Source organism: Amycolatopsis panacis, from assembly GCF_003600245.1.
Lineage (GTDB): Bacteria > Actinomycetota > Actinomycetes > Mycobacteriales > Pseudonocardiaceae > Amycolatopsis > Amycolatopsis sulphurea.
In genome coordinates this window covers 113,514-171,184 of sequence record NZ_QZFV01000142.1, presented here as the reverse complement: position 1 = coordinate 171,184, position 57,671 = coordinate 113,514, and the positions used below count along the sequence as shown (strand labels likewise).

The following is a 57,671-nucleotide window of genomic DNA, read 5'->3' as shown; positions in this document are numbered from 1 at the left end:
CAGGTGATCGAGACGTACAAGACGCCACTCGTGAACCTGCTCGAGGTCGGCCTGGTCGGCGCGGTGCTGTTCCACGCGCTCAACGGCCTGCGCGTGATGCTGGTCGACTTCTGGGCCAAGGGCCCGAAGTATCAGAAGACGATGCTGTGGGTGATCGGCGTGGTCTGGGTCGTGGTGATGGTTCCGGGTGCGTTCTTCATGCTCAAGCGCACCGTCGAAACGCTCTTCGGGGGTGCCTGATGGCCGACGCTCTGCTTCTGGACAAGCCGCGCGCACCGCGGCGCCCGGCCGCCCGGCGCAGCAACTTCGAGCTCTACAGCTGGCTGTTCATGCGCATCTCCGGCCTCGCGCTGATCATCCTGGTGCTCGGCCACCTGCTGATCATGAACATCCTCGACGGCGGCGTGCACCGGATCAACTGGGGCTTCGTGGCCGGCCGCTGGGCCTCGCCGTTCTGGCAGTTCTGGGACCTGGCGATGCTGTGGCTCGCGGAGATCCACGGCGGCAACGGCCTGCGCACGATCATCGACGACTACGCGCGCAAGGACTCCACGCGGTTCTGGCTGAAGATCGTGCTGTACGTCTCGATGGTGCTGATCCTGGCCGTCGGCACGATGGTGATCTTCACGTTCGACCCCGAGATGCCTGCCTCCTAGCGGCGCACCCACCACGAGCAAGCGGAGCCTTTTCCCATGCAGTTCCACAAGTACGACGTGGTGATCGTCGGCGCCGGCGGCGCCGGGATGCGCGCGGCCATCGAGTCCGGCCAGCGCGCGCGCACCGCGGTCCTCACCAAGCTCTATCCGACCCGCTCCCACACCGGCGCGGCACAGGGCGGCATGTGCGCCGCGCTGGCCAACGTCGAGGAGGACAACTGGGAGTGGCACACCTTCGACACCGTCAAGGGCGGTGACTATCTGGTCGACCAGGACGCCGCGGAGATCATGGCCAAGGAGGCCATCGACGCGGTCCTCGACCTGGAGAAGATGGGCCTGCCGTTCAACCGCACGCCCGAGGGCAAGATCGACCAGCGCCGCTTCGGCGGGCACACCCGTGACCACGGCAAGGCGGCGGTGCGCCGCGCCTGCTACGCCGCGGACCGCACCGGGCACATGATCCTGCAGACGCTGTACCAGAACTGCGTCAAGCACGGCACCGAGTTCTTCAACGAGTTCTACGTGCTCGACCTGGTGCTGTCCGAGGACGAGCAGGGCAACCCGATCGCCTCCGGCGTGGTGGCCTACGAGCTGGCCACCGGCGAACTGCACGTGTTCCAGGCCAAGTCGATCGTGTTCGCCTCCGGTGGCGCGGGCAAGATCTTCAAGACCACCTCGAACGCGCACACGCTGACCGGGGACGGCCTCGGCATCATCTTCCGCAAGGGCCTGCCGCTGGAGGACATGGAGTTCTTCCAGTTCCACCCGACCGGCCTCGCCGGGCTGGGCATCCTGATCTCCGAGGCGGTGCGCGGTGAGGGCGGCATCCTCCGCAACTCCGACGGCGAGCGGTTCATGGAGCGCTACGCCCCCACCATCAAGGACCTCGCGCCGCGCGACATCGTCGCCCGGTCGATGGTCCAGGAGGTGCTGCAGGGCCGGGGCTGCGGGCCGAACAAGGACTACGTGGTCCTGGACGTGACCCACCTGCCGGTCGAGGTCCTGGAGACCAAGCTGCCGGACATCACCGAGTTCTCCCGCACCTACCTCGGCGTGGACCCGGTGAAGGAGCCGGTGCCGGTGTTCCCGACCTGTCACTACGTGATGGGCGGCATCCCGACCAACATCCACGGCGAAGCGTTGCGCGACAACGAGAATGTGATCCCCGGCCTGTACGCCGCGGGTGAGGTCGCCTGCGTGTCCGTGCACGGGTCGAACCGGCTGGGCACCAACTCGCTGCTGGACATCAACGTGTTCGGCCGACGGGCGGGCATCGCCGCCGCGGAGTACGCGCTGGCGCACGAGCACGTCGAGCTGCCGGAGAACCCGACCACGCTGGTCGAGGACCAGCTGGCGCTGCTGCTGTCCGAGCACGGCGACGAACGCGTCGCCGACATCCGCAAGGAAATGCAGCAGACGATGGACTCGCACGCGTCGGTGTACCGCACCGAGGACACCCTCAAGCAGGCGCTGACCGACATCCAGTCGCTGAAGGACCGCTACGCCCGGATCACCGTGGCGGACAAGGGCAAGCGGTACAACACCGACCTGCTCGAAGCCGTCGAGCTGGGCTTCCTGCTGGAGCTGGCCGAGGTCCTGGTCACCGGGGCGATCGCGCGCAAGGAGTCCCGCGGCGGGCACGCCCGCGAGGACTACCCGAACCGCGACGACACGAACTTCATGCGGCACACCATGGCCTACAAGCAGGGCGACGGCCTGCGCGCGGACATCCGGCTGGACTACAAGCCGGTCACCTTCACCCGCTACGAACCGATGGAGCGGAAGTACTGATGACCACGGCCACCCCGGAAGCCACGACGGCTTCCGAAACCCACACGCCGATCACCGTCACCTTGAAGATCCTGCGGTTCAACCCCGAGGTCGACGAGGAGCCGCACTGGGAGTCCTACGACGTCCCGGCGCAGCCGACGGACCGGGTGCTCAACCTGCTGTTCTACGTCAAGGACTATCTGGACGGCACCTTCGCCTTCCGCCGCTCCTGCGCGCACGGCGTGTGCGGCTCGGATGCCATGCAGATCAACGGGATCAACCGGCTGGCCTGCAAGGTGCTGCTGAAGGACCTGCTGAAGCCGGGCAAGAAGACCGAGATCAGCATCGCCCCGATCAAGGGCCTGACGACGTTGAAGGACCTCTACGTCGACATGGACCCGTTCTTCGAGGCCTACCGCGCGGTCAAGCCGTACCTGATCGCCTACGGCAACGAGCCCACCCGCGAGCGGATCCAGTCCCAGGCCGACCGCGACCGGTTCGACGACACCACCAAGTGCATCCTCTGCGCCTGCTGCACGTCGTCCTGCCCGGTCTACTGGAACGACGGCTCGTACTTCGGCCCGGCCGCGATCGTCAACGCGCACCGGTTCATCTTCGACTCGCGTGACGAAGGCGCCGAGGAGCGCCTGGACATCCTGAACGACTCGGAAGGCGTCTGGCGCTGCCGCACGACCTTCAACTGCACCGACGCATGCCCCCGCGGCATCCAGGTGACGAAGGCGATCCAGGAAGTCAAGCGCGCACTCCTGTTCAAGCGCGTCTGACCCTGCCTGCCTTAAGGGCTGTGAAGGGTCCCTTCACGGACTTGTCGTCCGTGAAGGGACCCTTCACAGCCTTGGCGAGATATCCACAGGTGCGGCAGCTGTCCACAGATCGGTGCGGGGTCGGCCGCGGGCGGCTGGTGCTGAGGCACAGTCGATGGATGAAGCAACGAGGTCACTGGGCCGTGCGGCCCGAGGTACTCGCCCAGCACAGCACCAATCAGGTGATTCGAGTGAGCGTGCTCGAATCACTCGACATGCACAGCAAGGGCATCTACCGAAGATGCCTGCCCGGCGGGCCATGGCAAAGGCTCTTGCCGGGAATCATTCTCCTGCACAACGGCGATGCGACAGCTGATCAGCTCGTCCAGGCCGCCCTGTTGTACGCCGGTGAATCAGCGATCGTCACCGGCAGAGAAGCTTGTCTGAGACACGGCATGCGCCTTTCCAGCACCGTCGGCCCACGGCAGGTTCACCTGCTGATCCCGCACCGGCAGAGAGTGAACGGTGCTGAATTCGTACTCATCGAGCGGACCCACACTCTCCCCGCGCCGTGGATACGTGCGGGGTTTCCCCTCGCCCCGCCGGTCCGGTCGGCTACTGACCTCCTCCGCCGGACACCGAGCGCTGAGGCCGCGCGCCACGTTCTGATCGAAGCGATCCAGCACGGCGGCTGTTCGCCAGATGCGTTGCTGGATGAACTGAATCGCGGCACCAAGCGAGGGACCGCGATCCCCCGCCGGCTGCTCGTCGATTGGTCGGACATCCGGTCCGTTGCCGAAGACGAAGCCCGCAAGCTGGCGAAACGGCTGGCGAACCCGCCAACTCACCAGAACGAGGTGCTGTACGACCACGCGGGCAGATACGCGGGCCGGCCCGACTTCTGGTGGGACGACGTCGGCCTGGCCTGGGAGATCGATTCGATGGAGTTCCATTTCAAGTCAGCCGACTATGCCCGCACCCTGCAACGAAACACTCGTTATGCGGCACTGGGTATCCCCGTGGTGCAAACGCTGCCGAGCCGCGTGCGCACCGACCCGGACGCCGTACTGGCGGAACTGACCGATGCCTACCGCGCAGCCACACTCCGCCCACGTCCACATGTCTCCCTACGTCGCGCGGCTTAAGGGCTGTGAAGGGTCCCTTCACGGACTTGTCGTCCGTGAAGGGTCCCTTCACAGCCCTGGGGGCTACATCAGCGAACCGCGTTCAGTGCGTTCACCAGGCCGTGCCCGTAGTAGGAGTTGTTCTTCGGCGGCCCGGTGCATGCGGCGACGTCGCACTTCACCGGGTCGGCCTTGGCGTTCAACAGGTTCGAGAGCGCCTGCGGCGGAGCGAACGGCAGCCGTGAAGCCAGCAGCGCGGCGACACCGGCTGCGTGCGGGGACGCCATCGACGTGCCGCACATCGTGCCGTAGCCGCCGTTCGAGATGGTCGACAGCGGGCAGACCATGCCCTGGCCCTCCGGGGGCTGCTGTGCGCCGTCGCCGCCCGGCGCGGTGACGCTGACCGAGCCGTAGTTCGAGTACGACGACTTCGTGCCCTTGTAGCCGACTGCCGACACCGTGACCACGCCGTCGATCGCCTTCGGCAGGATGCCGCACGACGAGTCGACCGGGTGCGGACGGTTCGGGTCGGTGGTCTGCTTCGTGACGTCGAAGCCGGAGTTGCCGGCCGCGGCGACGTTCAGCGTGCCGCGGTTGGTCGAGTAGGTCACTGCGCGGCGAACGGCTTCGTACGCGGCTGCGTCGCCGGCTTCGTTGCGGCAGTAGAACATGCCGGGGTCGATGTAGTAGCTGTTGTTCGTCACCTGGAAGTGGTGTTGTCCTGCCCACATGAACCCGCAGACAGCAGCTTCAGGGAAGATGTAGCCACCATCGTTGACGACCTTCACCGACGCCAGCCGTACGCCCGGGGCGATGCCGGAGAAGCCGCGCGCAGCGTCCTTACCCGCGATGGTGCCCGCGACGTGGGTGCCGTGTTCGGAGTTCGTCGGCGCCCATGACGCAGCGGTAGTGTCCGCAGCACCGGTGATGCAGCCGGCGGACTGACGCGCGTCCACCTGACTCGCGAGCGCCGGGTGCTTGGCGTCTATCCCGGAATCCAGTACGCCCACAGTGACCCGCGACGAACCTGGGTTGATCTTGTTCGCCTCCGGCGCGTGAATAGCCCGCATGTCCCACTGCTGGGCCGAAAGATCGCCTGCAGCAGCACGGGTCTGCGTCTGCTCCAGTACGCCGACAGCTGCCCGCTTCTCCGCCCGCGCCGCCTTCTTCGCAGCGACGTCCTTGCCACCCGAGTACGCACGCATCACGCCGATCCGCTCCGCGAAGTCCGCGTTGCGCGAGCTGGCGACTGCGACGCCGATCTCCGGGTAGTACGCCACTTTGGTGCCACACTTCGCACCCAGCTCGGTATCGACGGAGCGCTGCGAGGCACCGGGCTGGTACAGCACGACGTAGCTATAGGGCGTACTCGTGGTGTCGCACGAAGGCGCGGGAGCGGCATAAGCCGGAGCCGTCACAACACCAGCAGCGATTCCGGCAACCGCAACGGGAACAAGTAATCGACGGATACGGGACATTCCACCTCCAGGGTCGCGCTGAAGGTTAGGCAGCCCGGTCGCCGTACGCCACCTCCTAAGGAACGGTCACCACATCAGGTGGCCGAGTCATGCTCCCGGGTGGTGGCCCGTACGGCTTTCCAGCCGAGTACGCCGATGGCGGTACCGAGTATGAAGGAGACCACAGTGAGCACGGCGTGCACGACGAAATACCCAGTGGGCGATCCGTCCGCTGCCCACGACTGGTCGCTCGCCCAGAGATTCTTGGCGAAAGTGATCCAAATGATCCAGGACCACACTCCGAACGCCAGCAGGAAGATCGCAGTACCTCGAGAAATGCGCATGTCTTGAGTATGCAACCGCGCTCACGACGCTAGCCTGCACGGGTGCACAACGCGTTTTCCCGATCGCGGCGAGCCGTCACCACTGCTCTTGCCGCCGGTCTCCTCGCCGTCGCCACGCCCGCCGTTTTCGCGATGCCCGCGCAGGCCCAGCAGTGCGCCGGCCAGAGCGCACCACCGCCGCCCGTGGACACTTCGGAGCACCCGAAGCCCGGCCAGCCCGCGCCTGCCGCCCTGCCGGTGCCCGAGCAACCGGTCGGCGGACCGCGGCTCGGCGGCTGCGGCACGATCCTCCCAGACGGAGCGCCCGCGCTGCCGGCCGGCGACACCTCCGCTTCCTGGGTGCTGCAAGACCTCGACACCGGATCAGTGCTCGCCGCGAAGGACCCGCACGCCCGCGAACGGCCGGCGTCTCTGATCAAGACGCTGCTGGCCCTCGTCGTGGTCAGCGAGCTGAAGCCGGACCAGATTGTGGTGCCCACCAAGGAAGACGCCGAGCAGGAGTGCACCTGCGTCGGCATCGCCGCGGGCGGGCAGTACACCGTCGATCAGCTGCTGCACGGCCTGCTGATGCACTCGGGCAACGACGTCGCGCACGCATTCGCCACCGCCCTCGGCGGTGTGGACGGCGCGGTGACCAAGATGAACCAGATGGCCGCGCGCATCGGCGCCACCGACACCCGGGCGGCCACGCCGTCGGGTCTGGACGGGCCGGGCATGTCGACCTCGGCCTACGACCTGAGCCTGGTCTTCCACTACGCCATGAAGAAACCCGAGTTCGCGCAGGCGGTGGCGACAAAGTCGTACACCATCCCGGCGGCCGCGGGGAAGCCGGCGATCCCGGTGTTCAACGACAACAAGCTGCTCGGCGCCTATCCCGGATTCCTCGGCGGGAAAACCGGGTTCACCGACGACGCGCGGCACACCTATGTGGGTGGCGCCGAGCGCGACGGACATCGCCTCGCCATCGTGATACTGCGCGCCGAACAGCGGCCGACCCGCGTCGTCGACCAGGCGGCGAAGCTGCTCGACTACGGTTTCGGGCTGGAGAGCACGCAGGCCGCGCCGGTGGGAAAGATCGACTACCAGCCCGCCGCGACCGCTTCCGACGCGACCGATGCCCAGGGCAACGTGGCCCCGGCCTCCGGCGAAACGTCCGCGTCGGCCGAAAAGCCGGACGCGTTCGGTGTCACCGGCTGGGTGCTCACCTTGATCGTGGCGGCGGTCATCGTGGCCGGCTTGGTGATCGGGTACCAGCGCAAGCGCGTGCGAAGCTAGCCTTTGCGCCTGCCCAGCCAGCCGAGCAGCGCCCCGGCGCTGAACACCCCGGCCGTGGCACCGAGCCCGAGGCCACGCCGCACGGTGACGTCCGGGCGCAGCAGTACCGGCGCCGGCGGCTGCACCACCCGGCGCTGGTTCTCGCGTGCGGTGGCCGTCCACGCGGTGACCATCAGCAGGAACCGGGACACCAGGTTGGCGAACACCAGCAACCCGATCACCGGCCCGAAGATCGCCGCCGACGGAGAGTTGATCACGCTGGTGAGGTAGATCGACGCAACCTTCTGCAGGATCACGAATCCGACCGCCGCGAAGATCGCGCCTTTCACCGCGCTCCGCAGCCCCACGTGCTCCCGCGGCAGCCGCGCGATCACCCACAGGAAGACCAGTGTGTTCGCGACCAGCCCGAGCAGGATCGTCACGACCTGCAGCACGAACTTCGCCCAGGTCCGCTCCTCAAGGCCGACCAGTTCCAGCAGCAGCCTGCCAAGCCCACTGCCTGCCGCGGTGAGGCCGAACGAGACAATCAGGGCCAGCCCGAGCCCGATCAGCGCCAGCAGATCCTTGATCGTGGTGGCGACGAACGGCTGTGGCCGTTTCTCCTGACCCCACTGCGCGGTGAGCGCGTCCCGCAGGTTCACCATCCAGCCGACGCCGGAGTAGAGCGCCAGCAGCAGCCCGAGGATCCCGAGCCCGCTTCCGGAATCGAGTGCGCTGTCGGTGATGCCGTGCACCAGCGTCTGCAGGCCCGCCGGCACCGAGTCGTCGATCCCATGCTTGATTTGGCCGATCACCGTCTGGTTCTTCCCGAGCACCAGGCCCACGACCGCGAACGCGACCATGAGAATGGGGAACACCGACAGCACGCTGAAATAGGTGATGGCGGCGGCGTAGTGGTTGCCGTAGTGCTCGCCGAACGACTCGTTGGCCCGGATCAGGTGATCCAGCCACGCGTACCTGCGCCGCAGCCGGGCCAGCAGCTTTTCCTTGTCACCGGTCTGTTTCGCCACCGGGGAACGCTAACCACGCCCGCCGCCACCCGCCACTCGAATGGGCCGTTGTGGTTACTCCGCCTGGCGGATCAAGCTGGTTCAGCGCGCGGGAGGCAGGAATCCGATCCGCGCGTAGGTGTTCTCCAGCGTTGCGGTCGCGACCTCGCGGGCGCGCCGCGCCCCGGCGGCCAGCACCCGGTCCAGCTCCGCCACATCGTCCAAATAGGACTGAACCCGGTTCTGCAGCGGAGTCACCCACTCCACGAGCACCTCGGCCAGGTCCTTCTTCAGGTCGCCGTAGCCCTTGCCGTCGTAAGCCGCTTCGAGGTCGGGCACGGTGCGGTCGGTCAGCGCGGAGTAGATGCTGAGCAGATTCGAGACGCCGGCCTTCTCCTCCGGGTCGAACCGGATCTCCCGGCCAGTGTCGGTGACCGCGGAGCGGATCTTCTTCGCCGACCGCTTCGGGTCCTCCAGCAGCTCGATCAGCCCGTTCGCCGCCGACGCCGACTTGCTCATCTTGGCCGTCGGGTCCTGCAGATCGTAAATTTTCGCCGTGTCCTTGACGATGTGCGCCTCGGGCACGGTGAACGTCGGGCCGAACCGGTTGTTGAACCGCTGCGCGAGGTTGCGGGTGAGTTCGAGGTGCTGCCGCTGATCCTCGCCCACCGGCACCGCGTTCGCCTGGTACAGCAGGATGTCAGCGGCCTGCAGGATCGGGTAGGTGAACAGCCCGACACTCGCCCGGTCGGTGCCCTGCTTTGCGGCCTTGTCCTTGAACTGGGTCATCCGGCCGGCCTCCCCGAACCCGGTCTGGCATTCGAGCACCCAGCTCAGCTGCGCGTGCTCGGGCACGTGACTCTGCACGAACAACGCGCTCCGCGCCGGGTCGACCCCGATCGCGAGCAGCTGCGCGGCCGACCGGCGGGTGCGCTCCAGCAGCACCTTCGGCTCCTGCTCCACCGTGATCGCATGCAGGTCGACGACGCAGTAGAAGGTCTCGTGGGTGTCCTGCAGCCGCACCCACTGACGCAGCGCGCCGAGGTAGTTGCCGAGGTGAAAGGAGTCGGCGGTCGGCTGAATCCCGGAAAGCACCCGCAGGCGGCCGTTCTGTTCGTCGGACACGCCTGGATTCTTCCAGGGCCGGGATCGATGCCCCGCGCGAGGTCGGCGAAGCACCCGTTCAGGGCTGCTGAAGCGTGCTCAACGGCCGGGTCGGGTCCTCGGTCCCGGCATCGCCGTGCTGAGCGGCCCGGTGCGGCTTCGCGGCGTTCGCGCCCCGGGTACCGGCAGCCTTGGCGTTGGTCGCCCTGGCCGGGATCGCCCGGCCCGCTGAGAGCCTGGCCGCCGCAGCCGCCCTGCCCGCGACAGCGTTACGCGTCGGAATTCCCGCAGAGGAAACGGTCCTTGCCGAGGAGGCGGGTTCGACCGTGTGCGTTGGGGTTGTGGCGCTGCGTGACGGGGAGCCCGGTGTTGCGGCTGCGTGCGGCGCGGGGTCGACCGCGTGCTTTGAGCCATGACCCGACGACGCCTTGTCCGACGCGTCATCAGCCGGAGTGAGGTCGTGGGCCGCCATGCTGACCCCGCCCTGCGCGCTCTGGTCAGCTTCACCGAAGGACGGGTCCGCAGCGGCGACGTCGACGGCCTCAGCCACACCAAGGCCTGCTTCGGCCTGCGTTTTGGCGCGCGCCTTGCGTCGCTGCCGCACCACACCGAGCGTCATGCCGACGACCCCGAGCGCGACCGCGACCAGCCCGACCGGGCCGAGCATTCCGAACCCGGCCGAAGTGACCGTCTCTTGGGAAACGTCGTCATCCGCGAGTGCCGGTGCCGCGCCAGTCAGCAGCAGGACCGCCGGCATCCCGAACACCGCCGGGACCCGCGCCGAAGGCCGCAAGCGACGGGACCCCGCCGGACGGCCGTCGCGTAGCGCCGACCGAGTCAGGAGGTGGCCTGGGTTGCGCACCGGAGTGCCTCCCGCGAAGTGACTGTTCCCGACGGGCAGCTCACCCCTTTGGATGAGGCACCCGTGCGCTGCTGGTGAGAAAACTACCGAGCGTGTCAAGACCGGTCCGGTCCGATCAACTCGGGCGCCGAGACTAGCGCCCACACGGGGAGCGCCCATGGCCGCCCCCGCACTGAACCGCATCGCCGGTGGTCAGCGTTGCATTACGAGTCGATCACCAACCCAGCGCAGTCCCGCAACAAACCGCAGCCGCCGGACACCAGCCCGGCACGGCACGCCTGGGCCGACTCACCGTGACCCCCGTGCACGGCGACTAGCCGCCCCTCCGCCAACCACCCGACGCCACGCAGCCGGTCACCTCACCGACCGACAGCCGCCGCCCGCAACAGCGCAGGCAGATCCGGCCAACGCGCCCGTCGGCGGAATCCACGCTTCGTGGGCGACAGCCGAGCGAAACGCGGAAAAGCTCACCTGTTCAGCCCTCCCCACTCACTCAATGTCAGTTATTAACCAACTCAGCTGGTCTTTTCGCATCCTCTTCCCCGAAGGTGGTTCTCGCGTCCGGCCCAGTGGTCTATACCTCTGTGGTGTAGACCACTTGCCCGGGCGACCAAAGGAGCGAGCCCATGTCTCTGCGCAGGATTCTCACCGCGTTCGTGACCGGCACGGCAGCCGCGGTGGCGGTGCTCATACCGGGGGTCGCGCACGCGGCGCCGAACGCCGAATTCCCGGTGAGCGAGGACCAATTCAACCAGATGTTCCCTGGCCGGAACCAGTTCTACACCTACGCCGGACTGACCGACGCGCTCGGCGCATACCCCGGATTCGCCAACACCGGAAGCGATACTGTGAAAAAGCAAGAAGCCGCCGCGTTTTTGGCGAACGTGAGCCACGAAACCGGCGGCCTGGTGTACATAGTGGAGCAGAACACCGCGAACTACCCGCACTACTGCGACACCAGCCGGCCCTACGGCTGCCCGGCGGGCAACGACCAGTACTACGGCCGCGGCCCGATCCAGCTGAGCTGGAACTTCAACTACAAGGCGGCCGGTGACTCGCTCGGCATCGACCTGCTGAACAACCCGTCACTGGTCGCGCAGGACCCGGCTGTGTCCTGGAAAACCGGGCTCTGGTACTGGAACACCCAATCCGGCCCGGGCACGATGACCCCGCACGACGCCATGGTCGACGAACGCGGCTTCGGCGAAACCATCCGCAGTATCAACGGATCCATCGAATGCAACGGCGGCAACCCGGCCCAGGTGCAAAGCCGCGTCGACGCCTACACGAGGTTCGCCGGCATCCTCGGCGTCGACCCGGGCGGCAACCTCAGCTGCTGACCGCATACCGGACTCTCCCCCCTCCCCCAGCTGTCCCCCCGGCCCCTGCCGGGGGGACAGTTACGTTGCCGGGCAACAGAAAGCACCCGCCTCAGCGCGGGAACGGCACATCGTAGGTCGCCGTGACCGGGGCATGGTCGGACCACCGCCGGTCGTAGGACTCGGCCCGCTCGACCGTCACCGCGGTGACCTTCTCGGCCAGGCCGGGGGTGGCCAGCTGGAGATCGATCCGCCAGCCGGAGTCGTTGTCGAAGGCCTTGCCGCGGTAGGACCACCAGGTGTACGGGCCGGGGCCGGTGGCGTCGAGCCTGCGTTGCACATCGGCGTAACCGGCCTCGTGGACCCGGCCAAGCCAGGCGCGTTCCTCCGGCAGGAAACCGGAGTTCTTCTGGTTGCCGCGCCAGTTCTTCAGGTCGATGGTGTCATGGGCGATGTTCCAGTCGCCCACCACGACGACCTCGCGCCCGGCCGCGGCGGCCTTCCCGCGCAGCTCGGCGAGGTAGGGCAGGAACGCGGCCATGAAGCGTTCCTTCTCCTCCTGCCGCTCGGTCCCGACCTCGCCGCTGGGCAGGTACAGGCTCGCCACGACCACCCCGGGCAGGTGCATTTCGAGATAGCGCCCGCTGTCCTCGAACTCCGGCTCACCGAACCCAATGCGCACTTCGTCCGGCTCGACCCGGCTGTAGAGCGATACCCCGTTGCGCCCCTTGACGGCCGACGGCGCGTGCGCGGCGAACCAGCCCGCGGGCTCGACAACCGAAGCGGGCAGCTGCGTGGCCTCGGCCCGCACTTCCTGGCACGCGACGACGTCGGCCTTCGTGGCGGCGAGCCATTCGACGAAGCCCTTTTTCACAGCGGCCCGCAGGCCGTTGACATTCACGGTGGAGACGGTCAGCACCCCGCGCACGCTACCCGGCGGGTACGACAATTCCCGCCGAGGCTCGGCGGTCGCCGATCGACCGCACCCGGTGCCGAAGCGCGGGCGGGCTGATCACCGGCGCGTCAGCACTTCGAGCCGTCCAGCGGCTTCAGGAACCCGTCGGCCACCCACTTGCCCTCGGCGAGTTTGCGGAATCCGTTCTGCACCACCGGTTGCGCGTTGAATTTGGCACCGTTCAAGTACTTCCCGACGATCTTCCCGTCGCCTGCCGGGGTTTCGCGGGCGTTCAGCACGTCCGCGGTCACCGACATCGTGCATCCGGTCGGGGCCCCCTGCGCGTCGGCCTCGCCCTTCTGGTTGACCACGTAGAAAATGAAGACCACTACGGCGGCCCCGATGATGATCAGTACCTTCTTCGGCAAACCCAGGATCACAGCAGCTCCTCAGTCGCGAAACGGTTACCAGGGTAGAGACCCCGGGCCCGCGCAGACAGAGGTGCGCGCACAGACCACCCGGTGGCGGGAACGACCGTCACCGGGGGATGACGCACAGTCATCGAATGGCGAAGGGCACCTCGGAAGACTCCTCCGAGGTGCCCTTCTGCCGGGAAAACCCTGCCGAAGATCAGCCCTGCGCGACCTTCTTGGCCAGGTTCGTGTCCAGCGTCGCGAGGAACTCCTCGGTCGTCTGCCACGGCTGGTCCTTGCCGACCAGCAGCGCGAGGTCCTTGGTCATCTTGCCGCTCTCGACGGTGTCGATCACGACCCGCTCCAGCTTGTTCGCGAAGCCGATCAGCTCCGAGTTGGAGTCGAGCTTGCCGCGGTGCTCGAGGCCGCGGGTCCACGCGTAGATCGAGGCGATCGGGTTCGTGGAGGTCGGCTTGCCCTGCTGGTGCTGGCGGTAGTGCCGGGTCACCGTGCCGTGCGCGGCTTCCGCCTCGACGGTCTTGCCGTCCGGTGTACGCAGCACCGAGGTCATCAGGCCGAGCGAGCCGAAGCCCTGCGCCACGGTGTCGGACTGCACGTCACCGTCGTAGTTCTTGCAAGCCCAGACGTACCCGCCCTCCCACTTGAGCGCCGCGGCGACCATGTCGTCGATGAGCCGGTGCTCGTAGGTCAGGCCCTTGGCGTCGAAGTCGGACTTGTACTCCGCCTCGAAGATCTCCTGGAACACGTCCTTGAACATGCCGTCGTAGGCCTTGAGGATGGTGTTCTTGGTGGAGAGGTAGACCGGCATCCCGCGGTCGAGGCCGTACTGCAGCGACGCGCGCGCGAAGTCCTCGATCGACTTGCGGTAGTTGTACATCCCCATGGCGACGCCGCCGCCCTCCGGGTACTGCGCGACCTCGAACTCCATCGGCGCGGACCCGTCGGCCGGGGTGTAGGTCATGGTCACCGTGCCCGGGCCGGGGACCTTGAAGTCGGTGGCCTTGTACTGGTCGCCGTGCGCGTGCCGGCCGATGATGATCGGCTTGGTCCAGCCCGGTACCAGCCGCGGCACGTTCGCCATGATGATCGGCTCGCGGAACACCACGCCGCCGAGGATGTTGCGGATGGTCCCGTTCGGGCTCCGCCACATCTTCTTCAGGCCGAACTCCTCTACCCGGGCCTCGTCCGGGGTGATGGTGGCGCACTTGACGCCGACGCCGTGGCGCTTGATGGCGTTCGCCGAGTCGATGGTGATCTGGTCGTCGGTGCGGTCCCGCTCCTCGATGCCCAGGTCGTAGTAGTCCAGGTCGATGTCCAGGTACGGGTGGATCAGCTTGTCCTTGATGAACTGCCAGATGATTCGGGTCATCTCGTCGCCGTCGAGTTCGACGACGGTGCCCTGGACTTTGATCTTGGCCATGAGCAGCGGTGCTCCTTCCGCGGATCTCTTCGCGTTCGACTCTCTTCGGTAGCGGTACAAGCGTACTGCTAAACAGAGCCGGGTGGTTCCAGAAGTGGTCGGCGTCAAGTCTCCACCCACCTCAGGCCGTCCCGGCGACCGGGCACGGACCGCGAGGATTCGCGGAACCGGGCGAACCCGGCGACCATCCCATCGCCGGATCAGTCACCCCCGGGAGGTCACCCCATGTCCGTTCCCCCGCCGTATTCCACCTTTTCGCCCACAGTCGTGCCACCAGCGAGCCGGACGGGCGCACGAGTGCTGAGCGGGCTGGCCGGCCTCGTCCTCACCCCTGTCGCGCTCGGCCTGCTCGGCTACGGCGGTTACCGGCAGCAGAACGTGCTGTCCACCTACGCGGCGCACAGTGACGCCGTCAGCGTGGTCCTGCTGGTCGCAGGCGCGCTGCTGCTGCTCGCGGTGGCCACGCTCGGCGCGTGGTCCTCGGCCGGGCCGCTGCTGGGCGGGTTGCTGTGGGGAGTGCTACCCGGCCTCGTCACGCTCGCCATGCCGCAGTGGGGGCTGGAGCTGCTGAACCTCGTGCCGTGGGGCCAGCTGCGCTTCGGCGTGGCCACCTGGCTGTTCACCGGCGCCCTGTTCGGTTGCGGATTCCTGCTGGTCGGCACCGGCCTGGCCGGTTCACTGGTGCGCCGCCGCCGGGAGCCACACGCCCGGTGAGAACATTTGCAGATGGGATTGTTCACCGTGGCGGAGGCCCGCGCCGAACTCGCCCGGCTGCGCCCGGTGCTCGACGAGCTCGTCCGGATCCGGGCGGACGCCGCCGAGCTGGCCGCTTCGCTGCGGCCCGGCGGACGGGACACCGAACTCGGCGGCCTGCCCGAGTGGAAGGCCGCGCAGGCCCGGCTCGACGACCTGATGGCCGCGGTGCAGGCCACCGGCGCGGAGCTGAAGGGGTTCGCGCCACTGCTGGTGGACTTCCCGGCCACCCTCGGCGACGACGACGTCCTGCTGTGCTGGATCGAGGGCGACGATGAGCTGAGCTGGTATCACCGGGTCGATCTCGGCTTCGCCGGTCGACGCCCGCTGCCGTGAAAATCGCTGGTCAGCGGCACTAAGGTGGGCGGGTGAGCGAACTGTTCGACACCCACGCCCCCGGTTACGACGCAGACAGCTTCCACCCGCTCGTGGCGGACACCCTGGTGGACGGCCTGTCCCGCGGCCCTTCGCTGCTCGTTGACGTCGCCACCGGCACCGGCGCCGCAGCGTTCGCCGCACTGCGCCTCAATCCGGCGGCAGTGCTCGCGGTGGACTTCTCCCCCGCGATGATCAAGCAGGCACGCCAAAAGGCCGCGCGGCTCGACCCCGAGGGACGGATCTCCTGGCAGGTCGCCCCCGCGGTACCACTCCCCCTCGACGACGCTTCGGCGGACGCCGTGGTGTGCGCGTCCGCTTTGCATTTCCTTGGCGCGGCCGCACTCGCCGACTGGCGCCGCGTCCTGCGTCCCGGTGGGCGGCTGGCGTTCAGCATCTCGCTGGCGCAACGGCTCCGGCGAGACGGCGCGTTCGGCGAACTGATGCCTCGAGACCTCGCGTTGCCGTCCACTGCCGAAGAGGCCGCCGCGCTGGCCACCGATGCCGGTTTCCACGCGGCGACGGCACACCTGGTGACGTCCCACGACGGCGACCGCGTCCGGGAGGTCTTCGCGGTTTTCGCCGAGGGATGACGCTGCCAAGGTGACCCCGTCACGCCCGGGCCGGACGTGAGATCCTGGACCACATGCTGCGTGAACTGCACCTGACCGGCGAACCGGCGGCGGACAAGCTGCTCAACGAGGACCCGTTCGCCCTGCTCGTCGGCATGCTGCTGGATCAGCAATATCCGATGGAGCACGCGTTCGCCGGCCCGCGCAAGATCGCCGACCGGATGGACGGCTTCTCCCTCTCGAAGATCGCCGAGGCCGATCTCGAGACGTTCGTCGAGCTGTGCGTCACGCCGCCGGCCATCCACCGGTACGGCGGCTCGATGGCCTACCGGGTGCACGCGCTCGCCCAGCACATCATCGAGAACTACGACGGCAATCCAGAAGGCATCTGGCTGTCCGGCCGCCCCAAGCCGGACGGCCCCGAAGTCCTCAAGCGACTCAGGGCCCTGCCCGGCTTCGGCGAGCAGAAGGCCAAGATCTTCCTTGCGCTGCTCGGCAAGCAGCGCGGCGTCCAGCCGAAGGGCTGGCGCGAAACCGCCGGCTCGTATGGCGAACGCGGGTCCCGGCGGTCCATCGCGGATGTGACCAATGCCGGCACGCTCGCGGAGGTGCGCGCGTTCAAGAAGGCCGCGAAGGCAGCTGCGAAGGGGTGAGCGGGCTGTTTCAGCGGTTCGAGACGCAACACACAATCGGTGCACCTCGGACCGGACGTGGCCTACGAATACGGACTCACGCCGGAACAAGTCGAAGCATTGTGCCGGGCGACCCGTGCCGCATGAGCTCTTTCTCGACCGAGGCTCGGTCGGCGGCTGGCAGAAGATCTGACCGCGCTCGGCCGGACGGTGCACCGAGCGGCGAAGCACTTCCGGATGACGCGCAAAACGTTGCTGGCTCGCTTACGGCCTGATCCGAGGGTGGTCCCTTTGCAAAGACGGGCGAATCAAAGGACGCGATGCAGAGCGCACGCCTTTGCAGACCTACAACGGAGTTCTCTTCTACCTTGACAATCAGCGGCTCCGGGTCGCCGAGATGGTCGAACGTTTCGAACAACACCGCGAAGCGATCCACCGAGCAGTCGTTCGCGGCGGCCCTCGCGCATACGCCGTAGGAGTCCGGGAGCCGCGCTCCACCTGGCCGTAACTGCCGGGCGCAGATCCGGGCGGGCCGGTCCGGGCCCGCCCGCGACGCACGGCTACGCGGGCAATCGGGTGCCCCCGTCGTGCTCCGGGGGAAGGTTGCGAAGGCCCTTCACGGACTTCCGCCCCAGGGTCTTGGACCGGTTTCGGGCGAGAGCCGACCGCAACCTGTTAGGCGACGGAGCGTCGGCGTACCCCGCATCCGCCGGGTGGAGCTTGCGAACCTACGTCAGCGAACCAAGTCCGGCGATCACGTCCGCGGGTGCGGGTGCGTTCCCGGGGTCTGCCAGGCATTGCATCATCAGGCCCAGCAACAGAGCCATCGGGATCGGTCCACCGAGGCCGGCCCGCCCATGGTCCAGCATGGCTACGAAGTCCTTGTGCACCTCGGGAGACCGCTGAGCTTCGACCGAGGCTTCGAGCAAGGCCACCCACAGCGCCCGGTGCGTCGTGAAGGTGCCGATCAGCACCGGCCAGCGTTGCGCCGGTTCCTCCGCAAGACGGTCGGCGATCTCGGCACCGAGTTCGTCAAGAGCCTGTCCCAGCGCTCGGGTGAGCAGCATGTCACGGGAACCGAAGTGGTACCCGATAGCGGCGTGGTTGACCCCGGCCGCCTCGGCGATGTCCCGCACTGTCGTGTGCGCCCAGCCCCGCTCGACCAAGCACTGTTTGGCTCCGGCCAGCAAGGCCTCCCGGTTCCCCATCAGCCGATCGTACATGGATTATCCATATGGATGATCCAACCGGATAAACTGTGATACGGTGAGAGTATGACCAAGAACGAGAAGGTCCTGATCTCCGGCGCGAGCGTCGGCGGGCCTGCGCTCGCCTATTTCCTGCACCACAGCGGCTACGACGTAACTGTCGTCGAGCGCGCTTCGGCCCGGCGGACCGGCGGCCTTGCGGTGGGCTTCAGTGATCCGGTGTTCGACGTGCTGGCCGAGATGAACATCCTTGACCAGCTCCGTGCGCACGACACCAAGATGGGCAGCACCGCCGTGGTGGACACGAACGGAACCGAAATCGGTCAGCTCCCGACCGAAACGTTCTCCGGTGTCCTCGAGGTGCCCAAGCGAGAACTGACCCGGCTCCTGCACAAGATCACCGCCGACGACGTGGAATACGTTTTCGACGACTCGATCACCAAGCTGACCCAGCACCCGTCCGGCGTATCAGTAGAGTTCGAGAACCGCCCGGACGAAGAGTTCGACCTGGTGTTCGGCGCGGACGGACTGCACTCGAAGGTTCGCCGGCTGGCCTTTGCCGAGTCGGCAATCACCGTGTCCCACCTCGGTATTTCCACCGGGTGCTTCACCACCGACAACTACCTCGGCCTCAATCACAGCTCCGTTCTGCGGCCGATCGACGGAACCGCAGTCTTGCTGTTCAACGACAACGAACCGGACCAGCTCAACGTGAGCCTGTCCTTTCGCACCGATTCCCCGTACCTGGATCGGTCTACTCGGGACGAGCAGGAAGAGGCCGTTCGCGCCGCGTTCGCCGGACATGAATGGGAAGTACCCCGGCTGCTGAAGGTGATGCCGGATGCCGGCGACTGGTACTTCTTCTCGTGCTGCCAAGTCAACGCAGACACGTGGTCGAGCGGACGAGTCGCGCTCGTCGGTGACGCCGGCTACTGTGCGGCACCCACCAGCGGCAGGGGCACCTCACAAGCATTGCTCGGCGCACGTACGCTCGCCCGGGCGCTGGCCGCATCGAGCGGCGACTACGAGACCGCTTTCGCAGTCTACGAAGCTGAAATGCGCCCTTACGTCGCCGCCAGCCAGGAAAAGGGCCGGCTGGCCGCGGCACAGATCAGCGGCCACACCGACGCGGCGACGAAACTGCAGGAGCTGGAAGGCTAGTACGGCAGCCGCAGTGTGTGATCTAGCGGCGTGTCGTGATCGTGAAGGCGGCCACCGGGTGATCGACTTCAAGGTGTGTTGGATCTCGAAGAGGACGCGGTGGCCGCGTCATGGACAGTAGCCGATGATCGTCTTGCCCGCTGGCGGGCCGGGTTCGATGACGTGTTCGCGCTGGTGGCGGGGCGTTTCGCGCATGCGGGCTCACGTCGGCGGGCTCGGATGTATGTGCTGGGACTGCGGTCGGGGGCGGAGCGGAAGAACTCATGGACGATCGCTGAGCAGGCCGGCGACCTGTGCCCGGACGGTATGCAACGGTTGCTGAACTTCTACCGCTGGGACGCCGACGCGGTGCGCGACGATCTGCGCGGCCATGTACTGGCCCACCTCGGCGACCGCAGCGGGTTCGTGGTGGCCGACGAGACCGGATTCCTGAAGAAGGGCACCACATCCGCCGGGGTGCAGCGGCAATATTCCGGCACCGCCGGACGGATCGAGAACTGTCAGCTCGGCGTGTTCCTGACCTACGTGCCGGTCAAGGGACGCGCGTTGATCGACCGTGAGCTGTATGTCCCGGCGTCCTGGACCGAGGACCCGCAACGTTGCCGGGAAGCCGGAATCGACGACACTGCCGAGTTCGCGACCAAACCCCAGCTCGCCCAGCAGATGCTGGAACGACTGCTCGGCACCGGCTCCGACCTCGAATGGTTCACCGCCGACGAGGCCTACGGCGACAACCCCGGCCTGCGAACCTGGTGCGAACAGGCCGGCCTCAACTACGTCATGGCCATCTCCTGCGACCACCGCTTCGACACCCCGGCCGGGACGATGCGCGCCGACGCACTGGCCGCCGCCGCACCGCGCAAGGGCTGGCAACGCCTCTCAGCCGGTGTCGGCAGCAAAGGGCAGGGGAACGGAGTCCCTGCTAGAACGGTGTCGACCAAGATCAACCGTTAGCAAGAACTCCGTTGGATACGCAGTCCGTCATCACCCGCACCAGGGTCGTGGCCGGGGGCCGGTTCGCCCCCGGTCATCTTGGTGAACTCACCCAACACGTTCCGTTCGAGATGGTCGATGAAGCGCTGGCCGCGACGAAGACCACCCAGTCCCGCCTGCGTGACGGCCTTGAGGCTAGCCAGGCAACGGACGGCGGACTCGCGGAAACCAGGACCCAGTTTTCCAGGTTTCCGCGAGCGTGCCGGGTGGCCCATCCGGCACCTGGTCGACTCGGCTCACCCGCGCGCACCACACCACGTCCGGTTCCCCTCGGGGTACGCGATCTCCACCATCGCCACCTCCGCGAACCCGCCGCGCAGCCGGGGTCGTGAAATCCGGCGAGCTCCCGCGCTCCACACCGCCAAGACGCCGCCCGGCAGCAGTAACCGCGAAGTGCTCCGCGCGCTCGCCGACCCGGTCCGCCTCGCGATGGTCCGGCAGCTGGCGCACACAGAGACGGAGATTTCCTGCGGCGGCTTCGAGGTGCCGGTGACGAAATTTACACTCACCCACCACCTCGCGATCCTGCGGCAGGCCGGAGTGATCACCGGACGCCAGGTCGGCACCACTCGCTACAACACTTTGCGCCGCAACGATCTCGACGCACTGTTCCCCGGCCTGCTCGACGGCGTGCTCGCGGCACCTCGGTAACGCGTGGCGGGCCTCACCCGAGTACCGGGATGACAAGGTCGCCCCTCGTGGGTTGAACTGGAACGCGCAGACAGCACGACGGCGACGGGGCCGCCCGGCTGTCTTGTTTTTTGGCCCTTTACTAAAGCGCTTCAGAACCGGGCGCAGACCCCGGCTGAACACCCCGAGTCTCCCCAGGAAGGAGAGCCGTGCCCCGCGCATTGCTCGCACTCGCCGTCGGTGCCTTCGGCATCGGCACCACCGAGTTCGTGATGATGGGTGTGCTGCCCCAAGCCGCCGAGGACTTCCACATCGACATCCCTTCCGCCGGCTACTTCATCTCCGCCTACGCGCTGGGCGTGGTGATCGGCGCACCGCTGCTGACCGCACTGGCCGTGCGGCTCCCCCGCAAAACCATGCTGCTGGCCATGATGGGCCTGTTCACCGTCGGCAACGGCCTGTTCGCGCTGTCGCCGAACCAGGAGTTCGGCGTCGCGTTCCGGTTCCTCGCCGGGCTGCCGCACGGCGCGTTCTTCGGGGCGGGCGCGGTGGTCGCGTCGAGCCTGGCCCGGCCGGGCGAGCGAGCCAAGGCGGTGTCCATGATGTTCATGGGCCTGACCATGGCGAACGTCGTCGGCGTGCCGCTCGGCACGCTGCTGGGCCAGCAGTACGGCTGGCGGGTCACGTTCGGTCTGGTCGCGCTCATCGGGCTGGTGGCCATCGCGACGATCGCCAAACTGGTGCCGCACCAGGGCCGTCCGGCCGAGCCTTCGCTGCGCGGCGAACTCGGTGCGTTCCGCCGTCCGCAAGTGTGGCTTGCGCTGGCCATCGTCATGTTCGGCCTCGGCGGCGTGTTCGCCTGCATGTCCTACATCGCGCCGATGCTCACCGATGTCGCCGGGTATTCGCCGTCGAACGTGACCGTGCTGCTTTCACTCGCCGGCGTGGGCATGACGCTCGGAAACTTCCTCGGCGGACGGCTCGCCGACAAGGCGCTGATGCCCAGCCTGTACATCGCGCTACTGGCACTGGCCACCGCGCTGGCGATCTTCACGGTCACCGCGCAGGGCAAGGTCGGCGCGGCGATCACGATCTTCTTCGTGGGCGTCGCGGGCTTCATGATCGGCCCGATGATGCAGGCGCGGATCATGGAGAAGGCGGGCGGCACGCCGTCGCTCGTCTCCGCGGCGGTGCAGTCGGCCTTCAACATCGCCAATTCGATCGGCGCCTACCTCGGCGGCCTGGTGATCGCCGGCGGGCTGGGGCTGCTCGCACCCAACTGGGTCGGCGCGCTGCTGGCCGTGCTCGGGGTGTCCATCGCCGCGGTGTCGGGCCTGCTGGACCGGCGCGAGGCCGCGCGGGAACTCGCCCCGGCCACCTGAGAACTCAGGAGGACGAGTCGAGGGGGCCGCCCGTGATGGTGAGGGCGATGTAGAGGACCGCGGCGCACAACAAGCCGTACGTCACCAGGTCGACGGTCTTGCTGCGGATCGCGAGCAGCCCCACCTTCTCGACCGGCAGCACCGCGCGCGCCACGCCTGCCACGAGCAGGGCCACGCCGACCAGCACGGCCCCCTCACGCCAGTGGTACTGGAAGGCCCGCTCCACGGCGACAAGGAGCAGCACGAGCACAGCCGCGAACGGCACGTGGACGGTCCACTCGCGACCGCCACGCTGCCGTTCGCCGGGCATCGCCGTCACCCCGCGACCGTGCGTTCCGCGGCCTCGACCACGTTGCTGACCAGCATCGCCCGCGTCATCGGGCCGACCCCGCCGGGGTTCGGCGAGAGCCAGCCGGCGACCTCGGCCACCGCCGGGTCCACGTCGCCGGTGAGCTTGCCGCCGACGTGCGAGACCCCGACGTCGAGCACGGCCGCGCCCGGCCGCACCATGTCCGGTTTGATGATCCCGGGCACGCCCGCGGCGGCGATCACGATGTCCGCGCGGCGAGTCTCCGCGGCAAGATCGCGGGTACCGGTGTGACAGAGCGTGACGGTGGCATTTTCACTACGGCGGGTGAGCAACAGACCGAGCGTTCGACCGACCGTGATCCCACGACCGACCACAGTCACCTGCGCGCCGGCGAGCGGCACGTCGTGCCGTTTGAGCAGTTCGATGATCCCGTACGGGGTACACGGCAGGGCGCCCGGCTCGCCGAGCACGAGCCGGCCGAGGCTGATCGGGGCGAGACCGTCCGCGTCCTTCGCCGGGGAAATACGCTCCAGCACGCGGTTGGCGTCGAGGTTCCTGGGCAGCGGGAGCTGGACGAGGTAGCCGTGGCAGGCCGGGTCGGCGTTCAGCTCGTCGATGACGGCTTCCAGCTTCTCCTGCGAGATGTCCGCGGGCAGATCGCGGCGGATCGAATTGACCCCGATCTTCGCGCTGTCGGCGTGCTTCATCTTCACGTACGAGTGCGAGCCGGGGTCGTCGCCGACCAGCACGGTGCCGAGGCCGGGCGTCACGCCCTGCTCGGCAAGTGCGGCCACCCGCGGGCGCAGCTCCGCGAAAATGGCGTTTTTGGTGGCCTTGCCGTCCAGAATCTTCGCCGTCACGACTGTCATCTTCGCAGCGTCAGGGAAGACTGCACACTTGTGGGGTTCCCTACGCTGCGTACCGGACACACCACCCGATCGGCGCGCGCGTCCTCCCCTGCCCGAGGGTCGCCCGGGCCTAGACTCCTGGCACTCCACCGCATCACCCACCCGGGCGTGTGACCTCCGCCATATCGCGTAGTACGAGGTCAGCGGGTCCGTGACTCCGTCCGTGGGTGGCAAATGCCCTATGCGGGGTGCGTCCGCGCGCGCGAACAGTCAAAATGAGCCTGTGGCACAACCGACAACGCAGCTGAATGCGACCGAGCAGGACACACTGGTCAAGCAGATCGGGCTGGCCCTGCTGCGCGCCGCCCCGCGCGACTGGCGCAAGGTCTCCGCGGAGTACCGCGCCGTCGGCAGGTACCACGAGCTGACCGGCGAGATCCGGCTCGAGGACGGCTCCGTGCAGGAGTGGATGGCCACGCACGACATCGCGACGCTGTTCGGCAAGCTGCGCGCCGGGATGTACCGGGACGGCCGCGGCACCTGGTTCAACGCGCGCTACCAGCTCGACCACCCGTCCAGCTACAACCTCGAATACAACCGCGACGAGCCGCAGTGGGACCTCGCGCCGCCGCCGCAGGCCTACTCCGACGAGCTGCGCACGTTCCCGCGCACCGAGGAGAACGTGCCGGAGTGGCTGATCCGCAGGCTGTCCGGCCTCGGCCCGCAACAGCCCGGCCCGCACTTCCGCATCGCCCGTATCTTCGACACCAGCGGCCCGGCGGGCCGGCCGGTGCTCAACCGCCCCGACCTCGACGTCGCCGAGCAGGACCGGCTGCTGGACTACCTCGACCACGCCCCGGTGGTGGTCCAGGACCGCGGCTACGACATCGACCGGCTCGCGCAGACCCCGGAGGCCACCGTCCCGGTCGCCTTCCACAGCGACGGCGAGTGGATCTGGCCCGCCGCGGTGAACTTCTACCTGCGCACCTACGGGGTCTCCCCGGAAGCGGATCTGGTCGACCACATCCGGGCCAACGGCTTCCAGCTCCCCCCGGTAGACGAGTCCACCCTGCAGGGCGCGGCCGGGTACCTGACCCGGGGCAATCAGCCGCCGCCGCAGCGCCCCGCGCCGCCCCGGCAGCCCGGTGCCGCGGCGACGGGCGGACCGGCTCCCGCCGACCAGCACGGTTACGACGAGCGCGGCGACTACCACGACGCGAACGGTTACGGCGACGAGTTCGATGGTGGCGGGCGGGAACGTGCCGATCGGCTGGGCGGCCCGGACATGGTGAACGGGCTCGGCGGTCCCGATGGACCTGGTGGTGCGAACGGGCCGGGCAGGCCGAACGGTGCCGGTGGGCCTGGTCCGGGTGCCCCAGTTCGGCTGGGTGAGCATGGTGGTCCGGGCGGCATGAACGGTCCCGGTGGTATGGGTGGCCAAGGCGGTCCGGGTGGGCCGGTGGGTCTCAGCGGACCCGGGCGGCCGGACGGTCCCGGTCATCAAGGTGGCCCTGGACGGCCGGACAGCCCGGAGGGTCCCGGTGGTTTCGGCGGGCCGGACGGCCCCGGCGGCCAAAGTGGACCGGGTGGCCTCGGCAACCAAGGCGGACCAGGCGGCCACAACGGTCCCGGCGGTATCGGTGATCAAGGCGGCCACACCGGTCCCGGGCGAGCAGACGGCCCCGGTCAAGGTGGGCCGGACGGTCCCGGCCTCCAGAGTGGACCAATCGGCCTCGGCAACCAAGGCGTTCCCGGCGAACCGACCGGCCAAAGTGGACCGGACGGGCTCAGCGGGCCGGGCGGCCAGAGCGGTCCGGGACGACCGGACGGCCCGGGTAATCAAGGTGCCCCCGGACGGCAGAGCGGCCCCAGTGGTCCCGGCGGGCCGGGTGCTGCCGCAGGGCCGGACGGCCCAGGCGGTGGGCCGAGCGATCCCGGCGAGCCGACGAGCCCGGGTGGGCCCAGGATCCCTGCCGCAGCAGGCGCTTCCGGCGGTGGGCGGCCGGACGACTCCGGGCAGCAAGGCGGTTCCGGGCACGGCGGTATCGCCGCGATCGGCGGGCTGGCCGCGGGAGTGGCCGCCGGATTCGGTGGACACTCCGGCGAGGACGCCCCCGGCGCGGAGCAGGACGAGGCCGTTACCGATGCGGAATCCGGCCGCTCGCCGGAGCGCGCGTACAGCGAGCACGGCGCGCAGGCAGCCGACCCGGCCGCCCTCGATGCTGGTCCGGACCAGCATCGCCACGACGACTACGCCGACGACCACGAAGCGGGCCGACGCCGCGCCGAGCCGGACTTCGGCGAGTACGAGGACGGCTACCAGCAACAGGGCGAGCCGTACCAGTCCTACCGTGAGCAGGGCCGGCAGTTCCACGAGCAAGATCAGCCTTATCACGAGCAAGAGGTGTACGGCGACGAGTTCGAAGACCGCTTCCGCGCTGAGGAGCCCTATTACGAAGAGTCGGGCCGCAACGGCACCCCGCCGGTGCCCGAGGCCGAGCAGACCGCGCTGTACGCACCGGTAAGCGACACCCCGGACGCTCCGTACGAGCCCGTCGAGGCGGAGCACCGCGAGGAGCCGGTCCTCTTCACCCACAGCAACGAGCCCGAACAGCACGACGACGAGCTGTACACGCACGCCGACCGCGCGCCGGAGCAAGCCGGTTATTCCGACCAGCTGCACGACGAGTCCGAGTTCGACTCGGGCCCGCCGACCGCGACGATCATGCCCGGCTCGGAGCTGCCCGGCGCGGTGCCGGTGGATCAGCCGTTCCCGCTCACCCCGACGTCACGACCGGAGCCGGAGCCCGGCCCGCGCCAGTCCGGTGGACGTCGGGTGTTGCGGGAGCTGCCCGCAGAGCCGGCGCTGGCCGGTCTGCAGTCCAAATTGGACGAGCTGAACGTGCCCGAGAACGCATACGGGCTCGGTACGGCCACCGAACGCGGCTGGAGCGTGGAGCAGGTCGGCGAAGGCTGGCGCGTCGGCTGGTACGACGGCGAACTGGTCAACCCCGCGGTGTTCGGTGACGCCGAGGACGCCGCCGCGTTCATGCTCGGCAAGGTACTGCTGCACCCGGACGGGCATGTGCCCGCCGAGCCGGCCCCGATGCCCGTGTCGGTGTCGGAGCCCGAGACGATCGCCGACGCACCGAAGCCGCCGGTGGTGGCGACGCTGTCGCCGGAGGTGGCCACCGGTTCGTTCCCGATCCGGCCGCGGGAGACCGTGCCGCCGCAGGAGCAGACCGCGTTCACCCCCGCCGACCAGCTGCTGGCCGACGACGAGCCACCTGTCCGGCAGGCGCCGCCGACCGCTCCGCCCACGCAGATCGCCACCCCGGTACGCCGGGAACCGCCGCCCCCCGCACCACGGGCGAACGGCGTACGCGCCGCGACCGGCGGTGGTGGCGGCGGGAACCAGTGGCCGATCTCGCCGCTGGGTGGGGAACCGCCGTTGACCCTGTTCCGTGGCAAGGAGCTGCGGGAGTTGCCCGCGGGCAGTGAACTGGACCGGTTCGGCGGCCCGAACGGCAACCTGACCTACGCCGCGGGCACGCCGTTCGCGGAACGGTCACTGGTCCCGGAGTGGATCACCCGCCCCTACCACGTTTACCGGGTGCAGCGTCCGCTGGAGGCGCTGGCCGGTGTGGCGATCCCCTGGTTCAACCAGCCCGGCGGCGGGTCGGCGTACCTGCTGCCCGCGAGCATCGAGGAACTCGTCGCCGAAGGCGATCTGGTCGAACTCGATCCGGGCGACCCGCCCATCGACTGACCCCAAGGGGCCGGATGGGCGGCTTCCCCTGCCCATCCGGCCCACCAGCAGGGCTGTGAAGGGCACCTTCACGGACGCTGAGGCTGTGAAGGGACCCTTCACAGCCTTCAGGCTGGGTGTACGGGCGACGGCGGACGCTGCCAGGGCGCGCCTCGGGGCGGGCTACTTCACCACCAGGCCGTGCGCGGCGGCGAATCCGGCGGCCAGGTCGAGGTCCACGCGGGCGTCGCGGAGGTCGGCCTGGCGCAGGCCGTTCGCGTCGATCAGCGCGCCCCGCAGGTCGGCGCCGGAGAGTTTCGTGCCGATCATCCGGGCGCCGGTCAGATCGGTTCCGCGTAGGTCGGAATCCGTCAGGTCGGCCTCGGTCAGGTTCGCTTCCCGCAGTCGCAGTCCGGAGAGGTCCAGTTTTCGCAGCCGTCCACGGGCGAACGCGGCCAGCGACAGATCGCATTCGGTGAGTGCGATCCCGGTGAATCGGCAGTCTGCAAAGGACGAACCGAGCAGGGAGCACGCCGACCATCGGCTCTCCGCGAGCACGGCGCGGTCGAAGGTGCAGGAGCGGAACGCGGACGCGTCGTGCCGGGAGCGCGCCAGGTCGGCCTTCGTGAAGTCGCAGCCGTCGAACGTGCAGCCCCGGGTACGCACGTCCCGCAGGTCCGCCTCGGTGAAGTCGCAGCCGGTGAACTGGCGTTTTTCCCACCACTGCCCGGAAAGTTGCGCCTCGCGGTAGTCCTCGCCGGTCTCGGTCACGCGGACAGGATGACATCCGCGTGGCGCCGGCCGGTGCGACGGGGGTCGGTTGGGCTCACCGGAAGTCCCGGGATCTCATGGTGACCCGCATCGGCAGCGGCTCCAGCTTGAGTGCCCGCACGCTCGCCACGCCGTCGGCCGATTCGAGCACCCCCCGGACCAGCAGCGCCGGACTGGCCCTGGCGATCCGATGGAACCGCTGCCACAGGCCGAGTGTGCAGATCACGTTGACCATGCCGGTCTCGTCCTCCAGGTTGAGGAACGTGATCCCGCCCGCGGTCGCCGGTCGCTGGCGGTGCGTGACCGCGCCGCCGACGAGCACTTGCACGCCGTCGGGCAGCGAAAGCAGCCGGTCGGCGGTGACCACCCCGAGCGCGTCCAGCCGGTCGCGGATGAACTCGGTCGGGAAGTGCCCCGGCGAGATCCCGGTGGCCCACACATCGGCGGCGGCGACGTCGAGCCCGTCCATGCCCGGCAGCATCGGCGCGTCGACTCCGGTCCCGGTGCCGGGCAGCTTCTCCGGCCGGTCCTGCGCCACCGCACCCGCCGACCACAGCGCCTGCCGCCGGTCGGGCACCAGCGCACCGAACGCGCCCGCGGTCGCCAGCGCCTCCAGCTGCGGCGTGGTGAGCCGCACCCGGCGGCCGAGGTCGGACATGCTCTCGTACGGGCCGTTCGCGACGCGCTCGGTCACGATCTGCTCCGCGAGCGTCTCGCCGACCGTGCGGACGGTGCCGAGACCGTTCCGCACGGCGTGGAGCTTTCCTTTGTCCGGCAACGGTTCCAGCGTGGCATGTGCCAGGCTGCGGTTGATGTCCGGGCCGAGCACGGTGACCCCGTGCCGTCGCGCGTCGGCCACCAGCGATTGCGGTGAGTAGAAACCCATCGGCTGCGCGCGCAACAGCCCCGCACAGAACGCATCCGGGTGGTAGTACTTGAAATACGCGCTCGAAAACACCAGATGCGCGAAGCTCAGGGCGTGGCTTTCCGGGAAACCGAAATTCGCGAACGCCTTGAGCTTGTGGAAGATCTTCTCCGCCAGCTCCGGCGTCACCCCGTTCGCCACCGCACCGTCGAGGAACCGTTGCCGGAGCCGGGCCATCTTCCGCTCCGACCGCTTCGATCCCATGGCGTGCCGCAGCTGATCGGCCTCCGCGGCGGTGAAATCCGCGACATCCTGGGAAATCTGCATCATCTGTTCCTGGAACAGTGACACGCCCAGCGTTCTGTCCAGTGCGTTCTTCAGCAGCGGATGGTCGTGCTCCCACTTCTCCCGCTCCTGCTTGCGGCGAATGTAGGGATGCACCGAACCACCCTGGATCGGACCGGGCCGGATCAGCGCGACTTCCACTGCCAGATCGTAGAAGCTCTTCGGCCGCAACCGGGGCAAGGTGGCCAGCTGCGCCCGGCTCTCCACCTGGAACACGCCGATCGCGTCGGCCCGGCCCAGCATTTCGTAGATCCGCGCATCGGTGAGATCCAATTCGGCGAGGTCGATCTCCTCGCCCTTGTACTGGTGGACCAGCTCCACCATGTAACGCAGCGCGGAAAGCATGCCGAGCCCCAGCAGATCGAATTTCACCAGCCCGACCGTCGCACAGTCCTCCTTTTCCCACTGCAGGACACTGCGGTCGGCCATCCGCGCCCATTCCACCGGGCACACCTGGCTCACCGGCTCGCGGCACAGCACCATGCCGCCGGAGTGGATGCCGAGGTGACGCGGGAAGTCCTCCAGCGCGAACGCGAGCTGCACGACGTCCTCGGGGATGTCGTGATCGTGGTCTTTTTCCGTGCTGCGCAAAGCACCCCAGCGGTCGATCTGCTTGCTCCACGCATCCTGCTGACCGGGTGAGTAGCCCAGCGCGCGGGCGGCGTCCCGGATCGCCGAGCGGGCGCGGTAGGTGATCACGTTGGCGACCTGCGCGGCATTGAGCCTGCCGTGCTTGCGATAGACGTATTGGATCACCTCCTCCCGCCGATCGGATTCGATGTCGAGATCGATGTCCGGATAGCCGTCCCGCTCCGGGGCGAGGAACCGCTCGAAGAGCAGGTGGTATTTCATCGGGTCGACGTTCGTGATCCCGAGCGCGTAGCAGACCGCCGAGTTGGCCGCGGATCCCCTGCCCTGGCACAGGATCTCCTCCCTGCGGCAGAACCGCGAGATATCCCAGACGATCAGGAAATACCCGGGGAACCCGTGCTCTTCGATGATCGTCATCTCGTGCTGGATCTGGCGCCACACGTCGCCGGTCAGGTCTTTTGTCCCATAACGCTTCCGGAACCCTTTCTTGACCCGGTAACGCAGATAACTGGCCTCGGTCTCCCCCTCGGGCACGTCGTAGGGCGGCAACTCCGGACGGACCAGCTCCAGCCGAAAAGCGCATTCCATACCCAGCAGCGCGGACCGTTGCACCGCGCCCGGGTAACGCCGGAAGATCTCCGCCATTTCGTTGCCGGAACGCAGGAACGCGGTCCCGTCACTGGGCAGCCAGCCCTCCAGGTCGTCGATACCGCGCCGCGCCCGGATGGCCGCGACCGCGTCGGCGAGCCTGCCGCGTTCGGGACGCGCGTAGTGCGCGGCAGTGGTGGCGATGGTCGGCAGGTGAAGCTCGTCGGCCAACTCGGTGAGGAGGTCGTTGTGCGTGCTGTCGAGCGGCTGGCCGTGGTCGATCAGCTCGACGTACACCTGGTCGCGACCGAAGAGATCGACGAGCCGGCGAAGCTGGGCGAGCGCCGTGTCCGGCCCTTCCCGCACCAGCGCCGAACGCACGGAACCCTTGCGGCATCCGGTAAGCACGGCGCACTGCCCCGCGGTCTCCTCTGCAACCGCGGCCAGATCGTAGATCGGACGGCCCTTCTCCGCGCGTTCCCCGACCGGCACGTCAACGTCGTAGCCATGTAACTGGCCGGCGGTGATCGCGCGGCACAGGCTCCGGTAGCCGTCCTGGCCGCGGGCCAATAGCAGCAGATGCTCCCCCTCCGGGTCGGCGGCACCGTTCTGTGGCTGGGAAAGCCCGAAGCTCAGCTCCGTGCCGAACACCGTGGCGACGCCGAGTTCCTTCGCCGCTTCGGCGAACCGGACCACGCCGTACATTCCGTCGTGATCGGTGAGCGCGATCGCGTCGAGCCGCAGCCGCGCAGCCTCCTCCACCAGTTCCTCGGGATTGCTCACCCCGTCGAGAAAGCTGAACGTGGAATGACAGTGCAACTCGGCATAGGCCACCCGCGGCGGAGCCTCGAAATCACTCTGCGGCGCCGGCACATCGGCGGGCCGCCGGTACTCCGCACGTTTACGCCCCCAGGCCGGGCTGTCCCCGTGATCACCGGGCGGCAGCCCACCCGCCAAGGACCGGGCGAGATCCTTCCACGGAACCGGCGGATTGCTCCAGCTCATCGCTGAACGCCCCACGCCCCCGAAATCGGCCCGGCCATCAGTCGTACCACCCTTCCACCATCCACTGTGGACTTTCCGTGCCCGAGCACAGTGCGAGCACCGCTTCCCCAGGTGCGTCTCCTTCGCCGCCGAGCAGGAGTTGCAACCGGGCTTGGTGCGGGCCGGTGGCGCGGCGGCCCGAGGTGACCGGCCAAGGCCCGGCCCATGCGGTGATCCGGCGCGGCGGCCCGCCTGCCACGCGGAGCCGATGTGGCGGTGCAGTAAGCCTTTTGCGGGACGTGCAGCCGACCGGGCGGCCCTGCTCGTCTTCGACCTGGACCGGCAGCGGCGGGTCGAGCACCGTCGCCGGGGACGGCGAAGGCAGCCTGCCCGGCCAGGTGGCCTCCGGTGGGGTGACCGGTTCTCGCGAATCGCCCCACGGCACGAGCCGGATGCGGGCCGCGGGGTCCCGGCCGCCGTCGAACAACGGGGTGCACACCCCCTCCGGGCCGAGCAGGCCCTGTACCCGGGCGAACGCTCGGCCGGCCCGTTCGGCGGCCTCGTCCGTGTCCGCGCCCGAGGCGGGATCGCCGCCCCGCCACAGCCCGAGTTGCAGCGAACGGCCTTCGACCGTCTCCTCCGGTACCAGCTGTAACCGGGTGACCCCGGCGCTGGGCCGGGCGCCGGGCGCGGCCTGCAGCCAGCCTTCGAACTGCCAGCGCACCCGGTCGGCGACTCCTTGCGGGGTAAGGGGTTCCGCGCAGCGCCAGACCCGGCCGAGCTGTTCGCCGCGCTCGGTGGTGGCGTAGACGCCGAGCCGGGTGCAGGCCAGCCCGCGGGCGGCGAGCGTAGCGTGAAACCGGGCGCCGAGGCTCTTGGCGAGGAATGCGGCCACATCCACCCGGGCGAGCGGCGGATCGAACACTTCGGTGAGCGAAAGCTCCGGCGGCGGACGGCGGCGCAGCGGCGGCCGGTCGGACCGGCCGCGAGCCAGCCGGTGGGCGAGCACGCCGTCCCGCCCGAACCGTGCGGTCACATCCCGCTCGCCGAGTGCGGCGAACGCACCAAGCGTGCGCAAGCCGAGCCGGACGAGCAGGCCGACCAGCTCCGCCCGGTCGGCACCGGGCTGGTCCAGCTCGGTGATCGGCAGCGTGGCAAGGAATTCCGCCGCCTGCCCCGGTTCGACGAACACCCCGCGACGGGCCGCAAGGATGGCCGCGAACAGTCCTTCGGACACTCCGATCTGGCATTCCACCCCAGCGTCCGCAGCGACCCGGTCCAGCAGCCGCTCCGCGATCCTGTGCTCCCCACCGTAGTAGCCCGCCGCCCCCGCGACGGGCACCGCGAGCAGCCCCGGCCGTACCACTTCCAGCCCGACAACCAGATCTTCCACAGCCTGCGCAACATTCTCGAACAACCGCGCGTCCCGTCCGTCGTCCGCGGCGAAGACAGCCAGCCCGGGACACCGCGACTCCGCCTCCCGCCTCCGCAGCCCACGGCGTACCCCGCCCGCGCGTGCCGCTTCGGTGCACGCGACCACCCGGTTCGCCGAGAACACCGCAGCAGGCCCGGCCGGCGCCGCACCGGCCACGGCGATGGCAGCCACCGCGGGCCAGTCGGGACACCAGACCACGAGCATCCGCGCCGGTTCGTTCCGCACCGTCATCCGGCGGCTTCCACTTCGCGTCGAACGGCTTCCCCGGAACGCACAGCGCACCCTCGATGCCCGGGCAGCAGCACCGAAACCGAACACAGCCACACAGTCATCCGACGGCCACCCCTTCGCGCTGAACGACTTCCCCGGAACGTACGACGCACCCCGAGCAGCAGCACCCAAGCCGAACGCAGCCACACAGTCATCCAGCAGCCTCCCCTTCACGCCGAACGGAACCCCCACAACGCACGACGCACCCCCACGGCCCGAGCAGCGACACCGAAACCGAACGCGGCCACGCAGTCATCCGGCAGCCTCCGCTTCATCCCGAACGGATCCCCCGGAACGCACAGCGCACCCCCGCGGTCCGGGCAGCAGCACAGAGGCCGAACGCGTCCGCGCCGCCGCACCCCGCCCGCGGACGTACACGTCGACCGGCCGGGTGCGCAGGTGCCCCGCCCCGTATCCGGTCAGCCCGGCCCAGGCGCCCGGGGTGCAGTGCAGTTCGAGGTCGGCGCCCGGCCAGGCGCCGAGGGAGAACAGCACCGCCCCTCGATGCCGGGCCCGCGCGGAAAGCCGCCGCGCGAGGTCCCCTTGCACCGCCCGGTCCCCGGTGACCACGAGATCGACCCCGTCGAGCAACGCGGCCAGCACCGCGGGATACGCCACCCCCGGCCGGGGGATCACCGCCATCCGCGCCGGCACAACCCCGTGCTCGGCCGCCGCGGCGATGCCCAGCCCCGGCACCCCGACCACCGCGACCCAGGCCCCCGCGACAGTGGCTTCGGCGAGCAGCCCGAACAACAGCGAGGTCGATCCGTGCACCACAACCGTGCTCCCCCGCCGAAGACCCGCCCCCGGCAACAGATCCGCCAGCGCAGGGACGACCGGCCACAACCGCCCTTCCCCGAACCCGTCGTCCCGGATCGCCCGTTTTCCGACCCGGCTCGCCGTGCTCACTCCCGGCAGCGCAGCCAGCCGGGCCACTCCCCGCCCGTCCCCACCGCCCGGGAGCGAAACCACCTTGGCCGCCGGACCGGCATTGTCCACTTTGGACTGCATAGGCGGTCGAAGTGGCACCGGCTCAGTCACCGCAACCCTTCCGGACGCAGCAACGAACCCGGCCGGTCCGGCGGTTGCCAGCTGGAACGGCTCGTCGGGTTGAGCCGGTTGCGCGGGACCAGCTGACGAAACCGGCTCGGGCGCACCGTCCAGCCGATCCAGCCTGGCCACGGCAGGCGTTGCGCTCCGGTCACCGGGCTTGGCGGCAAGGACCGAATCACCGGACGAGCCACCAGTTCGCCCCGAAACCGCCGATCCAGCTTCCGGCACCCCTTCCCTGACAAGAGGAATCAGCCCGACGGGGAGAACCGGGCGTACCGGCCGCGCCGCCGGTACGCCCGCGGGCACCACCTCCGGTCGCGCGGCCCCCGCTACCCCGGCAGGCACCCACGCGACCGACTCAACGGCCATCGACGCCCCGACCGATTTCCCCACCCGCCGGAACATTCGCACAACCATTCCCCGAAAGACCACCCGCGACGTCCGCGGCGCCGGGAGCACCCTTCCCGACGCCGCGACGCGCGTGGACCGCACCGGTTTGCCACCGGACGCCCCCACCCTGGACGATCGCGCCACCGAACCGCCCAGAAGCGCCGGCCTCTCCCACGACACCGACGCCCGCTCTTCCCCCGGCGACCACACCAGCCGCCCCGGCGACACCGGTTCACCCGGCACCTCCGGTTTCCCCGGCACCTCCCGTTTCCCCGGTATCACCGGTCCGCCCGACAACACCGGCCTCTCCGCCGATCCCACCAGCGGCGAGGACGAAGGCTCCTCCGCCAGGTCCACCGGCACCGGTCTCCCCACCGGCACCGGCACAGCAGCCGACACCCTCCCCGACGCCACCGCACCGCCCAGCATCGTCAACCGTCCCGGTGACGACGCAGCAGCCGACGCCAGCACCGCTGAGGCCCCGTCCCCCGGCGATACCGGCCGTCGCCGCCGGAGCGCACCCCACGGCTCACGCGGCTCAGGCAGCCCCGGCACCGATCTACACCACCCCGGCACCGACTTACCCGGCGCCCCGGGTACCTCCGGCGCATCCGGCATCCCCGGCACCGCCCGACACGGCACCAGCACCGGCCACCGGCCCGGGTTCAGGTTCAGGTTCAGCCCTGAACCCGGCCCCGCACCTGACGCCGACCACAACCGGCCAGGCCCCACCCGGCCAAGCCACAACCGGCCAGGCCCCACCCGGCCAAGCCCCACCCGGCCAAGCCTCACCCAGCCGAACCCCAACCGGCCAAACCCCGGACAGCCAGATTCCACCCGGTCAGGCCCCACCCGGCCGAACCTGAGCCGACCAGCCCCCGACAGGCCACCCGACCGGCCGGGCCCCACCAAGCGCCCCCGCGCTCCCCGCGACCTCGCCGACCCGGTCGACATCACCGGCACCTCCCTCGCGCACCCACCAGCACCCATCTCGGACTGGGCAGGACCAGCCGCGAAACGGCACCGGCACGCCGCGGGGAAGGCGGCTCCGACAACCACATTCTCGAACGTCTGTTCGACTAACCCCAGTCAACCCCACCCGGCCTCGGCTGTCAAGCACGCACGAAACCCGCCCACCGGCCATCAGGGCCGCGCCCACCTACACTGGTGTCCTGATGAAGACCGGGAATCACAAACAGCACGTCACCCTGCGCGCATTCACCGGCGACGACCTCGCGGTGCTCGACAGGTTCGCCACGGACGCCGAGGTGACCGGGGCGTTCGGATGGGCCGGATTCGCCGATCCGCACCTCCGGCGGCGCCGTTTCGCCGCGGACGGACTGCTCGGCGAGGCCTCGGGTGCGCTCGCCGTGGTCATCGGCGACGAAGTGGGCGGGATGGCGACCTGGGAAGCCGCCGACCGGGGCGGACCGTCCGGTGGCTGTTACGAGATCGGCGCCCTGCTCCTGCCCGGCCACCACGGGCACGAGACCCGCGCCGAGGCGCACCGGCGGCTGGTGGATTACCTCTTCCAGGTCACCCGCGCACACCGGCTCCAGGCGTTCGCCGACGCCGAAAACCTCGCCGCGCAGCAGGTGCTGGAGACGACCGGGTTCCACCGCGAAGGCCTGCTGTGCCAGGTGACCTGGCGCGAAGGGGCCTACCGCGACGCGGTCGTCTACGGCCTGCTGCGCAGCGAGGCGCAACCGCAGTAGCCGCGGCTCAGTGCGCGAAGTGCCGGGTACCGGTGAGGTACAGGGTGATCCCGGCGGCTTCCGCGGCCGCGATCACCTCGGCGTCCCGGATGGACCCGCCGGGCTGCACGACCGCCCGCACACCGGCCTCGATCAGCACTTCGAGACCGTCCGGGAACGGGAAGAACGCATCCGAGGCACCCACCGAGCCCTTGGCCCGGTCCCCGGCACGCGCCACCGCCAGCCGGGACGAGTCGACCCGGTTGACCTGGCCCATGCCGACCCCGACGGTCGCCCGGTCGTGCGCCAGCAGGATCGCGTTCGACTTCACCGCGCGCAGCGACCGCCACGCGAACTCCAGGTCCGCCAGCGTCTGCTCGTCGGCCGGGGTACCGGTGGCCAGCTGCCAGGACGCCGGGTCGTCGCCGGACGCGTCGATCCGGTCGGTGGTCTGCACGAGCACGCCGCCGGAGATCGGCCGCAGCTCGACCGGCGACGACGTCTCGATCACCGGCAGCTTCAGCAGGCGCACGTTCTTCTTGCGCTGCAGGATTTCCAGCGCCTCCGGCTCGAAGCCGGGAGCGAGCACCACCTCGGTGAACACCTCGGCGATCTGCTCCGCCGCTTCGACGCTCACCGGCCGGTTTGTGGCGATTACGCCGCCGTACGCGGAAACCGGGTCGCACGCGTGCGCCTTCCGGTGTGCTTCGGCGATGTCCATGCCCACAGCGATACCGCACGGGTTCGCGTGCTTGATGATCGCGACAGCAGGCTCGCTGAAGTCGAACGCCGCCCGCCGCGCAGCGTCAGTGTCGACGTAGTTGTTGTACGACATGGCCTTGCCGTGCAGCTGCTCAGCGTGCGCGAGGCCCGGCTGCGTGCTGCGGTACAGCGCCGCCTTCTGGTGCGGGTTCTCGCCGTAACGCAGTACGTCGGCACGGTCCCACGTCGCGCCGAGGAAGTCCGGGAAGCCACTGTCGTCCGCAGGCGCGTAGACGTTGGCGAACCACGACGCGACAGCCGAGTCGTACGCAGCCGTGTGCGCGTACGCCTGCGCAGCGAGCCGTTTGCGGTCCGAGAGTTCGAAGCCGCCCGCAGTCACCTGCTCCAGCACCCACGCGTACCGCGCCGGGTCGACGACCACTGCGACGCTGCCGTGGTTCTTCGCCGCCGCGCGCACCATCGCCGGGCCACCGATGTCGATGTTCTCCACGCAGTCCTCCGGGCTCGCTCCCGAAGCGACCGTCTGCGTGAACGGGTACAGGTTCACCACGAGCAGATCGAAGGCCGCGATCTCCAGCTGCTTCAGCTGCGCGACGTGGTCCGCGTTGCCCTGGTCGGCGAGCAGCCCGGCGTGCACCCGCGGGTGCAGCGTCTTGACCCGGCCGTCGAGCGACTCCGGGAACCCGGTGACCTGCTCGACCGGCGTGACCGGGACACCCGCGTTCGCGATCACCTTCGCGGTGCCCCCGGTCGACACGATCTCCACACCCGCCGCGTGCAGCCCGGTGGCGAGCTCAAGCAGACCGGCCTTGTCCGAGACGCCGATCAGCGCGCGCCGGACCGGGCGTCGCCCCTGTGCTGTGCTCACGAAAACCTCACCTTTCGTCCGTCCACGGTGCACCCACCACGGCCGAGTCGCTCGATCGTTGTCACCAGCAGTCTGCGTTCCACGGCCTTGATCCGCTCGTGCAGAACCGCTTCGGTGTCGTCGTCCTCGATGGTCACCGCTTCCTGCGCGATGACCGGTCCGGTGTCCACCCCGGCGTCGACGAAGTGCACCGTGGACCCGGTGACCCGCACGCCGGCCGCGAGTGCGTCGGCGACCGCGTGCATCCCGGGGAACGAGGGCAGCAGCGCGGGGTGGGTGTTGATCACCCTACCGGCGAACCGGGCCAGGAACGCGGGCCCGAGGATCTTCATGAAACCCGCCGACACCACCAGATCGGGCCGGTACGCGGCGACCGCCTCGGCGAGCGCGTGGTCCCACGCGGCCCGGTCCGGGTGGTCGGCGACGCGCACCGTGAACGACGGCACACCGGCCCGTTCCGCGCGGGCCAAAGCCTCGATCCCGGCCCGGTCGGCACCCACCGCGACGACGTCGGCCGGAAACCCCGGCCGCCCGGTCTCGTCCAGCACGGCTTGCAGCAGCGTCCCTGAACCGGACGCAAGCACGACGATCTTCACCGGGGTGGGCAGGTCCAAGCGGCTGGCCAGAACGGGCTCCTTGCACGGCAGAGCGCCTCGGGCGCACGGCATTTCACCAGGTCGTCCCCAACCCTAACGGTCGGCGTCCGGCCGCTTCCCGTCACCGGAGTCCTCGGTGGACTCGGTCACAGCCCTGGGCTGCGCGTCCAGGTCCTCCGGATCGTCGAGCGGTACGTCCTCGGGCAGTTCGAGACCCAGCTCGGCGTCCGCTTCGGCATCGAACTCGTCGAACTCTTCGGAACCGGCGTCCTCGGCGAGATCCGCGGAATCCACGGCGTCTCCCGGCTCGCCGGCGGACTCGGGCTCCTCGACGTCGTCCTCCGGCGTTTCCTCGTCCGCCACAGATTCCTCGTCCGCCACAGATTCCGCGACGCCTTCGTCCGGGGCGTCTTCCTCCGCGGGCTCCGGCTCGGCGGATTCCTCGGCCACCGGCCCGGCCACGGGCTTCGGCGGCGCGTGCGCCCCGGCGAAGAAGGCGACGAACCCGGCCGGGATCACGATCCAGCAGAACGCCACGATCGAGGCCACCCCGACCGGCACGCTCACCGGATCGAACGGACCGTTTCCGAGCCGGCCACCGGCGAGCGTGCCCAGCAGCACGCAGCCGAATCCGACCACCGCGCCGGCCACCACGACCGTCCGGATCCGCGCGCCCGCGTCGTCGTCCACGTTCCGGACCGACCAGCCGACCAGCAGCCCGACCGCCAGCGGCAGCACGAGCAGCACCGGCCACCACCCCGCGCCGTGCTCGGGGATCCCGCCGAGCAGCGGCACCGCGGGCACCGCGCCACCGCGATAACCGATCAGGTGCACGTTCAGCTCGCCGATGGTGAAGCCGGGTCCGCTGACGAACGACATCGCTGCCACCACACCGTTCGGCAGGTAGAGCAGCGACAGCAGGAACAGGCCGAGGCTGCCGCCGACCGACGGTTCGAACAGATCCGCCACTGTGCGCGCCGAAAAGGCCGTGGCCGCGAGCAGCACCAGCGCCCCGGTCGCGATCAATGCGAACAGCCCGAGCAGCCCGGCACGCAGGCCACGAAACGCGAGCGGGTCGAGCCGTTCGGACAGCGCCGGCGGCAGCCCGCAGCGGCGCAGCACCCCACCGGTCGCGGCGAGCCCGGCGAACACCCCGGGCGCCACCGCGGCCAGCGCCGGGTTCGCCCGCACCGGCTCGCCCAGCGAAAACAGGCCGATCACCAGGCCGAACAGCAGGTGCGCACCGGTGATCACGGCGATCACCGGGATCGCCTGCCGTGGGCTTCGGCAGCCGAGCCGCTGTGCCGCGCCGGACGCCGTCCTGGCCACCAGCAGCAGTACCGCGATCGTCGGCAGCAGCGGCAGCACACCGAGTGGGTGGCCGCCGATACCGAGCTGGACCTGGTAGGCGGCCAGCCAGCCCGGACCGGCCGAGAGCAGCACCCCGCCGGTCGAGAACTCGGTGCGTTCCGAGGTCAGCGCGATGAGCGCGAGCAGGGTCGCGACCACGGCGTAGCCGGTGACGAGCGGGCCGAAGGCGGCCGCGAGCAGCACCCGCGGCCGGGCCGCCGTCGCCGGGTCCGGGGTGTCTTCCACCGGCTCGTCGCCCGAGGGGCGATCGGGTCTGGTGAGCACCTGCATGCCGCTGACCATGACATCCGCGCTCGTCCGTCCGGGTGAGGCACGCCGCCCGGCGGGCGTGGCGCGGCCAACCCCCACCCGGTCGTGGGAGCCCGGGGATGAAAAACACCCGCTGTGACACGGAGAGTCACAGCGGGTGCCGGAAGTGCGTGGGGATCAGCTCTGCTGACCGAATCCGCCGGGCGGCGTACCCGTCTTGCCCGGTTCGGCGGGCGGCTGCTGGAAGAACTGGCCCTGCTGCGGCGCGTACGTGGTGGCCTGCTGCCCAGGCGACGGCGGGGCGGGCGGCGGCTGCGGCGTCTGGTACTGGCTCGTCGGTCCCGGCTGCGCCCCAGGCTGACCCGGCTGCCCGGGCTGACCCGGCTGTGCCGCATGCTGGCCCGGCTGCGGCGACGACTGGTACGGCTGGGCGTAGGGCTGCTGGTACTGCGGCACGTTCGGCACCGCGGGCTTGGGCGGCGGCGGCTTCAGCACGCCGTAGTCCATCAGCAACGCGCCCACCGAAACCAGCATCTGCACGACGCCCAGCACGAGGATCACGACCACGATGCCCGGCGTGCTCCGTTCGGCGATCACCGTGTCCAGCGCGCCGAGCGCACCGAGCACGCTGAACAGCGTGGCGAACGGCAGCACCTTCGGCGCCTTCGGGAGCAAGGCCAGCCCGGACAGCAGACCGCCGGTGAGCAGGAAGACGGTGTCCTGGCCGACGTCACCGGCCTCGTCGGAGAAGCCGATGAAGTACTGCACCAGCCCGAGCACGGCCACCCCGAGCGACAGCAGCATCGGGAGGTTCTCCGGCGCCACCGGGGTGGGCGCGGACGGCGGCCCCTGCGCGGGCTGCGGCTGGGGGAACCCGCCCGGCGGGGGCGGTCCCTGGGGCGGCTGCCCGCCACCCTGCTGGGGGTAGCCAGGCCCGCCGCTGGGGAAGGTCATCGGAAACACTCCTGTCGTTCGACCGGCAACAACTGGGGACGCGCGGCCTCCGGACACAGTGCACCAGCCGCTGGCACGGAACGCTAGCGCATCCGCGGCGACGCGTCCGCGCCGTTGGACGCATGGCTCGCCTGATCGGTTGCCAGCAGCTACGGCGAAGGCCGGGCACCATCCGGTACCCGGCCTTCGCCGATCACGTCGCCGCAGGTCAGCCGAGGCTGTTGTACAGCTCACGCGCGAGCACGGCGGTCTCGCTCGGGGTCTTGCCGACCTTCACGCCGGCGGCCTCCAGGGCCTCCTTCTTCGCGGCGGCCGTGCCGGACGAGCCGGACACGATGGCGCCCGCGTGGCCCATCGTCTTGCCCTCGGGCGCGGTGAAGCCCGCGACGTAGCCGACGACCGGCTTGGTCACGTTCTCCTTGATGTAGGCCGCGGCCCGCTCCTCGGCGTCGCCGCCGATCTCACCGATCATCACGATGACCGAGGTGTCGGCGTCCTTCTCGAACGCTTCGAGGGCGTCGATGTGGGTGGTGCCGATGACCGGGTCACCGCCGATGCCGACCGCGGTGGAGAAGCCGATGTCGCGCAGCTCGTACATCATCTGGTAGGTCAGCGTGCCCGACTTGGACACCAGGCCGATCCCGCCCGGACCGGTGATGTCGGCCGGGATGATGCCCGCGTTGGACTTGCCCGGGCTGATCACGCCGGGGCAGTTCGGCCCGATGATCCGGGTCTTGCCGCCCTTGGCGACCGCGTGCGCCCAGAAGTAGGCCGAGTCGTGCACCGGGATGCCCTCGGTGATGACCACGGCCAGCGGGATCTCGGCGTCGATCGCCTCGACGACCGCGTCCTTGGCGAACTTCGGCGGCACGAAGATGACCGACACGTCGGCGCCGGTCTCCTTCATGGCCTCCTCGACCGTGCCGAACACGGTGAGGTCCTTGCCCTCGATGGTGACCGTCTGGCCGGCCTTGCGGGCGTTCACGCCGCCCACGATGTTCGTGCCGGACTTCAGCATCTTGGTCGCGTGCTTGGTGCCCTCGGAGCCGGTGAGCCCCTGGACGATGACCTTGCTGTTCTCGTTGATGAGGATCGACATCTCACGCACCTGCCGCGGCGAGCTCGGCAGCCTTGTCGGCCGCGTTGTCCATTGTGTCCACCACGGTGACCAGCGGGTGGTTCGCGTCGGCCAGGATCCGGCGACCCTCGACGACGTTGTTGCCGTCCAGGCGGACGACCAGCGGCTTGGTGGCCTCGTCGCCCAGGATCTTCAGGGCCTCGACGATGCCGTTGGCGACCGCGTCGCACGCGGTGATGCCACCGAAGACGTTGACGAAGACGCTCTTCACGTCGGTGTCGTTGAGGATGACGTCCAGCCCGGCCGCCATCACCTCGGCCGAGGCGCCCCCGCCGATGTCGAGAAAGTTCGCCGGCTTCACGCCGCCGTGCCGCTCGCCCGCGTAGGCCACGACGTCCAAAGTGGACATCACGAGGCCCGCGCCGTTGCCGATGATGCCGACCTCGCCCTCGAGCTTGACGTAGTTGAGGTTCTTGGCCTTGGCCTTCGCTTCGAGCGGGTTCTCGGCCTGCTTGTCGACGAGCTCCTCGTGCGCCGGGTGGCGGAAGGCGGCGTTCTCGTCGAGGGTGACCTTGCCGTCGAGGGCGATGATCTTGTCCTGCGGGTCCCGGACCAGCGGGTTGACCTCGACCAGGGTGGCGTCCTCGGAGACGAAGGTCTCCCAGAGCTTCACCACGACGTCGGCGGCCTCGTCGATGATCTCGGCCGGGAAGTTGCCCGCCTTCAGGATCTCGAGCGCCTTCGCCTTGTCCACGCCGGTGATCGCGTCGACCGGGATCCTGGCCAGTGCGTCGGGGCGCTCGACGGCGAGCTGCTCGATCTCCATGCCGCCCTCGGACGACGCCATCGCCAGGAAGGTGCGGTTGGCGCGGTCGAGCAGGAAGGAGAAGTAGTACTCGGACGCGATGTCCGAGGCTTCGGCCACGAGCACGCGGCGCGTGACGTGTCCCTTGATGTCGAGGCCGAGGATGGCTTCCGCCTTCTCCTTCGCCTCGTCGGGGGTCTGGGCCAGCTTGACGCCGCCCGCCTTGCCCCGGCCGCCGACCTTCACCTGCGCCTTGACGACGACCTGGGTGCCGATCTGCTCCGCGGCGGCCTTGGCTTCTTCGGGGGTGCTAGCCACCGAGCCCGGCAGAACCGGTACTCCGTGGGCGGCGAAGAGATCCCTCGCCTGGTACTCGTAGAGGTCCACTACTCCAGTCTCCTGACGACACGCCACTGTGGTGGTCCGCTGACGGACCGCGCTGTCGGACCAGTCGAGGTTAGCGACCTGGGCAGACGCAGGGGACGCCGCACCTGGTGAAGTCGGTCACCGTAGGCGGTCAGAGGGTGTGCCGGGGGTGTGAGTCCGCCCACCGAAGCCCGTTTCCGCCACTCTTTCGAGCGTCATTCGGCGCTTTTCGCACCGGCGGCCGCGGTCACCGCGGCGACCGCAGCGGCCACGGCCGCACCGAGACCGAGCCAGAAGCCGAGCCCCGGCCGTGCACCGTCGATTGTGGAACCGACGAGCGGTAGCTCGACAACGTGCAAGGCGAGCAGCAACGCTCCCCCGACGTACGCGACCGCGGCCGCGCCGGGGCGGGAACGTACACCGAGCGCGAGCACGCCGAGGACTACGAGCAGCGTGGTGAGCAAGCCCCACGAGGGGGTGTCGAAGTCGGACCACAGGCCGGGCGTTGGGTAACCGGGCGCGGTGAATACCGGCATACCGAACGAACCGACGGCGAGCACCGCCGCGACCGCTGCTGGCACAAGTACCGGAGAACGCGGGCCTTCCGTGCCAACGTCGTCACGTTCCACAACGCCGGTGATGACTGCAGAAAGTGCGGTAAGCCCGGCCAACCCGAGCGCGACAGCAGTGAACACCGCGCCCAGGCCGAGGTGATAGCTGATCGCACCACCCAGCCCACCGAGCCCCGTCGCTTCCGAGGCCGTGATGGCAGTACTGAGCACAGCTGTCCCAGCGAGCACCACACCTGCCCACACCACGGCGAGCAACCCGCGTGCCGCAGGCGCGGTACGGCGGACGAGTACGAACGGAACCGGCAGCACCACGACGATCGCCGCGGCGAACAGCTGCCACCGCGCGGGACTTTCGGTGGCCGTACCAAGCTGAGGAGCAAGGGCGCCGATGGCTGCGGCCACTGCGGTCAACAACGCGAGCAACGCGGTTAGGCTGCGCCACAACGTCAGGCTGGGAACTCGGGCCTCGCCGGCGAGATCCGCGCCTTCTGCCTTCGCTTCCTGAGGAGTCGTGAGTGGAGCAAGGATCAGCACGAGCACTGTCGGCGCGAGAGCCAGGTACGCGCCTGTCGACACCTGAAGCCCGTTCACGACGAGCCCTGCCACCAATCCGGGTAGCGCCACAGCGAACACTGCGGCTGCCACTCCGCCGAGCGTCCCGCGCGCCACACCGTCAGACGCCGCGGACAACCCGAGTACCGCTGCGATCGGCAGCGCCCCCGCGAGAAGCAAGTAACCGACGAGGGCGACCCCAGGCCCTTCGAAAGCGGACCGAGCAAGCAGGAACGGATCGTCGGACAGCACCGGAGTCATCAACAACCCGACTGCCGCGACCACCGTGAGCAACGGGACCACCAGCCGCCACCGCCGCTGCCCTGGGTCACTGCCTGCGGACTCGTTGAGCTCACGCGCCACGCGGGCCGCCACCAGCCCCGCGGCCAACGTCAGCAGGTGTCCCGCCACCAGCAGCCAGAACCCCGCACCGACCGCACTGCGATCCAGCAGCCGATCCGGGAGATACAGCTCGGGACGGACCGTTTTGGCCCCGTTGACCAGGAACTGCCCGTCGAGCACCAGCCGCCCGGGCGCGAAGGCGGCAAGCCCGGCGATCAACCCCGCCGCGAGCCCGTGCCGTCCACTACCGACCGCCGCGACGACCACCCCCGCCGGCACCACCGCGAGCAGCACGAGCAGCGGCCACGAAAGGAACCCAGCCCCCGCATCCGGCGAAACGGGCACGACCGCACCCGCCGCCAACGCGATCGCCCCGGCCACTACCAGCCCCGTCGACACCCGCAATGCGGGCGAGGCCTTCTGCCGCCCCCATTCGAACCCCGCCACGGTGGGGGCCGACGGTGTTTCCGCCTGACGGGACCGAGGGCCGCCGACTCGGGCCGGCTTCGCGGCCTGCTTCACTCCGCGGGGGTGCGTCGGCCGTGGCTCGCGTGCTTTGGAGGCTTCGGCGAACTCGCCAGCCGCATCACTCTCCGGCTCATCGGCCGACGACGAACCGAGCGCTTGTGCAGGCGCGTCGGCCGAGCGGCCACTTCGGACAGTCGGCGCACGGTCGGCGTCCACGGGTTCGCGGCCAGGTCGATCCGCCGCGCGACGGGCTCGGGCGCGGGCGGCGGCTTTGCGCTCGGCCAAGCTGGGCCGCTGCGCTCCCGGGCGCGGTGCCGGGTCGCCGGCAGGGGGCTCGTTGGTCGGCGGAGTCATTGATGGCGACGCTAGCAAGGACTGCCGCGTCTGGACCGCACGAGCCGGACGCGCCAAGAAATTCACCCGGCGAGTGAACCTCCACGCCCTCTCGGCCGTCTAGCCGAGCAGAGACGGGGAATTTCTCCACCGAACCGCGTAAGGGCCACCGCACGCGACCGTCTCACCCGCAGAAGCCAGTCCCGTGGGACGGACTGGTGACCGCCGGGGACAACTGAAAATGGGCACGACCGGGAATACCAGGGGACAAACCGGACGATGCCGGTCCACGGGGCGGACCGGATGGGACATCGACCGGCAGCCGACCGCGCGGAGATCGACCAGGCCACGCGGACCGGCGTCCGGAAACCACGGGGGCGGACCGGACACCACGGGTCGGAACCGGGATCGAACAGGAAGTGCCGCCGGCAGCGGGATCAGCCGGCAGTACCGGGGAAACGCCAGAGAACCCACCCATCAGCCGACCAGCGAAGCGGGCGGATGGGTGGGCGATGGGTCTGGGTGACTGCCCAGCCGAGGTCGGCCAGGCAGCGGCGCGAAGACGCCGACAGCGGTCGCCACATCGATCAGCTTGGCGAAAATCAGCTTGTCGACAAAGATTGCAGCCGGGCACCCTGCCCGCCGAACGCTCTGCACAGCAGAAGCAAAGCGACTTCGCACGGCGCGACGATCCACCTCATGACGCGAGGTGACTGAGTGATGCACCTCGCGCGTCTCGAATGAGCGGTGTAACCGAGTAGCACACCTTGAGCGGCATGACCTCGCCCAATCGACCCTTCGCCCAGCCGGACAACGCGACACTGCGCGACCTCGATCAGACCCAGGTCACCGGAGGCACAGGACGCGGAAGCCGAGGCCCGAGAGCACCACAGGGAAGTGAGCGGCGTCACAGCAAAGTCTCGAGAGTCGCTCAGCGCTCCGGCGCCAGCGGTTATTTCACCAGCCAGAGTGGATCCGGACTGGAGATTCCGACATAACAGGCAGACCACACCGGCCTGATCGCCTCAATGCCTGTAAGCAAGGTCACAACTTTTGGCGTAGTACCCGCTTAACTTTGGGTAGTTCCACCAGCTAGGCGACAGACGGCGACCACTCGTTCAGCCGAAACCGGGAAGGCATCTTGCCGACAGCGGCGCCGTTTCGTTACTGTCCTCCGGTCCCCATTACAGTCAGGTCACGAAGCGGTACGCCGGGTACGACCACCCCCGAGGTCGGCCCACGGGTTCCCCCGACCCGAGTCCGCTTCCCACCGGCTCCCCGACGATGGAAGGCTCTGTCTTGGCTTCACACCGCTCCCCCGGCGGCCAAGCCCCTTCCCCGGCGCTGAAGGACGCACTGGACGGTGCGGTCATCCGCGTGCGGGGACAGCACCGCATTTCTCCGCCTTCGTCCGCGCTTCGCGGGCGGGTCGTGGTCGCAGCCGTTGCGGCAGGCGCGTTCGCCGCTGCCGCCGCAGGGCAGACCTTCAAGACGACCACCAGCCCCGACTCGGACGCCGCGGCCACGCCGCTGGCCAACGCGCAGGACGCGAGCGCCTCGTTCAGCATCGGCAGCGCAGGTTCCGGGGGAGCGCCCGAGCTGCTGCCCGCCGGTCACTCGACGAACGCCGCTGACGAAGCCGCGAAGATGACCGACAGCGCCAAGATCACCGAGGCCCGGGAGAAGGCCGAGGCGGCCGAAGCCCACCGAGCCGCCCAAGAGGCCTCCCGCCCGAAGACCTGCATGCCCGCGAACGGGACGTTCACCTCCGGTTTCGGCGCCCGTTGGGGCACCAGCCACCTCGGCATCGACATCGCGAACTCGATCGGCACGCCGATCTACGCCGCCTCTGACGCGACCGTGATCTCGGCCGGCCCGGCCAGCGGCTTCGGCCTGTGGGTCCGGCTCCAGCTCGACGACGGCACGATCCAGGTCTACGGCCACATGGACAGCTTCTCGGTCCGCGAAGGCCAGAAGGTCAAGTGCGGCGAGCAGATCGCCAAGATCGGCCAGCGCGGCGAGAGCACCGGTCCGCACCTGCACTTCGAGGTGTGGCAGAACGGCACCAAGAAGATCGACCCCCGCCCGTGGCTCGCCGCCCGTGGCGTGAGCATCTGATCCTTCGCGGTAACACCTGACCGGCCAGGCAAGGCCGACCCACACACCGAGACCATCCGGGCATCCGGGCATCCGGGCATCCGGGCATCCGGGCATCCGGGCATCCGGGCATCCGGGCATCCGGGCATCCGGGCATCCGGGCATCCGGGCATCCGGGCATCCGGGCGGATGGTCACCGCGTCACCGCATTACGTCAATGCATCACCTTCCTCGCATGAAAGTCTCCGGACGGCAAAGGACACCCCATCTCCCGAGACCACGGGCACCAACTCCGGCTTAGCAGTCGCCAGCAGCGGCGAACTGATTCCAGGCGCTGATCGCCACGCTCCCGCTCGATCGGGAAGATCCGAGCCCAAGGGGATCAAGAAACCCGGAAATCCGCCCTACGACACGTTCCAAGCGCATCCCAACGGGAAGGCCGCTCACGGATCCGCGGCCGGCGAACGACGGATGAAGTACGCCACCGCCACCTGCCACACCGTGCACATCCCCGGTCGCCGGCGGGTCGGCAGCCACCCGAACCACCGCCGCCAGCCGACCCCGGCCCGAGCGCACACCACGCACCGGCCGTCCGCGCCCAAGGCGTGCTGTTTCAGCAGCACCCGCCACGCCGCAGCCAGCCGCGCGATCTCACCCGGCACCGCCCCGACTCCGGTGGCCCCTGCCCCGACGCCGGCCACCCTCGGTTTCGCCGTCCCCACGACGCCCCGCAGGTACTCGTGTACCCCGGCGGCGAACAAGCCAAACAGAACCGCGTCCATCCCTGCCCCTCCCCGAGCACTGTCCGAACGAATCGAACCTCTGTTCGAAACAGTACCGTGAGGGACCGACAGAATCGGCCGAGATCACCCGACCCAGTGAACGAAGAACCGGCGAACGGCGAGTCCGCTCAGAGTTTCACCATCGGCACGCTGCCGATCAGCATCAGCCGGACCTTGCCGGAAGCGCCGAAGTCGATGGTGGCGGTGGCCCGCGGACCGACGCCGTCGCAGGAGATCACCGTGCCCAGCCCGTACTTGTCGTGGCTGACCCGGTCGCCGACGTCCAGCTTCAGCGCCACGGTGTCCTTCCACGCCTTGCCGAACGGCGAGCCGGACGAAGCAGAGGAGGACGACCGCCGCCCCCATGTGGTCGCAGCACGCGGGCCGGAAGAAGCACCACCGGAAGACGAGCCGAAGTTGCCGAAGCCCGGTGAAGACGGTTCGAGACGACGCCAGTCGACCAGATCCGGCGGCAGCTCGTCGAGGAACCGCGAAGCCGGGTTCATCTGCGGCTGCCCCCAAGCCGACCGCACGAGCGCACGCGAAACGTACAGCCGCTGACGCGCCCGCGTGATCGCCACGTACGCCAGCCGCCGCTCCTCCGCCAGCTCAGCCGGATCACCGAGCGCGCGCAGATGCGGGAAGACGCCGTCCTCCCAGCCGGTGCAGAACACCACCGGGTACTCCAGGCCCTTAGCGGTGTGCACGGTCATCAACGTGACCACACCCGCGCCGCCGTCGCCTTCTTCGCCACCGTCCGGCGAAGGGATCGAATCCGCGTCTGCCACCAGCGAAACGCGCTCCAGGAACGCCGGCAGCGAACCAGGCGCGGGTACCCCGTCGTCAACGACCAGCTCCGCGTTCTCGTCCTGAATGACTTCCGCGGTGAACTCGGCGAACTCGCGCGCCACCGTGACCAGTTCGGTGAGGTTCTCGACCCGCGAAGCGTCCTGCGGGTCGTCGGACTCTTCCAGCTCTGCGCGGTAACCCGTGCGCTCCAGCACTGCTTCGAGTACGTCGTGTACCTCAGCGCCAGAAGACGTCGTCTCGCGAAGGTCGTCGAGGAGCGTCACGAACCCGGTAATCGCCTTCGCCGAGCGCGGGTTCAACAGCGCCACCTTGCCGTCGACAGCGTCGCGCAGCGCGGCCCAGAACGAGATCCGCTCCCGCTCCGCGTGCGTCGCGACCACAGCCTCCGCCCGGTCACCGATACCTCGCTTCGGCACGTTGAGGATGCGCCGGAGCGAGACAGTGTCCTCTGGGTTCGCCAGTACGCGCAGGTACGCGATCATGTCGCGCACTTCGCGCCGCTCGTAGAACCGCACGCCGCCAACGACCTTGTACGGCAGGCCAAGGCGGATGAAGATCTCTTCGAACACGCGCGACTGGTTGTTGGTGCGGTAGAACACCGCGACGTCGGAGTAGTCGGCAGCGCCTTGCTCCGCGAGCGCGTCGATCTCGCCCGCGACGAAGGCGGCCTCGTCGTGATCGTTGTCCGACACGTAGCCGACGATCTTCTCGCCGTCGCCGGAGTCGGTCCACAACCGCTTCGCGCGACGGTTGGGGTTGCGCTCGATCACCGCGTTGGCCGCGGACAGGATCGTCTGCGTGGACCGGTAATTCTGCTCCAGCAGAATCGTGTGGGCGTTGGGGAAATCCCGTTCGAATTCCTCGATGTTGCGCAGGGTCGCCCCACGGAACGCGTAGATGGACTGGTCCGCATCCCCCACCACACACAGCTCGGCCGGGTCGATGCCGGTGTCCGTGGCCTCGGTACCGGCGAGCTCACGCACCAGCGTGTACTGGGCGTGGTTCGTGTCCTGGTACTCGTCGACCAGGATGTGCCGGAACCGGCGCCGGTAGTACTCCGCGACCGCCGGGAACACCTGCAGCAGCGAGACCGTGCGCATGATCAGATCGTCGAAGTCGAACGCGTTGGCCGCTTCGAGCCGGCGCTGGTACTCCGCGTACACCTCGGCGACGCGACGTTCGAGATCGTTGCCCGCGTTCGACGCCGCCGTCTCCGGATCGGCCAGCTCGTTCTTCAGGTTCGAAATGTGCACCGCAAGCGTGCGCGCGGCGTACTTCTTCGGGTCGATGTCGAGATCGCGCGCGACGAGCGTGATGAGCCGCTTCGTGTCGTCGGAGTCGTAGATGGAGAAATTCGACGACATGTCCAGCGTCTTCGCTTCGCGGCGCAGGATGCGTACGCACATCGAGTGGAACGTGGACACCCACATCGCGTTGGCTCGGCGGCCGACGAGCGAAGAGACGCGCTCGCGCATCTCCGCGGCCGCCTTGTTGGTGAACGTGATCGCCATGATCTCGCCGGGATGCACATGACGCTGCCCAAGCAGGTACGCGATCCGCCGCGTGAGCACCCGGGTCTTGCCCGAGCCCGCGCCGGCGACGACCAGCAGCGGACCGCCGGCGTGCGTCACCGCCTCGCGTTGCGCGGGGTTGAGGTCCTCGAGCAGGTCGTCGGCGCCGGGCCGGGCAGGCGCGGGCTGGTTTGCGGGGAGATCGAAGAGGGTGTCCATCGCCTGTCCACGCTACCCCCGGGGTACGACAGGTGTTCGACTGGCGCGACGGCGGGTTGCGCTTTCCGACGTACGCGCGTTTGTCGCCTCGTACCCGACGCGCAGACCCCTTCGCGCGCGGAGCATCGAAGGTATGGACGACAAGATCCCCGCCCGGTTGAGGGCTTCCGACAGCGACCGAGAACGCGTCGCCGAGACTATCCAGTCCGCCGGCTCCGACGGACGGCTCACGCTCGAAGAGGTGGAAGACCGGCTCAACACTGTCTACGCCACCCGTTACATCGACGAGCTCGGCGCGCTCACCGCCGACCTCCCCCAGCCGGAGCGGCCACGGCCAGGACGTTCCGGCTGGCCGCTCACCCGTGCCGCACTGCGCGAGCATCCCGCGCTCCGCGTGCATCTCGGCGTGGTGGCGGTGCTCGTCACCCTGCTGATCGTGCGGTGGGCGGTGGGCGGGGCCGGCTTCTTCTGGCCGGTGATGCCGGCGTTCTGGCTGTTCGTCAGCCTTCTCGCGCACGCCCGCATCCGCGCGTTCCGGGCAAGGCCGGGCTCGCCTGTGCCATACTGACCGGGTGTGGCACAGCAGTGAGCGATTTTTCTACGGGACCCGGACTCCGGCTCCCGTGATCGCGTAGTGCCCCACCCGCCATCACCCGCAGCCCCGGAGTCCACGGACCCGGGGCTTTCGCCGTCCCAGGGGCCACTGGGAATCCGGACTTCAGAGAGGTCCCGATGAACGCGCAGACGCAGAACGCCGACGGACAGCCCGCCGAGCACACCACCGCAGGCGAGGACATCTCCTCGCTCCGCACCGAGATCGACTGGCTCGACAAGGAAATCCTCCGGCTCGTGAAACGCCGCGTGGAGGTGTCCAAGACGATCGGCGCCGCGCGGATGGCCGCCGGTGGCACGCGGATCGTCTACAACCGCGAGATGGACGTGCTCGCGCGCTACCGCGAACTGGGACCGGAGGGCCGGCAGCTGGCGATGGCCCTGCTCAACCTCGGCCGGGGCAGGCTCGGCCGGTGAGTAGGCGGGTATATCGGGGACATCCCCGATCCACCCGCCGCGAAAACAGGGCAGAATGGACACATGATTAACCTCATCGCCGTCATCATCGCGATCGCGAGCGTGCTGGCCGCCCTCGGGCACGCCGGCTACCTCGCGATGCTCGGCAGCGCGGCGGGCAAACGGGCCGGTGGGGCACCGGTCGCGCAGTACGTGCGCAGCCGGTGGGCGATTGCCGGCGGGACCACGGCTGCCTCGTTGCTCGCCTGGCTGCTCACGTCCGGCGGGACGGTGTCGGACGTCTTCGCCATCATCATTGCCGTGGGTAGCGGTGCGGTGGCGACGAAGGCCCTCCAGTCGACCCAGGCGAAGTACCGCAGCGGCGGCTGAATCCCAGCGAACTGGGAAAACAGTGCGGAGTGCACTGCGGTAAGTGATGCCCTGACCATCCCGGGGAACCCAACAGAGTGAAATCGGTGCAAGGTGCAGGTTGGGTGAAGACTTTCGCCGAGCGGCTTCCTAGTGTGGCACGGGTGAGAACCCTGGCGTCTGTGCCGGGCCAGGCCCGGAAGACGCGCGGGAGCTGCGGCGCCGCGTGTCTGTCGCCGTATGCGCGTGCAGATGCTCGGGAGTTCTCGCGTGTGGACGCCTTCTCGCGGGTAGCTGCCAAGGACACCGTCCGCCGGTCTGCTCCGTTCGGGTTGACCGGCCCGGCCGCGTCGTCACGTCCACACCGTGGAGGGGTCGGACGGGCATGACGGGTAACACGGTGGGCGGAGCGCGACGCGCGAACCGCCCGGACGCGATCACGGATGCCGAGGTCACGGTTCCGGGCAGGCATCGGGTCCGCGGCGACGGGACGTGGACACCCGTGGTGCCGCCGCGTGCGGCCGGGCACCATCGGCACCGTACCGGCGGATCAATCCCCGGCGGCGAGCCCAAGGTCCGCACCGGCTCCCCCAGCGACGCCACTTCGGGCAGCACGCCCGAACCGTTCCCCCGCAACGCATCCGGCGACTCGCCCCCCGGCAGCGCACCCGTCGGCTCCTTCCCCGGCACGACCGCCGGAGTCCCGCTCCCGGGCGAGACACGAGGCAGCTCAGGGTGGGTGGACACGCAGGTCGCGGCCGCGCGGGCCCGCTCGACGCTGGACGCGAAAGCGCAATTCGCCCCGGAGCCCGCGGGATTCCCCCCGGCGACCGGTGGTTCCCGGCAGCCGAGCCCGTCGTTCGGCGCGGCACCGCGCGGCTCTCGGGTCGCCGAGACGCCGGACGACATCCGGATCGCCGCACCGCGAACCGGCTCACCGTCCCTGTCGGGCCCGCGCAAGCAAGCCGACGCTCGAACAGTCCCGCGCACGGCCGAACCGCGGGCAGCCGTACCAAGCCCGAGCGACCCGCAACGAAGCCGTGCGACGCCCGGTTCCGGCACACCTGCGAGGCCGGACGAGGGACACACATCGTTTCCCGCCGCACGAGGCACGTTGCCCGACGTGGGATTGCCGCAGCCGTCCCGGAAGACCCGGAGCCGGGTCGAACTCGGCGGAGCCGAGCCGCGGCAGGTCTCCGGGGCGTTGCCGGTGCCCGAGGAGCATCGGGCGTTCGCGCCCCCGGGACGGGGGCTTCCGCAGCCGACCGGACAGGCTCCGCGCAGCAGGCGTCACCAAGTCGAGACGACCACGGTGGACCGCGCGCCCGCCGAGCCGGAAGAGACCCCGGAGAATCCGGAAACGGACCCGGAACCGCCCAAGCGACAGCGGGTTTCGCTGTGCACGGCCGGAGCCGCCGGCGCAATGCGGCAGGAACCGGAAGAAGACAGCGAGATACGGGTCTACGCCGCACCGGTGTTCGACGGGCTGGGGAATTTCGACCTCGGTTCGGTGCCCGCGTCGGTCACCCCGCCCAAAACGTGGCGCAAGGCGGCGTGGTTCGCCACCGGTGCGTCCGGGGCGGTGGTCGTCGGGCTTCTGTTCGCCGGCACCTTCCTCGTCGGCGGACCGGCCACCACCACCGATGCGCTCGGCGGCGGCTGGCCGGGACGGCAGAACGGCGGCAGCCCCGACCTCAGTGCCCTGCTCCCCTCCGACGGGCCGCACGGCGGGTCGGCCGCGGACACCCCGGAACGGCACACCGGCGAAGCCACTCCCGACGACGCCCCCGCGGATCAGGCGAGCGGCACCACCCCGGGCACGCGCTCCGGCACCGGCATCACCACGGGCGCCGGCGCGACCACCGACACCGGCTCGTCCTCCGCCGGCACGCCGACCAGTGGCTCGACCTCGCCGACGCCCTCCACCGCGCCGTCCTCGTCCAGTGAGCCGCAGAAGCCGCCGGTCACGCCCGCCGTGCGAGAGACCACGCCGTCGATCTACTACGCGAGCCACAACACCAAGAAGATGGGCGACAACTCCGAGAAGTTCTTCAACAACGTCACCACGAACCCGTCCGAAGCGTCGTCGGTGACTTCCGGGAATCTTCAGCAGCAGGGCTCGCAGGCCCTGCGCAAGCGCTACGCCGATGTGGCGTATTTCGAGGTGAAGAAGGTCACCATCGACCCGGACCACAACACGACGGTGAACACCGTCGAAGTGACCCACGACGACGGCCGCAAGTCCACTGAGCAGCAGACTCTCACCTTCGACGACACCGGCAAGATCACCGACGACGGTAAGTGAATCCCGGTCCATCGCTCGCGGCCGGTCCGGCGTTTCACCTGCTCTTGCCAATGCACGTGCGGTGCGGTGAGCGGTTTCCCCTGGTCCTGATGGGTGACATAAGGTGCCGCTCGTCGTACGACGGAGACATTCCGGCGACTGGCTCTGGCGGCTACGGGGCCTCCCGGGGTTACCTGACCACGACAGATCCGGCGCCGACCACGAATCGGCCGTCCGGGTCAACGGGATAACCCGAACGGGCGTATCCCGCCCCGAAACCCCAGAGCAAGGACTTTCCCCGTGCTTGAACGGCAGCGCACCCGGCGCGAGCTCGACGCGGTCCGCGTCGAGGACGTGGTCCCGCCGGAGCTGCTCGAGGACGTCGACCAGGCCGGCCGCGAGTACCTCGAGCAGGTGTTCCGCGAACCACAGAAGTACCTGCCGCCCCGATCGCGCCGGACGTCCGACGCCCGCGCCGAGGAACCCGCCGAGCAGCCCGAGAGCCCACTCGCGCGGCGCGCGAAGCTGGCCGGTCTCGTCGGTGCCGGCGCGATGGTCGCCGGAGCAGTGGTCACGGCGGCGCTGCTCGGCGGACCACCACCGGCTCCGAACCCGGCGGAGGACACGGCCGTGCCCACCGGGTTCAACGGGTCCGCCGCGCTCGGCGGCAAGCCGTCCCCCGTGCCCACCCCGCGGCTGCACCGTTCCGGCAGCACCTCCCTCGGGCACCAGCAGAGCAGCCCAGCCGCGACGGCCACGCCCCCGCTGCCCGCACCCGGCACCAAGGCACCGCGAACCAGCCCTGTACCCACCCCGAGCAGCAGCTCGGCGCCGGCCACGCCGGGGACCACGGCCGCCCCGGCCGATCCGGTGAAGCTCTCCGCCGTGCGCAAGTTCTACTCCACGATCGACCGCAGCCCGGACGACGCACTGGCCCTGCTCACCCCGAAGGCCGCCGCCGGGGAGACCACCCGGCTGGTCCGCGCGTGGAGCGAGGCCGAGGCGATCGACGTGCAGGAGGTGCGCGTCCAGGACGACGGATCGGTGTTCGCCGCGGTGCTCGTGCACCAGGTCGACGGGACGCTGGTCCGGGTCACCCAGTTGTTCGATGTCCTCGAGCAGGATGTGATCTCCCAGGCCCAGCTGCTGTCCGCAGCGTACGCCTGACCTGCGCCGAGACCGTTCCGACGGACCGGTCGGAGTGTGCCGGGTGCATGTGCGCAGAGTGAACGCCTAGCCTTGTCACGGGCCGGTCTCGGTAAACTGCGCACGCGGCCCAACTCCGGTGCCTACGCTCCGGTGCGACGGCGGGTCCGTGCCCGTTGTGCGAAGTCGGAGCCCCAAAGGGAGGTCGCGTGAGCGACGAGGGTCGTCTGGTCGCCGGCCGGTACCGCGTGGCCGGGAAAATCGGCGCAGGCGCGATGGGGGCCGTATGGCAGGCCCACGACGAGATACTCGGCCGCACGGTCGCCATCAAGCAGCTGCTGCTCCAGCCGGGTCTCGACCGGCACGAGGCGGAGGACGCCCGGCAGCGCACCATGCGCGAGGGCCGGATCGCCGCCCGCCTGCACCACCCGAACGCGATCACCGTGTTCGACGTGGTCACCGACGACAACGGCCAGCCCTGCCTGATCATGGAGTACCTCGCGTCCACCAGCCTGGCGCAGGTCCTGCAGGAGCACAGCACGCTGCCACCGCTGGAGGTCGCCCGGATCGGCGCGCAGGTGGCCGCGGCGCTGCGCGAGGCGCACGCGGTCGGCATCGTGCACCGCGACATCAAGCCGGGCAACATCCTGCTCGCCGAGAACGGCACGGTGAAGATCACCGACTTCGGCATCTCGCGGGCCAAGGACGACGTCACGGTCACCAAGACCGGGATGATCGCCGGCACGCCGGCCTATCTGGCACCCGAGGTGGCCATCGGCCACGACCCGGGCCCGGAGTCGGACGTGTTCTCGCTCGGCTCCACGCTGTACGCCGCGTGTGAGGGCCAGCCGCCGTTCGGGCTGTCGGAGAACACCCTGAGCCTGCTGCACGCGGTCGCCGCCGGGCAGATCATCCCGCCCCGGCGGTCCGGTCCGATGGCCAGTGTGCTCGCCGTGCTGCTGCATCCGGAGACCCAGTACCGGCCGACCGCCGAGGAGTGTGAGGAGTTGCTCGCCGCGGTCGCCCGCGGGGAGACCCCGCTCGGCGGACCGGCGGACGGGACCGTGGTCGCGCCGTCGTCCGGTGGGCCTGGCGGGGCCGGTGTGCTCGGCGCGGCCGCCGCGGGTGCGGTGGCCGGCGGGCTGGCCGGCGCCGCGGCCGGTCGGCTCTTCGACGACCAGCCCCACTCCGGCACCCTGGGCGGCTCCGCCGCGCCCCAGCAGTACTACCAGGACGACTACTCGCCCGCGTCCGGCTACCCCGAACACGACTACGACGGGTACGGCTACCCGCAGGACGAGTACGCCCAGGACCCGTACCAGCAGCAGACCCAGGCCTACGCCGCCGAGCCCGGTCGCGGTGGCATGGACGCCACCAAGGCCGTGCCGCTCGGATACGAGGACGATCCGTACCACGACGAGCCGCCGCCCCCGACAAGGGCGCAGACCGGCCCGGAGGACGAGCAGGACGAAGAGCGCTCCGGGGCCTGGAAGAAACCGGCACTGATCGGCGGTGTGGTGGTGGTCGCGCTGGTCGGGCTCGGCGTGTGGCTGCTCAGCCCGAACAACCCTCCGGACGCCTCCAACCAGCCTGCTCCGGTGGCTACTTCGTCGGCCGTCACGACGACCTCGGAATCGGTACCTTCGAGCCAGGGAGCAACCAGCACCGCCCCGCCGACGTCTTCGCAGAAGAAGATCTCGGAAAACGAGCCGACGTCGGTGCACCAGAGCACCCGGCGAAACGTTCAGACCGAGGACACCCCGACCAAGCCGCCGAAGACGACGGCCCCCGAGACGAGCGAGACGAAGCCGACCAAGCCCTCCACGACGACCTCCGACTCGTCCAGCGGGACCACGTCGCAGAATCCATGATCCAGGGACAGAATTGAGTTCAGAAGGCAGCATCGTCGGCGGCCGGTACCGGCTCGACCAGCCGATCGGCCGCGGCCGCGCGGGCATCGTGTGGCTCGCGTTCGATACGCGGTTGTTCCGCACGGTCGCCATGAAGCGCATGTACCTCCCGGTCGGGTTACCGCCCGAGCGGGCCGGGCAGGCCCGCGCGATGGCGATGGAAGAGGGCAAGGCAGCGGCCCGGATCGAGCACCCGTGCGCGATCTCGGTGTACGACGTGCTGCCCGACGGCGCGGACGTGTGGCTG

At 69.4% G+C, this 57,671-nt stretch carries 51 protein-coding genes (2 of these 51 cut by a window edge); 26 read left to right on the top strand and 25 right to left on the bottom strand.

What is annotated here, in order from left to right; genetic code table 11:
* The 5 genes from sdhC to D5S19_RS30100 form a co-directional block, all read left to right on the top strand.
* On the top strand, positions 1–240 hold the 3' portion of the coding sequence (gene sdhC / locus D5S19_RS30120) for a succinate dehydrogenase, cytochrome b556 subunit (RefSeq protein WP_098511426.1). Its footprint begins 210 nt before the window's first position; 240 of the gene's 450 nt are visible here — the last part of the coding sequence; the start codon falls outside the window, past its left edge; its stop codon occupies positions 238–240.
* Positions 240–656, top strand: coding sequence for a succinate dehydrogenase hydrophobic membrane anchor subunit (locus D5S19_RS30115; protein ID WP_120026714.1), 417 nt, complete (start codon positions 240–242; stop codon positions 654–656). Before sdhC ends, D5S19_RS30115 begins: the two co-directional genes overlap by 1 nt.
* 36 nt (positions 657–692) lie before the next feature.
* Entirely contained in the window at positions 693–2,447 is a 1,755-nt protein-coding gene (gene sdhA, locus D5S19_RS30110) for a succinate dehydrogenase flavoprotein subunit (RefSeq protein ID WP_120026713.1), read from the top strand.
* The gene (locus D5S19_RS30105) at positions 2,447–3,211 is read left to right on the top strand and encodes a succinate dehydrogenase iron-sulfur subunit (protein WP_098511431.1); all 765 of its coding nucleotides are present in this window, start codon (positions 2,447–2,449) and stop codon (positions 3,209–3,211) included. Before sdhA ends, D5S19_RS30105 begins: the two co-directional genes overlap by 1 nt.
* A 230-nt stretch (positions 3,212–3,441) precedes the next feature.
* Positions 3,442–4,335 (top strand): hypothetical protein, encoded by an 894-nt coding sequence (locus D5S19_RS30100; protein WP_233574246.1) that lies wholly within the window; start codon positions 3,442–3,444, stop codon positions 4,333–4,335.
* Positions 4,336–4,403: 68 nt separating this feature from the next.
* Here the strand turns inward: D5S19_RS30100 and D5S19_RS30095 are convergent, their stop codons facing one another.
* Positions 4,404–5,792 (bottom strand): S8 family peptidase, encoded by a 1,389-nt coding sequence (locus tag D5S19_RS30095; protein ID WP_120026712.1) that lies wholly within the window; start codon positions 5,790–5,792, stop codon positions 4,404–4,406.
* Positions 5,793–5,866: 74 nt separating this feature from the next.
* The gene (locus tag D5S19_RS30090; RefSeq protein ID WP_120026711.1) at positions 5,867–6,115 is read right to left on the bottom strand and encodes an SCO4848 family membrane protein; all 249 of its coding nucleotides are present in this window, start codon (positions 6,113–6,115) and stop codon (positions 5,867–5,869) included.
* Positions 6,116–6,157: 42 nt separating this feature from the next.
* Here D5S19_RS30090 and D5S19_RS30085 point away from each other — a divergent pair, with 42 nt between their 5' ends.
* Complete coding sequence (locus D5S19_RS30085) at positions 6,158–7,390, top strand: D-alanyl-D-alanine carboxypeptidase family protein (RefSeq protein ID WP_120026710.1); 1,233 nt, start codon at positions 6,158–6,160, stop codon at positions 7,388–7,390.
* Here D5S19_RS30085 and D5S19_RS30080 read toward each other — a convergent pair.
* The 3 genes from D5S19_RS30080 to D5S19_RS34275 all read right to left on the bottom strand — a co-directional run bounded on the left by D5S19_RS30080 (position 7,387) and on the right by D5S19_RS34275 (position 10,240).
* Complete coding sequence (locus D5S19_RS30080) at positions 7,387–8,400, bottom strand: YhjD/YihY/BrkB family envelope integrity protein (protein ID WP_120026709.1); 1,014 nt, start codon at positions 8,398–8,400, stop codon at positions 7,387–7,389. The genes D5S19_RS30085 and D5S19_RS30080 overlap by 4 nt on opposite strands.
* An 81-nt stretch (positions 8,401–8,481) precedes the next feature.
* Positions 8,482–9,504: a tryptophan--tRNA ligase gene (gene trpS, locus D5S19_RS30075; RefSeq protein ID WP_120026708.1), complete on the bottom strand. Its 1,023-nt coding sequence runs from the start codon at positions 9,502–9,504 to the stop codon at positions 8,482–8,484.
* Positions 9,505–9,562: 58 nt separating this feature from the next.
* Positions 9,563–10,240, bottom strand: a complete 678-nt coding sequence (locus D5S19_RS34275) for a hypothetical protein (RefSeq protein WP_120026707.1) — start codon at positions 10,238–10,240, stop codon at positions 9,563–9,565.
* 731 nt (positions 10,241–10,971) lie between these two features.
* Here D5S19_RS34275 and D5S19_RS30065 point away from each other — a divergent pair.
* Positions 10,972–11,685 carry a chitinase gene (locus D5S19_RS30065; protein WP_120026706.1) on the top strand — a complete coding sequence of 238 codons (714 nt, stop codon included), beginning with the start codon at positions 10,972–10,974 and terminating at the stop codon, positions 11,683–11,685.
* Between the two features lie 91 nt (positions 11,686–11,776).
* Here D5S19_RS30065 and D5S19_RS30060 read toward each other — a convergent pair whose 3' ends face one another.
* The 3 genes from D5S19_RS30060 to D5S19_RS30050 form a co-directional block, all read right to left on the bottom strand.
* Complete coding sequence (locus D5S19_RS30060) at positions 11,777–12,592, bottom strand: exodeoxyribonuclease III (protein WP_120026705.1); 816 nt, start codon at positions 12,590–12,592, stop codon at positions 11,777–11,779.
* A 95-nt stretch (positions 12,593–12,687) separates the two neighbouring features.
* Positions 12,688–12,999 carry an SH3 domain-containing protein gene (locus D5S19_RS30055; RefSeq protein WP_120026704.1) on the bottom strand — a complete coding sequence of 104 codons (312 nt, stop codon included), beginning with the start codon at positions 12,997–12,999 and terminating at the stop codon, positions 12,688–12,690.
* Positions 13,000–13,189: 190 nt separating this feature from the next.
* On the bottom strand, positions 13,190–14,413 hold the full coding sequence (locus tag D5S19_RS30050) for an NADP-dependent isocitrate dehydrogenase (protein ID WP_120026703.1): 1,224 nt from the start codon (positions 14,411–14,413) through the stop codon (positions 13,190–13,192).
* Between the two features lie 225 nt (positions 14,414–14,638).
* Between D5S19_RS30050 and D5S19_RS30045 the strand changes: the two genes are divergently transcribed.
* The 4 genes from D5S19_RS30045 to D5S19_RS30030 are packed head-to-tail and all read left to right on the top strand — an operon-like array spanning position 14,639 to position 16,766.
* Complete coding sequence (locus tag D5S19_RS30045) at positions 14,639–15,127, top strand: hypothetical protein (RefSeq protein WP_233574245.1); 489 nt, start codon at positions 14,639–14,641, stop codon at positions 15,125–15,127.
* 12 nt (positions 15,128–15,139) lie between these two features.
* The gene (locus D5S19_RS30040; protein ID WP_120026702.1) at positions 15,140–15,502 is read left to right on the top strand and encodes a DUF2203 domain-containing protein; all 363 of its coding nucleotides are present in this window, start codon (positions 15,140–15,142) and stop codon (positions 15,500–15,502) included.
* A gap of 32 nt (positions 15,503–15,534) precedes the next feature.
* Positions 15,535–16,134 carry a class I SAM-dependent methyltransferase gene (locus D5S19_RS30035; protein ID WP_120026701.1) on the top strand — a complete coding sequence of 200 codons (600 nt, stop codon included), beginning with the start codon at positions 15,535–15,537 and terminating at the stop codon, positions 16,132–16,134.
* A 53-nt stretch (positions 16,135–16,187) separates the two neighbouring features.
* Positions 16,188–16,766 (top strand): HhH-GPD-type base excision DNA repair protein, encoded by a 579-nt coding sequence (locus tag D5S19_RS30030; protein ID WP_120026700.1) that lies wholly within the window; start codon positions 16,188–16,190, stop codon positions 16,764–16,766.
* Positions 16,767–17,473: 707 nt separating this feature from the next.
* Here D5S19_RS30030 and D5S19_RS30020 read toward each other — a convergent pair.
* Entirely contained in the window at positions 17,474–17,953 is a 480-nt protein-coding gene (locus D5S19_RS30020; protein WP_120026734.1) for a TetR/AcrR family transcriptional regulator, read from the bottom strand.
* Positions 17,954–18,019: 66 nt separating this feature from the next.
* Between D5S19_RS30020 and D5S19_RS30015 the strand changes: the two genes are divergently transcribed.
* The 5 genes from D5S19_RS30015 (at position 18,020) to D5S19_RS29990 (ending at position 22,119) form a co-directional block, all read left to right on the top strand.
* Positions 18,020–19,114 (top strand): FAD-dependent monooxygenase, encoded by a 1,095-nt coding sequence (locus D5S19_RS30015; protein ID WP_120026699.1) that lies wholly within the window; start codon positions 18,020–18,022, stop codon positions 19,112–19,114.
* 75 nt (positions 19,115–19,189) lie between these two features.
* A complete protein-coding gene (locus D5S19_RS30010; RefSeq protein WP_120026698.1) occupies positions 19,190–20,068 on the top strand; it encodes an IS701 family transposase in 879 nt (292 codons plus the stop codon).
* Between the two features lie 47 nt (positions 20,069–20,115).
* A complete protein-coding gene (locus D5S19_RS33675) occupies positions 20,116–20,439 on the top strand; it encodes a transposase domain-containing protein (protein WP_407641805.1) in 324 nt (107 codons plus the stop codon).
* A 97-nt stretch (positions 20,440–20,536) separates the two neighbouring features.
* Positions 20,537–20,758, top strand: coding sequence for an ArsR/SmtB family transcription factor (locus D5S19_RS29995; protein ID WP_120026697.1), 222 nt, complete (start codon positions 20,537–20,539; stop codon positions 20,756–20,758).
* Between the two features lie 188 nt (positions 20,759–20,946).
* Complete coding sequence (locus D5S19_RS29990) at positions 20,947–22,119, top strand: MFS transporter (RefSeq protein WP_120026696.1); 1,173 nt, start codon at positions 20,947–20,949, stop codon at positions 22,117–22,119.
* A 4-nt stretch (positions 22,120–22,123) separates the two neighbouring features.
* Here the strand turns inward: D5S19_RS29990 and D5S19_RS29985 are convergent, their stop codons facing one another.
* Both D5S19_RS29985 and D5S19_RS29980 read right to left on the bottom strand, forming a co-directional pair.
* A complete protein-coding gene (locus tag D5S19_RS29985) occupies positions 22,124–22,429 on the bottom strand; it encodes a DUF3017 domain-containing protein (RefSeq protein ID WP_120026733.1) in 306 nt (101 codons plus the stop codon).
* A gap of 5 nt (positions 22,430–22,434) precedes the next feature.
* Positions 22,435–23,298, bottom strand: coding sequence for a bifunctional methylenetetrahydrofolate dehydrogenase/methenyltetrahydrofolate cyclohydrolase (locus tag D5S19_RS29980; RefSeq protein ID WP_233574244.1), 864 nt, complete (start codon positions 23,296–23,298; stop codon positions 22,435–22,437).
* A 262-nt stretch (positions 23,299–23,560) separates the two neighbouring features.
* Between D5S19_RS29980 and D5S19_RS33940 the strand changes: the two genes are divergently transcribed.
* Complete coding sequence (locus tag D5S19_RS33940; RefSeq protein ID WP_407641804.1) at positions 23,561–27,046, top strand: TNT domain-containing protein; 3,486 nt, start codon at positions 23,561–23,563, stop codon at positions 27,044–27,046.
* 162 nt (positions 27,047–27,208) lie between these two features.
* Here the strand turns inward: D5S19_RS33940 and D5S19_RS29965 are convergent, their stop codons facing one another.
* The 5 genes from D5S19_RS29965 to D5S19_RS32210 all read right to left on the bottom strand — a co-directional run bounded on the left by D5S19_RS29965 (position 27,209) and on the right by D5S19_RS32210 (position 34,079).
* On the bottom strand, positions 27,209–27,796 hold the full coding sequence (locus D5S19_RS29965) for a pentapeptide repeat-containing protein (RefSeq protein ID WP_120026694.1): 588 nt from the start codon (positions 27,794–27,796) through the stop codon (positions 27,209–27,211).
* Positions 27,797–27,851: 55 nt separating this feature from the next.
* Positions 27,852–31,190, bottom strand: coding sequence for an error-prone DNA polymerase (locus D5S19_RS29960; protein WP_120026693.1), 3,339 nt, complete (start codon positions 31,188–31,190; stop codon positions 27,852–27,854).
* 37 nt (positions 31,191–31,227) lie between these two features.
* Positions 31,228–32,835 (bottom strand): DNA polymerase Y family protein, encoded by a 1,608-nt coding sequence (locus tag D5S19_RS29955; RefSeq protein WP_233574243.1) that lies wholly within the window; start codon positions 32,833–32,835, stop codon positions 31,228–31,230.
* A gap of 291 nt (positions 32,836–33,126) precedes the next feature.
* A complete protein-coding gene (locus D5S19_RS29950) occupies positions 33,127–33,846 on the bottom strand; it encodes a hypothetical protein (protein ID WP_233574250.1) in 720 nt (239 codons plus the stop codon).
* Positions 33,847–33,911: 65 nt separating this feature from the next.
* Positions 33,912–34,079, bottom strand: a complete 168-nt coding sequence (locus D5S19_RS32210; protein WP_158605673.1) for a hypothetical protein — start codon at positions 34,077–34,079, stop codon at positions 33,912–33,914.
* Between the two features lie 1,413 nt (positions 34,080–35,492).
* Between D5S19_RS32210 and D5S19_RS29945 the strand changes: the two genes are divergently transcribed.
* On the top strand, positions 35,493–36,032 hold the full coding sequence (locus D5S19_RS29945) for a GNAT family N-acetyltransferase (RefSeq protein ID WP_120026692.1): 540 nt from the start codon (positions 35,493–35,495) through the stop codon (positions 36,030–36,032).
* A 7-nt stretch (positions 36,033–36,039) separates the two neighbouring features.
* Here the strand turns inward: D5S19_RS29945 and purH are convergent, their stop codons facing one another.
* From purH to D5S19_RS29910, 7 genes are all read right to left on the bottom strand, one after another.
* Positions 36,040–37,602, bottom strand: coding sequence for a bifunctional phosphoribosylaminoimidazolecarboxamide formyltransferase/IMP cyclohydrolase (purH, locus tag D5S19_RS29940; RefSeq protein ID WP_120026691.1), 1,563 nt, complete (start codon positions 37,600–37,602; stop codon positions 36,040–36,042).
* Entirely contained in the window at positions 37,599–38,216 is a 618-nt protein-coding gene (purN, locus tag D5S19_RS29935) for a phosphoribosylglycinamide formyltransferase (protein WP_120026690.1), read from the bottom strand. The genes purH and purN overlap by 4 nt, the downstream gene beginning before the upstream one ends.
* Positions 38,217–38,291: 75 nt before the next feature.
* Positions 38,292–39,839, bottom strand: coding sequence for a cell division protein PerM (locus tag D5S19_RS29930; protein ID WP_233574242.1), 1,548 nt, complete (start codon positions 39,837–39,839; stop codon positions 38,292–38,294).
* 156 nt (positions 39,840–39,995) lie between these two features.
* Positions 39,996–40,772, bottom strand: coding sequence for a DUF5336 domain-containing protein (locus D5S19_RS29925; RefSeq protein ID WP_120026688.1), 777 nt, complete (start codon positions 40,770–40,772; stop codon positions 39,996–39,998).
* 208 nt (positions 40,773–40,980) lie between these two features.
* The gene (sucD, locus tag D5S19_RS29920; RefSeq protein ID WP_120026687.1) at positions 40,981–41,871 is read right to left on the bottom strand and encodes a succinate--CoA ligase subunit alpha; all 891 of its coding nucleotides are present in this window, start codon (positions 41,869–41,871) and stop codon (positions 40,981–40,983) included.
* A 1-nt stretch (position 41,872) separates the two neighbouring features.
* A complete protein-coding gene (sucC, locus tag D5S19_RS29915; RefSeq protein WP_120026686.1) occupies positions 41,873–43,042 on the bottom strand; it encodes an ADP-forming succinate--CoA ligase subunit beta in 1,170 nt (389 codons plus the stop codon).
* Between the two features lie 194 nt (positions 43,043–43,236).
* Positions 43,237–44,934: a hypothetical protein gene (locus D5S19_RS29910; RefSeq protein ID WP_233574241.1), complete on the bottom strand. Its 1,698-nt coding sequence runs from the start codon at positions 44,932–44,934 to the stop codon at positions 43,237–43,239.
* 1,785 nt (positions 44,935–46,719) lie between these two features.
* Between D5S19_RS29910 and D5S19_RS29905 the strand changes: the two genes are divergently transcribed.
* Entirely contained in the window at positions 46,720–47,406 is a 687-nt protein-coding gene (locus D5S19_RS29905; protein ID WP_120026728.1) for a M23 family metallopeptidase, read from the top strand.
* A 422-nt stretch (positions 47,407–47,828) separates the two neighbouring features.
* Here D5S19_RS29905 and D5S19_RS29900 read toward each other — a convergent pair whose 3' ends face one another.
* On the bottom strand, positions 47,829–48,167 hold the full coding sequence (locus D5S19_RS29900) for a hypothetical protein (protein ID WP_120026685.1): 339 nt from the start codon (positions 48,165–48,167) through the stop codon (positions 47,829–47,831).
* Between the two features lie 128 nt (positions 48,168–48,295).
* Positions 48,296–50,707: a DNA helicase PcrA gene (gene pcrA / locus D5S19_RS29895; protein ID WP_120026684.1), complete on the bottom strand. Its 2,412-nt coding sequence runs from the start codon at positions 50,705–50,707 to the stop codon at positions 48,296–48,298.
* Between the two features lie 133 nt (positions 50,708–50,840).
* Here pcrA and D5S19_RS29890 point away from each other — a divergent pair, with 133 nt between their 5' ends.
* The 7 genes from D5S19_RS29890 to D5S19_RS29860 form a co-directional block, all read left to right on the top strand.
* A complete protein-coding gene (locus D5S19_RS29890; RefSeq protein ID WP_120026683.1) occupies positions 50,841–51,275 on the top strand; it encodes a DUF1707 SHOCT-like domain-containing protein in 435 nt (144 codons plus the stop codon).
* Positions 51,276–51,439: 164 nt separating this feature from the next.
* Positions 51,440–51,736 carry a chorismate mutase gene (locus tag D5S19_RS29885; protein WP_120026682.1) on the top strand — a complete coding sequence of 99 codons (297 nt, stop codon included), beginning with the start codon at positions 51,440–51,442 and terminating at the stop codon, positions 51,734–51,736.
* Positions 51,737–51,799: 63 nt separating this feature from the next.
* Entirely contained in the window at positions 51,800–52,105 is a 306-nt protein-coding gene (locus tag D5S19_RS29880) for a hypothetical protein (RefSeq protein WP_098511480.1), read from the top strand.
* Between the two features lie 364 nt (positions 52,106–52,469).
* Positions 52,470–54,389 carry a hypothetical protein gene (locus tag D5S19_RS29875; protein ID WP_120026681.1) on the top strand — a complete coding sequence of 640 codons (1,920 nt, stop codon included), beginning with the start codon at positions 52,470–52,472 and terminating at the stop codon, positions 54,387–54,389.
* Between the two features lie 279 nt (positions 54,390–54,668).
* Complete coding sequence (locus D5S19_RS29870) at positions 54,669–55,535, top strand: hypothetical protein (RefSeq protein WP_120026680.1); 867 nt, start codon at positions 54,669–54,671, stop codon at positions 55,533–55,535.
* Positions 55,536–55,723: 188 nt separating this feature from the next.
* Positions 55,724–57,385 (top strand): serine/threonine-protein kinase, encoded by a 1,662-nt coding sequence (locus tag D5S19_RS29865; protein ID WP_120026679.1) that lies wholly within the window; start codon positions 55,724–55,726, stop codon positions 57,383–57,385.
* A 13-nt stretch (positions 57,386–57,398) separates the two neighbouring features.
* Positions 57,399–57,671, top strand: partial view of a serine/threonine-protein kinase gene (locus D5S19_RS29860; protein WP_120026678.1) — the beginning only. Its footprint extends 894 nt past the window's final position; the window shows 273 of its 1,167 coding nt (coding positions 1–273); its start codon is at positions 57,399–57,401; the stop codon falls past the right edge of the window.

Excerpts from the sequence above, each read along its gene's own strand:
- D5S19_RS30015 (WP_120026699.1), top strand. The coding sequence starts at position 18,020 with ATGACCAAGAACGAGAAGGTCCTGATCTCCGGCGCGAGCGTCGGCGGG.
- sucD (WP_120026687.1), bottom strand. The coding sequence starts at position 41,871 with ATGTCGATCCTCATCAACGAGAACAGCAAGGTCATCGTCCAGGGGCTC.
- D5S19_RS29900 (WP_120026685.1), bottom strand. The coding sequence starts at position 48,167 with ATGGACGCGGTTCTGTTTGGCTTGTTCGCCGCCGGGGTACACGAGTAC.
- D5S19_RS29945 (WP_120026692.1), top strand. The coding sequence starts at position 35,493 with ATGAAGACCGGGAATCACAAACAGCACGTCACCCTGCGCGCATTCACC.
- D5S19_RS29925 (WP_120026688.1), bottom strand. The coding sequence starts at position 40,772 with ATGACCTTCCCCAGCGGCGGGCCTGGCTACCCCCAGCAGGGTGGCGGG.
- D5S19_RS30105 (WP_098511431.1), top strand. The coding sequence starts at position 2,447 with ATGACCACGGCCACCCCGGAAGCCACGACGGCTTCCGAAACCCACACG.
- D5S19_RS29885 (WP_120026682.1), top strand. The coding sequence starts at position 51,440 with ATGAACGCGCAGACGCAGAACGCCGACGGACAGCCCGCCGAGCACACC.
- D5S19_RS29980 (WP_233574244.1), bottom strand. The coding sequence starts at position 23,298 with ATGACAGTCGTGACGGCGAAGATTCTGGACGGCAAGGCCACCAAAAAC.
- D5S19_RS30115 (WP_120026714.1), top strand. The coding sequence starts at position 240 with ATGGCCGACGCTCTGCTTCTGGACAAGCCGCGCGCACCGCGGCGCCCG.
- D5S19_RS30040 (WP_120026702.1), top strand. The coding sequence starts at position 15,140 with ATGGGATTGTTCACCGTGGCGGAGGCCCGCGCCGAACTCGCCCGGCTG.
- D5S19_RS30050 (WP_120026703.1), bottom strand. The coding sequence starts at position 14,413 with ATGGCCAAGATCAAAGTCCAGGGCACCGTCGTCGAACTCGACGGCGAC.
- D5S19_RS34275 (WP_120026707.1), bottom strand. The coding sequence starts at position 10,240 with ATGCCGGCGGTCCTGCTGCTGACTGGCGCGGCACCGGCACTCGCGGAT.
- D5S19_RS29985 (WP_120026733.1), bottom strand. The coding sequence starts at position 22,429 with ATGCCCGGCGAACGGCAGCGTGGCGGTCGCGAGTGGACCGTCCACGTG.
- D5S19_RS30090 (WP_120026711.1), bottom strand. The coding sequence starts at position 6,115 with ATGCGCATTTCTCGAGGTACTGCGATCTTCCTGCTGGCGTTCGGAGTG.
- sdhA (WP_120026713.1), top strand. The coding sequence starts at position 693 with ATGCAGTTCCACAAGTACGACGTGGTGATCGTCGGCGCCGGCGGCGCC.
- D5S19_RS30095 (WP_120026712.1), bottom strand. The coding sequence starts at position 5,792 with ATGTCCCGTATCCGTCGATTACTTGTTCCCGTTGCGGTTGCCGGAATC.
- D5S19_RS29890 (WP_120026683.1), top strand. The coding sequence starts at position 50,841 with ATGGACGACAAGATCCCCGCCCGGTTGAGGGCTTCCGACAGCGACCGA.
- D5S19_RS29995 (WP_120026697.1), top strand. The coding sequence starts at position 20,537 with ATGGTCCGGCAGCTGGCGCACACAGAGACGGAGATTTCCTGCGGCGGC.
- D5S19_RS29930 (WP_233574242.1), bottom strand. The coding sequence starts at position 39,839 with ATGCAGGTGCTCACCAGACCCGATCGCCCCTCGGGCGACGAGCCGGTG.
- D5S19_RS29875 (WP_120026681.1), top strand. The coding sequence starts at position 52,470 with ATGACGGGTAACACGGTGGGCGGAGCGCGACGCGCGAACCGCCCGGAC.
- D5S19_RS30045 (WP_233574245.1), top strand. The coding sequence starts at position 14,639 with ATGTCCGTTCCCCCGCCGTATTCCACCTTTTCGCCCACAGTCGTGCCA.
- D5S19_RS30065 (WP_120026706.1), top strand. The coding sequence starts at position 10,972 with ATGTCTCTGCGCAGGATTCTCACCGCGTTCGTGACCGGCACGGCAGCC.
- D5S19_RS30030 (WP_120026700.1), top strand. The coding sequence starts at position 16,188 with ATGCTGCGTGAACTGCACCTGACCGGCGAACCGGCGGCGGACAAGCTG.
- D5S19_RS29960 (WP_120026693.1), bottom strand. The coding sequence starts at position 31,190 with ATGAGCTGGAGCAATCCGCCGGTTCCGTGGAAGGATCTCGCCCGGTCC.
- pcrA (WP_120026684.1), bottom strand. The coding sequence starts at position 50,707 with ATGGACACCCTCTTCGATCTCCCCGCAAACCAGCCCGCGCCTGCCCGG.
- D5S19_RS30020 (WP_120026734.1), bottom strand. The coding sequence starts at position 17,953 with ATGGGGAACCGGGAGGCCTTGCTGGCCGGAGCCAAACAGTGCTTGGTC.
- D5S19_RS29955 (WP_233574243.1), bottom strand. The coding sequence starts at position 32,835 with ATGACGGTGCGGAACGAACCGGCGCGGATGCTCGTGGTCTGGTGTCCC.
- D5S19_RS29880 (WP_098511480.1), top strand. The coding sequence starts at position 51,800 with ATGATTAACCTCATCGCCGTCATCATCGCGATCGCGAGCGTGCTGGCC.